This is a genomic window from Thermus hydrothermalis (genome assembly GCF_022760925.1).
In the GTDB taxonomy this organism is placed as follows: Bacteria; Deinococcota; Deinococci; order Deinococcales; family Thermaceae; genus Thermus; species Thermus hydrothermalis.
Map to the genome: position 1 here is coordinate 101,923 of NZ_JAKTNT010000003.1, position 54,315 is coordinate 156,237.

52 protein-coding genes and 1 tRNA gene (2 of these 53 cut by a window edge) are annotated in these 54,315 nt (G+C 67.5%); 35 read left to right on the top strand and 18 right to left on the bottom strand.

Annotated features, from left to right (window positions below; genetic code table 11):
• The 3 genes in view from trxB to L0C60_RS02940 are tightly spaced (at most 10 nt apart) and all read left to right on the top strand, a layout consistent with a single transcriptional unit that may run on beyond the window.
• Positions 1–265, top strand: partial view of a thioredoxin-disulfide reductase gene (gene trxB, locus L0C60_RS02930; RefSeq protein WP_243092489.1) — the end only. The gene continues 722 nt to the left of window position 1, outside the view; 265 of the gene's 987 nt are visible here — the last part of the coding sequence; the start codon falls outside the window, past its left edge; it ends in the stop codon at positions 263–265.
• A 10-nt stretch (positions 266–275) separates the two neighbouring features.
• Positions 276–1,499, top strand: coding sequence for a DUF4127 family protein (locus L0C60_RS02935; protein WP_243092490.1), 1,224 nt, complete (start codon positions 276–278; stop codon positions 1,497–1,499).
• An 8-nt stretch (positions 1,500–1,507) separates the two neighbouring features.
• On the top strand, positions 1,508–3,076 hold the full coding sequence (locus tag L0C60_RS02940; protein WP_243092491.1) for an HD domain-containing phosphohydrolase: 1,569 nt from the start codon (positions 1,508–1,510) through the stop codon (positions 3,074–3,076).
• Here L0C60_RS02940 and glmS read toward each other — a convergent pair whose 3' ends face one another.
• Positions 3,077–4,891, bottom strand: coding sequence for a glutamine--fructose-6-phosphate transaminase (isomerizing) (glmS, locus tag L0C60_RS02945; protein ID WP_243092492.1), 1,815 nt, complete (start codon positions 4,889–4,891; stop codon positions 3,077–3,079).
• A gap of 469 nt (positions 4,892–5,360) precedes the next feature.
• On the opposite strand from glmS, the gene L0C60_RS02950 reads away from it, so the two are divergent.
• From L0C60_RS02950 to rplI, 7 genes are all read left to right on the top strand, one after another.
• A complete protein-coding gene (locus L0C60_RS02950; protein ID WP_243092493.1) occupies positions 5,361–8,345 on the top strand; it encodes an S-layer homology domain-containing protein in 2,985 nt (994 codons plus the stop codon).
• 64 nt (positions 8,346–8,409) lie between these two features.
• Positions 8,410–10,407 (top strand): excinuclease ABC subunit UvrB, encoded by a 1,998-nt coding sequence (uvrB, locus tag L0C60_RS02955; protein WP_243092494.1) that lies wholly within the window; start codon positions 8,410–8,412, stop codon positions 10,405–10,407.
• 47 nt (positions 10,408–10,454) lie between these two features.
• Positions 10,455–10,530: transfer RNA gene (locus tag L0C60_RS02960), tRNA-Asn, on the top strand.
• Positions 10,531–10,627: 97 nt separating this feature from the next.
• A complete protein-coding gene (rpsF, locus tag L0C60_RS02965) occupies positions 10,628–10,933 on the top strand; it encodes a 30S ribosomal protein S6 (RefSeq protein ID WP_243092495.1) in 306 nt (101 codons plus the stop codon).
• 9 nt (positions 10,934–10,942) lie between these two features.
• Positions 10,943–11,743 carry a single-stranded DNA-binding protein gene (locus tag L0C60_RS02970; RefSeq protein WP_243092496.1) on the top strand — a complete coding sequence of 267 codons (801 nt, stop codon included), beginning with the start codon at positions 10,943–10,945 and terminating at the stop codon, positions 11,741–11,743.
• Positions 11,740–12,009: a 30S ribosomal protein S18 gene (gene rpsR, locus L0C60_RS02975; RefSeq protein WP_039459511.1), complete on the top strand. Its 270-nt coding sequence runs from the start codon at positions 11,740–11,742 to the stop codon at positions 12,007–12,009. Before L0C60_RS02970 ends, rpsR begins: the two co-directional genes overlap by 4 nt.
• Positions 12,010–12,018: 9 nt before the next feature.
• Positions 12,019–12,462, top strand: coding sequence for a 50S ribosomal protein L9 (gene rplI / locus L0C60_RS02980; protein ID WP_243092497.1), 444 nt, complete (start codon positions 12,019–12,021; stop codon positions 12,460–12,462).
• A 42-nt stretch (positions 12,463–12,504) separates the two neighbouring features.
• Here rplI and L0C60_RS02985 read toward each other — a convergent pair whose 3' ends face one another.
• A complete protein-coding gene (locus tag L0C60_RS02985; protein WP_243092498.1) occupies positions 12,505–13,761 on the bottom strand; it encodes an alpha-hydroxy-acid oxidizing protein in 1,257 nt (418 codons plus the stop codon).
• Positions 13,762–13,789: 28 nt separating this feature from the next.
• Between L0C60_RS02985 and L0C60_RS02990 the strand changes: the two genes are divergently transcribed.
• From L0C60_RS02990 to L0C60_RS03010, 5 genes are read left to right on the top strand one after another with little or no spacing between them, the layout of a single operon-like run.
• Positions 13,790–14,611 (top strand): SDR family oxidoreductase, encoded by an 822-nt coding sequence (locus L0C60_RS02990; RefSeq protein WP_243092499.1) that lies wholly within the window; start codon positions 13,790–13,792, stop codon positions 14,609–14,611.
• 54 nt (positions 14,612–14,665) lie between these two features.
• The gene (gene lipB / locus L0C60_RS02995) at positions 14,666–15,331 is read left to right on the top strand and encodes a lipoyl(octanoyl) transferase LipB (protein ID WP_243092500.1); all 666 of its coding nucleotides are present in this window, start codon (positions 14,666–14,668) and stop codon (positions 15,329–15,331) included.
• Positions 15,315–16,286 carry a lipoyl synthase gene (gene lipA / locus L0C60_RS03000; RefSeq protein WP_243092501.1) on the top strand — a complete coding sequence of 324 codons (972 nt, stop codon included), beginning with the start codon at positions 15,315–15,317 and terminating at the stop codon, positions 16,284–16,286. The genes lipB and lipA overlap by 17 nt, the downstream gene beginning before the upstream one ends.
• Positions 16,287–16,295: 9 nt before the next feature.
• Complete coding sequence (locus L0C60_RS03005) at positions 16,296–16,667, top strand: DUF3054 domain-containing protein (protein WP_243092502.1); 372 nt, start codon at positions 16,296–16,298, stop codon at positions 16,665–16,667.
• Positions 16,668–16,676: 9 nt separating this feature from the next.
• Positions 16,677–17,546 (top strand): NAD(P)-dependent oxidoreductase, encoded by an 870-nt coding sequence (locus tag L0C60_RS03010; protein WP_243092503.1) that lies wholly within the window; start codon positions 16,677–16,679, stop codon positions 17,544–17,546.
• A gap of 31 nt (positions 17,547–17,577) precedes the next feature.
• Here the strand turns inward: L0C60_RS03010 and lpdA (L0C60_RS03015) are convergent, their stop codons facing one another.
• Genes lpdA (L0C60_RS03015) through L0C60_RS03030 form a run of 4 tightly spaced genes read right to left on the bottom strand, consistent with a single transcriptional unit; the run spans position 17,578 to position 22,427 of the window.
• Entirely contained in the window at positions 17,578–18,963 is a 1,386-nt protein-coding gene (gene lpdA, locus L0C60_RS03015) for a dihydrolipoyl dehydrogenase (RefSeq protein WP_243092504.1), read from the bottom strand.
• A 9-nt stretch (positions 18,964–18,972) separates the two neighbouring features.
• On the bottom strand, positions 18,973–20,331 hold the full coding sequence (locus L0C60_RS03020) for a dihydrolipoamide acetyltransferase family protein (RefSeq protein WP_243092505.1): 1,359 nt from the start codon (positions 20,329–20,331) through the stop codon (positions 18,973–18,975).
• 9 nt (positions 20,332–20,340) lie between these two features.
• The gene (locus tag L0C60_RS03025) at positions 20,341–21,315 is read right to left on the bottom strand and encodes an alpha-ketoacid dehydrogenase subunit beta (RefSeq protein ID WP_243092506.1); all 975 of its coding nucleotides are present in this window, start codon (positions 21,313–21,315) and stop codon (positions 20,341–20,343) included.
• 8 nt (positions 21,316–21,323) lie between these two features.
• Complete coding sequence (locus L0C60_RS03030) at positions 21,324–22,427, bottom strand: thiamine pyrophosphate-dependent dehydrogenase E1 component subunit alpha (RefSeq protein ID WP_243092507.1); 1,104 nt, start codon at positions 22,425–22,427, stop codon at positions 21,324–21,326.
• A gap of 128 nt (positions 22,428–22,555) precedes the next feature.
• Between L0C60_RS03030 and L0C60_RS03035 the strand changes: the two genes are divergently transcribed.
• Both L0C60_RS03035 and L0C60_RS03040 read left to right on the top strand, forming a co-directional pair.
• Positions 22,556–22,966, top strand: coding sequence for a 23S rRNA (pseudouridine(1915)-N(3))-methyltransferase RlmH (locus L0C60_RS03035; protein ID WP_243092508.1), 411 nt, complete (start codon positions 22,556–22,558; stop codon positions 22,964–22,966).
• Positions 22,963–23,358: a metallopeptidase family protein gene (locus L0C60_RS03040; RefSeq protein ID WP_243092509.1), complete on the top strand. Its 396-nt coding sequence runs from the start codon at positions 22,963–22,965 to the stop codon at positions 23,356–23,358. The genes L0C60_RS03035 and L0C60_RS03040 overlap by 4 nt, the downstream gene beginning before the upstream one ends.
• Here L0C60_RS03040 and L0C60_RS03045 read toward each other — a convergent pair.
• From L0C60_RS03045 to L0C60_RS03055, 3 genes are read right to left on the bottom strand one after another with little or no spacing between them, the layout of a single operon-like run.
• Positions 23,306–23,731, bottom strand: coding sequence for a DUF2203 domain-containing protein (locus tag L0C60_RS03045; RefSeq protein ID WP_234507308.1), 426 nt, complete (start codon positions 23,729–23,731; stop codon positions 23,306–23,308). The genes L0C60_RS03040 and L0C60_RS03045 overlap by 53 nt on opposite strands.
• Before the next feature lie 47 nt (positions 23,732–23,778).
• Positions 23,779–24,663 (bottom strand): biotin--[acetyl-CoA-carboxylase] ligase, encoded by an 885-nt coding sequence (locus L0C60_RS03050; protein ID WP_234507305.1) that lies wholly within the window; start codon positions 24,661–24,663, stop codon positions 23,779–23,781.
• Positions 24,664–25,710: a glucose-1-phosphate thymidylyltransferase gene (locus L0C60_RS03055; protein WP_234507303.1), complete on the bottom strand. Its 1,047-nt coding sequence runs from the start codon at positions 25,708–25,710 to the stop codon at positions 24,664–24,666. It abuts the gene before it with no gap.
• 34 nt (positions 25,711–25,744) lie between these two features.
• On the opposite strand from L0C60_RS03055, the gene L0C60_RS03060 reads away from it, so the two are divergent.
• Together L0C60_RS03060 and L0C60_RS03065 are read left to right on the top strand one after the other, a co-directional pair.
• A complete protein-coding gene (locus L0C60_RS03060; protein WP_234507301.1) occupies positions 25,745–26,536 on the top strand; it encodes a class I SAM-dependent methyltransferase in 792 nt (263 codons plus the stop codon).
• A gap of 13 nt (positions 26,537–26,549) precedes the next feature.
• Entirely contained in the window at positions 26,550–26,930 is a 381-nt protein-coding gene (locus tag L0C60_RS03065) for a secondary thiamine-phosphate synthase enzyme YjbQ (protein WP_234507300.1), read from the top strand.
• Here L0C60_RS03065 and L0C60_RS03070 read toward each other — a convergent pair.
• The 3 genes from L0C60_RS03070 to L0C60_RS03080 are packed head-to-tail and all read right to left on the bottom strand — an operon-like array spanning position 26,927 to position 32,446.
• Positions 26,927–29,107, bottom strand: a complete 2,181-nt coding sequence (locus L0C60_RS03070; RefSeq protein ID WP_234507298.1) for a RelA/SpoT family protein — start codon at positions 29,105–29,107, stop codon at positions 26,927–26,929. The two genes, L0C60_RS03065 and L0C60_RS03070, sit on opposite strands and share 4 nt — an antisense overlap.
• 20 nt (positions 29,108–29,127) lie before the next feature.
• A complete protein-coding gene (locus L0C60_RS03075; protein ID WP_234507296.1) occupies positions 29,128–31,380 on the bottom strand; it encodes a coiled-coil domain-containing protein in 2,253 nt (750 codons plus the stop codon).
• 10 nt (positions 31,381–31,390) lie between these two features.
• Positions 31,391–32,446 carry a mechanosensitive ion channel family protein gene (locus L0C60_RS03080; RefSeq protein WP_234507295.1) on the bottom strand — a complete coding sequence of 352 codons (1,056 nt, stop codon included), beginning with the start codon at positions 32,444–32,446 and terminating at the stop codon, positions 31,391–31,393.
• Between the two features lie 35 nt (positions 32,447–32,481).
• Between L0C60_RS03080 and hemQ the strand changes: the two genes are divergently transcribed.
• Together hemQ and L0C60_RS03090 are read left to right on the top strand one after the other, a co-directional pair.
• The gene (hemQ, locus tag L0C60_RS03085; RefSeq protein WP_234507293.1) at positions 32,482–33,234 is read left to right on the top strand and encodes a hydrogen peroxide-dependent heme synthase; all 753 of its coding nucleotides are present in this window, start codon (positions 32,482–32,484) and stop codon (positions 33,232–33,234) included.
• A complete protein-coding gene (locus L0C60_RS03090; protein WP_234507291.1) occupies positions 33,235–33,720 on the top strand; it encodes a chlorite dismutase family protein in 486 nt (161 codons plus the stop codon).
• Here L0C60_RS03090 and L0C60_RS03095 read toward each other — a convergent pair.
• The 3 genes from L0C60_RS03095 to L0C60_RS03105 are packed head-to-tail and all read right to left on the bottom strand — an operon-like array spanning position 33,715 to position 35,612.
• Positions 33,715–34,329, bottom strand: coding sequence for a PepSY-associated TM helix domain-containing protein (locus tag L0C60_RS03095; protein ID WP_234507290.1), 615 nt, complete (start codon positions 34,327–34,329; stop codon positions 33,715–33,717). The two genes, L0C60_RS03090 and L0C60_RS03095, sit on opposite strands and share 6 nt — an antisense overlap.
• On the bottom strand, positions 34,307–34,846 hold the full coding sequence (locus L0C60_RS03100; protein ID WP_234507287.1) for a DUF2271 domain-containing protein: 540 nt from the start codon (positions 34,844–34,846) through the stop codon (positions 34,307–34,309). The genes L0C60_RS03095 and L0C60_RS03100 overlap by 23 nt, the downstream gene beginning before the upstream one ends.
• On the bottom strand, positions 34,827–35,612 hold the full coding sequence (locus tag L0C60_RS03105; protein WP_234507284.1) for an FAD:protein FMN transferase: 786 nt from the start codon (positions 35,610–35,612) through the stop codon (positions 34,827–34,829). The genes L0C60_RS03100 and L0C60_RS03105 overlap by 20 nt, the downstream gene beginning before the upstream one ends.
• A gap of 81 nt (positions 35,613–35,693) precedes the next feature.
• On the opposite strand from L0C60_RS03105, the gene L0C60_RS03110 reads away from it, so the two are divergent.
• From L0C60_RS03110 to L0C60_RS03140, 7 genes are read left to right on the top strand one after another with little or no spacing between them, the layout of a single operon-like run.
• Positions 35,694–36,353: a response regulator transcription factor gene (locus L0C60_RS03110; RefSeq protein ID WP_234507282.1), complete on the top strand. Its 660-nt coding sequence runs from the start codon at positions 35,694–35,696 to the stop codon at positions 36,351–36,353.
• Entirely contained in the window at positions 36,343–37,545 is a 1,203-nt protein-coding gene (locus tag L0C60_RS03115) for a sensor histidine kinase (protein ID WP_234507280.1), read from the top strand. Before L0C60_RS03110 ends, L0C60_RS03115 begins: the two co-directional genes overlap by 11 nt.
• Before the next feature lie 26 nt (positions 37,546–37,571).
• A complete protein-coding gene (locus tag L0C60_RS03120) occupies positions 37,572–38,837 on the top strand; it encodes a TolC family protein (RefSeq protein ID WP_234507278.1) in 1,266 nt (421 codons plus the stop codon).
• The gene (locus L0C60_RS03125; RefSeq protein ID WP_234507276.1) at positions 38,834–39,865 is read left to right on the top strand and encodes a TolC family protein; all 1,032 of its coding nucleotides are present in this window, start codon (positions 38,834–38,836) and stop codon (positions 39,863–39,865) included. Before L0C60_RS03120 ends, L0C60_RS03125 begins: the two co-directional genes overlap by 4 nt.
• Complete coding sequence (locus L0C60_RS03130; RefSeq protein WP_234507274.1) at positions 39,862–41,160, top strand: efflux RND transporter periplasmic adaptor subunit; 1,299 nt, start codon at positions 39,862–39,864, stop codon at positions 41,158–41,160. The genes L0C60_RS03125 and L0C60_RS03130 overlap by 4 nt, the downstream gene beginning before the upstream one ends.
• A gap of 2 nt (positions 41,161–41,162) precedes the next feature.
• Positions 41,163–41,846, top strand: a complete 684-nt coding sequence (locus L0C60_RS03135; RefSeq protein WP_234507272.1) for an ABC transporter ATP-binding protein — start codon at positions 41,163–41,165, stop codon at positions 41,844–41,846.
• Positions 41,843–43,129 (top strand): ABC transporter permease, encoded by a 1,287-nt coding sequence (locus L0C60_RS03140; protein WP_234507271.1) that lies wholly within the window; start codon positions 41,843–41,845, stop codon positions 43,127–43,129. The genes L0C60_RS03135 and L0C60_RS03140 overlap by 4 nt, the downstream gene beginning before the upstream one ends.
• A gap of 41 nt (positions 43,130–43,170) precedes the next feature.
• Here the strand turns inward: L0C60_RS03140 and ruvA are convergent, their stop codons facing one another.
• Together ruvA and L0C60_RS03150 are read right to left on the bottom strand one after the other, a co-directional pair.
• Entirely contained in the window at positions 43,171–43,746 is a 576-nt protein-coding gene (gene ruvA, locus L0C60_RS03145; RefSeq protein ID WP_234507269.1) for a Holliday junction branch migration protein RuvA, read from the bottom strand.
• Entirely contained in the window at positions 43,743–44,507 is a 765-nt protein-coding gene (locus tag L0C60_RS03150) for an enoyl-CoA hydratase-related protein (protein ID WP_234507267.1), read from the bottom strand. Before L0C60_RS03150 ends, ruvA begins: the two co-directional genes overlap by 4 nt.
• 84 nt (positions 44,508–44,591) lie before the next feature.
• Here L0C60_RS03150 and L0C60_RS03155 point away from each other — a divergent pair, with 84 nt between their 5' ends.
• The 7 genes from L0C60_RS03155 to carA all read left to right on the top strand — a co-directional run bounded on the left by L0C60_RS03155 (position 44,592) and on the right by carA (position 54,248).
• Positions 44,592–47,276, top strand: a complete 2,685-nt coding sequence (locus L0C60_RS03155; protein ID WP_234507265.1) for a 2-oxoglutarate dehydrogenase E1 component — start codon at positions 44,592–44,594, stop codon at positions 47,274–47,276.
• Between the two features lie 11 nt (positions 47,277–47,287).
• The gene (gene odhB / locus L0C60_RS03160; protein ID WP_243092510.1) at positions 47,288–48,493 is read left to right on the top strand and encodes a 2-oxoglutarate dehydrogenase complex dihydrolipoyllysine-residue succinyltransferase; all 1,206 of its coding nucleotides are present in this window, start codon (positions 47,288–47,290) and stop codon (positions 48,491–48,493) included.
• A 1-nt stretch (position 48,494) separates the two neighbouring features.
• On the top strand, positions 48,495–49,862 hold the full coding sequence (gene lpdA, locus L0C60_RS03165; RefSeq protein WP_234507261.1) for a dihydrolipoyl dehydrogenase: 1,368 nt from the start codon (positions 48,495–48,497) through the stop codon (positions 49,860–49,862).
• A gap of 88 nt (positions 49,863–49,950) precedes the next feature.
• Positions 49,951–51,150, top strand: a complete 1,200-nt coding sequence (locus tag L0C60_RS03170; RefSeq protein WP_234507258.1) for an argininosuccinate synthase — start codon at positions 49,951–49,953, stop codon at positions 51,148–51,150.
• Positions 51,140–52,528: an argininosuccinate lyase gene (gene argH / locus L0C60_RS03175; protein ID WP_234507256.1), complete on the top strand. Its 1,389-nt coding sequence runs from the start codon at positions 51,140–51,142 to the stop codon at positions 52,526–52,528. The genes L0C60_RS03170 and argH overlap by 11 nt, the downstream gene beginning before the upstream one ends.
• The gene (locus L0C60_RS03180; protein WP_234507255.1) at positions 52,521–53,054 is read left to right on the top strand and encodes an N-acetyltransferase; all 534 of its coding nucleotides are present in this window, start codon (positions 52,521–52,523) and stop codon (positions 53,052–53,054) included. Before argH ends, L0C60_RS03180 begins: the two co-directional genes overlap by 8 nt.
• A gap of 21 nt (positions 53,055–53,075) precedes the next feature.
• Complete coding sequence (carA, locus tag L0C60_RS03185) at positions 53,076–54,248, top strand: glutamine-hydrolyzing carbamoyl-phosphate synthase small subunit (RefSeq protein ID WP_234507252.1); 1,173 nt, start codon at positions 53,076–53,078, stop codon at positions 54,246–54,248.
• On the opposite strand, the gene L0C60_RS03190 is transcribed toward carA, so the two are convergent.
• A protein-coding gene (locus L0C60_RS03190; RefSeq protein WP_234507250.1) for a formate--tetrahydrofolate ligase crosses the window boundary here: on the bottom strand, positions 54,245–54,315 show its 3' portion. Its footprint extends 1,561 nt past the window's final position; 71 of the gene's 1,632 nt are visible here — the last part of the coding sequence; its start codon lies off the right edge, out of view; the stop codon is at positions 54,245–54,247. The two genes, carA and L0C60_RS03190, sit on opposite strands and share 4 nt — an antisense overlap.

The following is a 54,315-nucleotide window of genomic DNA, read 5'->3' on the forward strand; positions in this document are numbered from 1 at the left end:
CCCCACGGACGGGGTCTTCGTCTTCATCGGCCACGAGCCCAACACCGGCTTCCTCAAGGGCGTGGTGGAACTCAGGCCCGACGGCTACGTGGCCGTGCGGGACGAGGTCTACACCTCGGTTCCGGGCATCTTCGCCGCCGGGGACGTGGCCGACCCCATCTACCGCCAGCTCACCACCAGCGTGGGGGCGGGTACCCGGGCGGCCATGACGGCGGAGAAGTACCTGGCGGAGAAGGCCGAGCGGAAGGAGCGGGCGAAACCTTAAGGCCTCAGGCGTGGCCCGGTTCTGGCTTGCCCTAGCCCTTCTAGGGGGCGTTGCCCTGGGGGCTTCGCCCATCCTCTACCTTCCCTTGGACGACCGCCCGCCCAACTGGGCCCCCTGTACCTGGGGGCTTGTCCTTTGCCCGCCCAAGGCGGCCTATCGGGGGACGGAAGGGGCGGACCTGGCGGCCCTTAGGGAATGGCTCCTGGCCACCCCCGGCGCAGCCTTGGTGGCCAGCCTGGATGCCTTGGCCTATGGCGGGCTTTTGGCAAGCCGCCACCTGGACCTCCCTGCCGAGGACGCCTTGGCCCGCCTTGGGCCCCTCCTGGCCTGGAGGGTGCGCCATGGGGGGAAGCTCTTCCTCTTCGGCGTGGTGCCCCGCTTTGACGCCACCCAAAGGGAACGCAACCTCCGGGTACTCCAGGTCCTCGCCCCTTGGTCCCGCCTGAGGGGACTTTACCTGGAAGCGGTCTGGGACGATGCCCTGCGGGGCTCGCCCGCGCCCAGGGAGGCCCAGGCCCTCCCTTACCCGAGCCGCCCGGGGGCGGACGAGGCGGGGCAGGTCCTCCTCCTTCGGGCCCTTTCCCCGGGGCTTAGGGTGGCGGTGGCCTACGAGGAAGGGACCTTGGCGGAGCGCACCACCCCTTACGAGGCCCTGCCCTTGAGGGAAACGGTAAGGCGGCTTCTAAGAAGCGCCGGCGCGGAGGAGGTGGCCCTGGAGGCCAATCCCCATTTAGTCCTTTACGTCTACGGGGGCAAAAACCCAAGGAAGGCCACCCAAGACCTCCTCCGCCTGATGGCCCGGCACCCCGTGGCCCTGGCGGACCTTTCCCGGGTAAACCGGGGGGATGCGGGCCTCATGGGCTACCTCCAGGCCCTGGGGCTTTACGGCCGACTTGCCGCCTACGCCGCTTGGGGTACCCCGGCCAACAACCTGGGAAGCGCCCTGGCCCAAGGAGGGCTTTTCCGGAAGGACCCAAAGGGGCGCCTATGGCGTTTGGCCGAGGCCTACTTCGCCTACTGGTGGGGGGAGGTGGGGCGGCCTTGGGTGCGGGGCCGCTTTGCGGAGCCTTTAGGCGAGGAGGCCCTTGGGGTGGCTTCCCTCTGGCCCTATGTGGCGTGGGAAGGCCACCGGATAGACCTTAAAGCCCTCGCTTTCCCCTGGCGCCGCGCTTTTGAGGCGGAGGCCCGGCTGGACCTCATCCCGCTAGCTTTTCCCTTCCGCCTGGTAGAGTAAGGGGCGTCATGGCCCAAGGGGTGCTGGAGCTAAAACGCCTGCAGGCTCTGGCGCAAGCCTGGCGGCTTCTAGCCCCTCTAGAGCGGCGGGAAGCGGTGTTCCGCCAGGTGGTGGAGGCCGCTAAGGCCCAGACCCGGGCGGTTTCCGTCCTGCTCTTCCTGTACCGGCCGGAGGAGGACGTTCTGGAACTGGTGGCGGCGGAGGGGCTTTCCCGGGATCGGGTGGGTTTTCGTTTGCCGCGTGGCAAAGGGGTTTCCTGGGTAGTTTTGGAAAGCGGGGAGCCCCTCTATATACCCGATGTTTCCCAAGACCCCAGGGTGGTTTTCCTAACCGGTCACCCGCAGCCTGGGGTTTACCTAGGGGTTCCCCTTCGGGACCCGGAGGGTAGGGTGCTGGGGGTGCTTTCCATGGACACCGCTGGGGGGGTAGGGGAGATCCTTCCCGAGGAGCGGTTCTGGCTCCAGGCCCTGGCGGAGGCTGCGGGGGTGGTTCTGGGCCGCATAGCGGCTTTGGAGAAGGCCCGGGAGGAGACGGAACGCACCCAGGCTCTTCTGGAGCTTTCCCTCGCCCTAGAAAGCGCTCGGGATCCGCTCGTGATGGCCCAGGAGGCCTTGGAGACCCTGCTCAAGCTAACCCCCTACCACGGGGGAGCTCTTTACCTTTTCCAAGGGGGGCGGGTGCGGCCGGCAGTGGTGGCGGGCCGCTACCCCCCGGGCTTCCCCCGGCTCTATGTGGAGCACCCCATCCGCTTCGGCGAGGGGCTTCTGGGCCACCCCCGGCTTTGGGAAGGGCCCATCTATGTGGAGGACTACGCCACGTTTCCCGGGGCCTTGAGGCCCTATGCGGAAGCGGGGTTGCGCTCGGCCCTCCTGGTACCCCTGAAGCCCGAGGGGCGGCGATACGGGGTGCTGGCTCTGGGCTCTTTTGGCGAGCGGGTGCCCTACCGTGGGGAGGACGAGGCGGTTTTGCAGATGGTGGCCAAGCGGCTGGAGGAGGCTTTGGAGCGGCTTTTCCACCTGCGGGTCCTGAGGGCCACGCGGGAGGCGGCCCTAAAGGCGCTTTCCCGGGTTCTGGAGTACCGGGACCTGGAAACCCAGGGGCACACGGAGCGGGTGGCGGAGCTTTCCCTTCGCTTGGGCCGGGCTTTGGGGTTCCCGGACCTCGAGGGCCTCCGCCTGGGCGCCTACTTCCACGACCTGGGCAAGCTGGCCCTGCCCGACGAGATCCTGCGCAAGCCCGCCGCCCTTTCCACGGGGGAGTGGAAGGTGGTGAAAACCCATCCCGAGGTGGGCTTGGAGATCCTGCGGAACCTCCCCTTTCTCCCCCAGACCGCTCTAAATGTGGTCCTCTACCATCATGAGCGCTTTGACGGCTCCGGCTACCCCTTTGGCCTAAAGGGGGAGGCCATTCCCTTGGAGGCCCGTATCTTCGCCGTGGTGGACGTCTACGATGCCCTGGTGTCCGAGCGCCCTTACAAGCGGGCCTGGACGAAGGAGAAGGCCTTGGAAGAGCTCCGGGCCCAGGCGGGGAAGAGCCTGGACCCGGAGGTGGTGGCGAAATTTCTGGAGATTGTCTAGTTACTCCACCGTGACGCTCTTGGCCAAGTTCCGAGGTTGGTCCACGTCCCGGCCCAGGAGCACCGCCACCTCGTAAGCCAGGAGTTGCAGGGGCACCACGCTCACGATAGGGGCGAGGAGGGGGTGGACCTCGGGGACGTAGATCACGTCCTGGGCAAGCTTTCGGATCTCCTCGTCCCCTTCCGTGGCCACGGCGATCACCTTTCCACCCCGGGCCCGCACCTCCTGGATGTTGGAAAGGGTCTTCTCGTAAAGGGGTCCACGGGTGGCCAGGACCACCACGGGGAGGCGCTCGTCAATGAGGGCGATGGGCCCGTGCTTCATCTCCCCGGCGGGGTAGGCCTCGGCGTGGATGTAGCTGATCTCCTTGAGCTTCAAAGCGCCTTCGTAGGCGGTGGGGGCCTGGACGTGGCGGCCCAGGAAGAGGAAGTCCTGGGCCTGGTGGTACTTCTCGGCGATGTGGGCCACGATGGGCCTTTTCTCCAGGGCCTCCTCCACCAGGCGGGGGAGCTTGCGCATCTCCCGGATGAGGCCCTGGGCCGCTTCCTTGGGCAAGGTGCCCCGGGCCCGGGCAAAGCGCAGGGCCAAGAGGGCCATGGCGGCCAGCATGGCGGTGTAGGCCTTGGTGGAGGCCACGCCGATCTCGGGCCCGGCGTGGATGTAAAGCACCTCCTCTACCTCCCGGGTGATGCTGGAGCCCTTGGCGTTGATGATCCCTAGGGTGCGGGCTCCCTTGGCCTTGGCCTCGCGGACGCCCTCCAGGGTGTCAATGGTTTCCCCGGACTGGCTGATGGCCACGGCCAGGGTCTTCCCGTCCACCACGGGGTCGCGGTAGCGGTACTCGCTCGCCACCTCCCACTCCGCCGGGATGCGGGCGAGGATCTCCATGAGGTACTTCCCGTACCAGCCGGCGTAGGCGGCGGTGCCGCAGGCGATGAAGTGGACCCTTTCCACCTCCCTGGGGTCCAGGGCGAGGCCAAGCGCCACGTCCCCTTCCTCTTCCCTCAGGCGCCCCCCCAGGGTGTTTTCCAGGACCCAGGGCTGCTCGTAAATCTCCTTGAGCATGTAATGGGGGAAGCCTCCCTTCTCGGCGGCCTCGAGGGTCCAGTCAACCTCCACCACCTCCCGGGCCACCGGGTTTCCGGCGAGGTCCGTGATCTCCACCCCTTCCCGGCTTAGGCGCACCAGGTCCCCATCGTGGAGGAAGATGACCCTGCGGGTATAGGGGAGGAGGGCGGGCACGTCCGAGGCCAGGAAGTTCTCCCCTTCCCCTAGGCCCACCACCAGGGGGCTCACGGTGCGGGCGGCCACGATCTCCTCGTGGTCCTCGTGGACCACCACGAGGGCGTAGGCGCCCCGCACCTCCTTGAGGGCTTCCCGCAGGGCCTGGAAAAGGTCCCCTTGGTACTTTTCCTCCACCAGGTGGGCGAGGACTTCGCTATCTGTCTCCGAGCTGAAGCGGTGCCCCCGGGCGAGGAGGGCTTCCTTGAGCTCTAAATAGTTCTCCACGATGCCGTTATGGATGACGGCGATCTTGCCGTCTTCCGTGGTGTGGGGGTGGGCGTTGGGGTCGGTGGGGGCCCCGTGGGTGGCCCAGCGGGTGTGCCCCACCCCCAGGGTGCCCTCCAGGCGCTCCTCCTTGAGGAGGGCCTCGAGGGCAGAAAGCTTCCCCGAGCGCTTCGCTACCCTAAGCCCCTCTTCCGTCCTCACCGCCACCCCGGCGGAATCGTACCCCCGGTACTCCAGGCGCCTTAGACCGTCCACCAGCACGTCCGTGGCGTTGCGAAAGCCCACATAGCCCACAATGCCGCACATGTTTACTCCTTCTGCGAGGGCAGCGTGCCCTCGTTTCCTAGCTTCGCCCTGCCCCCCGGTTGTCCCCCCCTCGCGGGGCTGGCTTTCCCGGAAGGCTTTGCTCAGGCGGGCGGGGCGGGCACACCCCGGGCGGCATCCGCGGATTTCTCGATCTTTCCCGGCCTCGCCGGTAATCCCCTCATGGGGTCCGCCACCTCGTGAGGTCCTTTGGGACCCCCTGCGCTTCCCGCCTTCCCAAGACCCGTTTCACGCCAGCCTTCCACCTCCTCGCCGGGAGTATAGCAAAAGCTTAAGGTGCGGGGGCTTGACAGGGGTTGTGTGAGGCTTTTATGATACCTGCGGATGCAGGGAAAAAGAGGCCTTTGTGCCGGGTAAGCCCTGCATCTTGGGGAAAGGCGGTTCGGAGAGGAAACGCGGCAACTCGCCCGTCCCGTCTTCCCCAAAATCCCTGAAGGGGGTGTACGGGAATATGAAGAAGAGGCTAGTGGTACTTCTGGCAGGGCTCTTGACCGTGCTCTCCATGGGCTTCGGTCTGGCCCAGTTCTCCGATGTGCCCGCTGGGCACTGGGCCAAGGAGGCCGTGGAGAGCCTGGCGGCCAAGGGCATCATCGTGGGCTTCCCCGACGGTACCTACCGGGGGAACGAGACCCTGACCCGCTACCAGGCGGCTCTCCTCATCTACCGCCTCCTGCAGCAGATTGAGGAGGAGCTGAAGGCCAAGGGCGAATCCCCCACCATGGAGGCCATGTCCTCCGAGGACCTGGAGGCCCTGAAGAACGCCGTGCAGGAGCTCGCTGCTGAGCTCGCCGCCTTGGGTGTGCGGGTTTCCGCCCTGGAGGATAGCGCCGCCACCAAGGAGGACATCGCCCGCCTCGAGGCCCTGATTGAGGAGCTGAAGGCCCAGCCGGCCCCCGAGCCCGGCATGGACGCCGCCGCCCTCCAGGACCTCGCCGACCGGGTGGAGGCTGCCTCCATCGCCGCCGACACCGCCTTGGCCCAGGCCCAGCAGCTTGCCGAGCAGCTGGACGCCTTGGCCCAGGACGTGGAGGGCGTGAAGGGCGACCTCTCCGCCCTCGGCACCCAGGTGGAGGCCAACGCCCAGGCCATCCAGGCCCTGAACGAGCTCGCCGTCCTCCTCAACCAGGACGTGCTGGCCCTGCAGGACCGGGTGACCGCCCTGGAAAAGTTGGTCTCCGGCGGCGCTGAGCTTCCCGACCTGGAGCAGTTCGCCTCCAAGGAGGACGTGGCCGCCGTCCAGGAGTTCGCCGCCGCCCTCCGCTCTGACCTGGTGGGGCTTTCCGAGAAGGTGGGGGCCCTCACCGAGCGGGTTTCCGGCCTCGAGGGGCAACTCAAAGAACTCTCCAAGGTGCAGTACTCCATCTCCGGCAGCCTCACCGCCACCTACGGTTACACGCAGGCCACGGGGCAGGACTTTGACGTGGACCGCCTCTTCCCGGGCAACAAGCTGAGCTCGGGTGTGGGAGAGGGTGACAACACCAATGGCCGTCGGCGCCCTGCGGTCCGCAGGGGCGACTTCAACAACCAAGACTTCACCGACCTGGGTGGCACCCTCAACTTCTCCGTGAAGGGCCAGGGGGTAGAGGCCACGGTGGAAACGGGCTTCTCCCTCACGCCCTTCAATGTGAACGTGGATAAGGCCCAGGTGAAGACCAGCGTGGATGGCCAGCCCCTTACCGTTACCCTGCAGGATGGGGACCACACTTTCCGCTTCAACCCCTACCTCTTTAGCAACGAGCGGGATGACGGCACGGCGGTACCTCGCTACGGGCTCACGGCTGTCTTGGAGGCTAACAAGCTTCCCTTGAACCCCACCTTGACCTTGGTGGTGGGTGCGGGGGCTACCTCTGAGCCTCGCTTGGCGCAAGGGAACAATGTAGTGTATGGGGCCTATGGTCCCGTTTTGGACGGCAACTACTTCGGTGCCCGGGTTCAGCTGGATGCCTTTGGGCTGAAGCCCGCCTTCTCCGTGGCCGGGCAGTGGAACGGTGGCAACAACCGCACCGCTTTCGGTGTGGACGTGAGCGGGAAGCTTTTGGACCTGGTGAGCCTCGAGGGTGCCTTCGTCCGTTCCTACCAGGCCGTGATACCCTTTGACGTGAACACGGCTACCTACGACGACGCTGCTTACATCAAGGGTGGCCTAGAGGCGAGCCTGGGGGGCATCGGGCTTAACCTCTCCGCCAACTACCGGAAGATTGACCCCGGCTTTGAAAACGGTGTGGCGGGCATGTCCGCCGACCACGCCTACTACTACTTTGGCGTGAACCCCGGTTCTGATGGGAAGGGTGGGGCTCCCTTTGACGCCAACAACCGGGGCTTTGGGGTGGAAGGGTCGGTGAAGCTCCCCTTCCTGGGTGGGCTGGAGGTCCGGGGCTTTTTTGACCGCTCCGAAGCGGTGGACGGTACGGTGTCCCAACTTGCTTATCTGCAGCGGGCTTTGGCGGCCCAGGCCTGGAGCGTGGGGACTACCCTAAACCTCTTCTCGGGCCTCCGCTTGGAGGGTTGGTTCAGCGATGTGCAGGTGGGGCCGAATCTCAGCAGCCTCAACCGCTACCCTGGCGTGTTGGGAGACCAGGCGGGGCTCTTTGAGGGCACCTACAACTTCTACCTCTACGGTAGCCGCGACGAGCGCTGGTCCAGTGGCTTTGGCGTCCAGCTGGTCCACGATGGCAAGGCGAAGGATGCCCTGCTTTCGGGTCTGGACGTGACCGCCGGCTTCCGCCGCTACTACCACCCGGCGACCAACGCTTACGATATGCAGGACATCCTGGTGGCGGGGCAGTACAGCCTCAAGCTTGGTCCCATCAGCGCCACGCCCTTCGCCCGTTATCGCATCTTTGCTCAGCAGGGCACCAATAGCACCTACCAGAACTACTCGGATAACCAGTCACTTCCCCCCGGTACCCCTGCTACGGTTAGTGTCTACGATTACACCACCTACAAGATCGGGGCTACGGTAAGCACCGATCCCTTGGCAATTCCCTTGAAGCCCTCCTTGGCCGGAGCCGCGGCGTACAGGGTGGTGGACATTACGGAGCCCGCTGGCGTCAATGATGCCAAGGAGACCTTCTGGCGCCTCCAGCTGAGCCTGAACGAATTCCTCTTCCAGGGGAGCAGGTTCAGCGTGGGTTACGCCTGGTACCGGGGTGAGAATGTGGTAACTCCGGATGTGCCCTCCACGGTTCCGGCTCGGGGGTACACCAGCAACCTCACCGCCTTTGATGACCGGGTCTTCGCCTACCCGGGCCAGGTGCAGTACCCCTGGAACCTGACGGCTTTGGGCACTGCCACGGGTGTGGTCCGGGGCTGGTACGCGGAGTGGACCTTCTCCGGCCTGGAGGTGGCCGCGGGCATCTTTGACCTGCTGGACGCTAGCGACACCGTCCAGTCCACCGGGGCGGGCTTCAAGGTAAGCTACACCGTGAAGTTCTAAGGGCTCCTTGGGCCCTTCCCCCCGCCCCTGGGCGGGGGGTTTTCCTTTGCCCTAAACTAAGGGGATGACCTTCCGCTACCGGGGTCCTGAACCCAAGGGGGACCAGCCCAAGGCCATCGGGGAGCTGGTGGCGGCTTTAAGGGATGGAGAGCGCTACCTGACCCTCCTCGGGGCCACGGGCACGGGGAAGACGGTGACCATGGCCAAGGTCATAGAGGCCCTGGGCCGCCCCGCCTTGGTCCTCGCCCCCAACAAGATCCTGGCGGCGCAGCTCGCCGCGGAGTTCCGGGAGCTTTTCCCGGAGAACGCCGTGGAGTACTTCATCAGCTACTACGACTACTACCAGCCCGAGGCCTACGTGCCGGGCCGGGACCTCTACATAGAGAAGGACGCTAGCATCAACCCCGAGATTGAGCGCCTAAGGCACTCCACCACCCGAAGCCTCCTCACCCGGCGGGACGTGATCGTGGTGGCCTCGGTTTCCGCCATCTACGGCCTGGGGGACCCTCGGGAGTACCGGGCGCGGAACCTAGTGGTGGAGCGGGGCATGGCCTACCCCAGGGAGGCCCTTTTGGAGCGCCTCTTGGAGCTGGGCTACGAGCGGAACGAGATTGACCTGGCCCCGGGCCGCTTCCGGGCCAAGGGGGAGGTCTTGGAGATCTTCCCCGCGTACGACACCGAGCCCATCCGGCTGGAGCTTTTTGGGGACGAGGTGGAGCGCATCAGCCAGGTCCACCCCATCACGGGGGAGCGGCTTCGGGAGCTTCCCGGCTTCGTGCTCTTCCCCGCCACCCACTACCTCTCCCCGGAGGGTCTGGAGGAGATCCTGGCCGAGATCCGCAAGGAGCTGGAGGAAAGGGTCCGCTACTTTGAGGAGCGGGGGGAGGTCCTCTACGCCCAGCGCCTCAAGGAGCGCACCCTTTACGACCTGGAGATGCTCAGGGTCATGGGGACCTGCCCAGGGGTGGAGAACTACGCCCGCTACTTCACGGGCAAGGCCCCGGGGGAGCCCCCTTACACCCTTCTGGACTACTTCCCCGAGGACTTCCTGGTCTTCCTGGACGAGTCCCACGTGACCGTGCCCCAGCTCCAGGGGATGTACCGGGGGGATTACGCCCGCAAGAAGACCCTGGTGGACTACGGCTTCCGCCTGCCCAGCGCCCTGGACAACCGCCCCTTGCGCTTTGAGGAGTTCTTGGAGCGGGTTTCCCAGGTGGTCTTCGTCTCCGCCACCCCCGGGCCCTTTGAGCTCGCCCACTCGGGCCGCATCGTGGAGCAGATCATCCGCCCCACGGGGCTTCTGGACCCCTTGGTGGTGGTGAAGCCCACGGAGAACCAGATCCTGGACCTCATGGAGGGGATCCGGGAAAGGGCGCAAAGGGGGGAGCGCACCCTGGTCACGGTGCTCACCGTGCGCATGGCGGAGGAGCTCACGAGCTTTTTGGTGGAGCACGGCATCCGCGCCCGCTACCTCCACCACGAGCTGGACGCCTTTGAGCGCCAGGCCCTCATCCGGGACCTCCGGCTAGGCCACTACGACTGCCTGGTGGGCATCAACCTGTTGCGGGAGGGCCTGGACATCCCCGAGGTTTCCCTGGTGGCCATCCTGGACGCCGACAAGACGGGCTTTTTGCGGAGCGAACGGAGCCTCATCCAGACCATTGGCCGGGCGGCGCGGAACGCCCGGGGGGAGGTGTGGCTCTACGCCGACCAGGTGTCCGAGGCCATGGAAAGGGCCATCGCCGAGACCAACCGCAGGCGGGCCATCCAGGAGGCCTACAACCGGGAGCACGGCATCGTGCCCGAAACGGTGAGGAAGGAGGTGCGGGCGGTGATCCGCCCCGAGGGGTACGAGGAGGCCGCCTTGGAGCCCCTTTGGGCGGAGGAGGACCTGAAGGAGCGCATCGCCGAGCTGGAGCTCGCCATGTGGCAGGCGGCGGAGGCCTTGGACTTTGAGCGGGCGGCGAGGCTTCGGGACGAGCTTCGGGCCCTCGAGGCCCGCCTCCAAGGGATCAAGGCCCCCGAGCCCGTGCCGGGGAAGAGGAGGCGGAGGAAGCGCTAAATCTTGACGCCTTCCCCGCCTCTTGGTATAGTGCATCCTGCGGTCGGTCCGCGGTAGCTCAGCTGGTAGAGCGGCCGGCTGTTAACCGGTTGGTCGCAGGTTCGAGTCCTGCCCGCGGAGCCAAAAGGGGGCCTGAGGGCCCCCTGGGTCTTTTATTTGGGGGGAAGAGGGGGTATAATCTTTCCCCGTGCGGCCTGCCGGGCCCGGAGAGGAGGTGAAGATGCGCAGGTACGAGGTGAACATCATTCTTAACCCCAACCTGGAGCAAAGCCAGCTCGCCCTGGAGAAGGAGATCATCGCCAAGGCCCTCGAGGCCTTTGGGGCGCAGGTTTTGAAGGTGGAAGAGTGGGGGGTGCGGCGCCTAGCCTACCCCATCGCCAAGGACCCCCAAGGGTACTTCCTCTTCTTCCAGGTGGAGATGCCCGAGGACCGGGTGAACGACCTGGCCCGGGAGCTCCGGATCCGCGACAACGTGCGCCGGGTCATGGTGGTTAAGGCCCAGGAGCCCCTCCTCAGCAAGGCGTAAACTTTTGACATGGCAAGAGGCCTGAACCGCGTATACCTCATCGGCTCCCTCACTTCCCGGCCGGACATGCGCTATACCCCGGGTGGGCTCGCCATCCTGGAGCTCAACCTGGCCGGGCAGGACACCCTTTGGGACGAGTCCGGCCAGGAACGGGAACTCCCCTGGTACCACCGGGTGCGGCTTCTGGGCCGCCAGGCGGAGATGTGGGGGGATGTCTTGGAAAGGGGCCAGCTCCTCTTCGTGGAGGGGCGGCTGGAGTACCGCCAGTGGGAGCGGGACGGGGAGAAGCGGAGCGAAGTGCAGGTGCGGGCCGACTTCATTGACCCCTTGGACGCCCGCGGGCGGGAAACCCAAGAGGACGCCAAGAGCCAGCCAAGGCTCCGCCACGCCCTGAACCAGGTGGTCCTCATGGGCAACCTCACCCGGGACCCCGAGCTCCGCTACACCCCCCAGGGGACGGCGGTGGCCCGGCTGGGCCTGGCGGTGAACGAGCGCCGCCGGGGAGGTGGGGCCGAGGAGGAGAAGACCCACTTCATAGAGGTTCAGGCCTGGCGCGACCTGGCCGAGTGGGCCGGGGAGCTGAGGAAGGGCGATGGGCTTTTGGTGATCGGCCGTTTGGTGAACGACTCCTGGACGAGCTCCAGCGGGGAAAGGCGCTTCCAGACCCGCGTGGAAGCCCTCCGCTTGGAGCGACCCACCCGTGGGCCTGCCCAGACCGGCGGAAGCAGGCCCCAACCGGTCCAGACGGGTGGGGTGGACATTGACGAGGGACTCGAGGACTTCCCGCCGGAGGAGGATTTGCCGTTTTGAGCACGAAAAACGCTAAACCCACCAAGAAGGAGGCGCAGCGGCGCCCCTCCCGGAAGGCCAAGGTGAAGGCCACCCTGGGAGAGTTTGACCTGAAGGACTACCGGAACGTGGAGGTTTTAAAGCGGTTCCTGTCGGAGACGGGGAAGATCCTTCCCCGCCGCCGCACGGGGCTTAGCGCCAAGGAGCAGCGGATCCTGGCCAAGACCATCAAGCGGGCCAGGATTTTGGGGCTTCTTCCCTTCACGGAGAAGCTGGTGCGCAAGTAGGGGGTGGACATGAAGGTCATCCTGCTAGAACCCCTGGAGAACCTGGGCGATGTGGGCCAGGTGGTGAACGTCAAGCCCGGCTACGCCAGGAACTACTTGTTGCCTAGGGGCCTCGCCGTCTTGGCCACGGAGAGCAACCTGAAGGCCTTGGAGGCCAAGATCCGCGCCCAGGCCAAGCGCCTGGCGGAGCGCAAGGCGGAGGCGGAGCGGCTTAAGGAGATCCTGGAGAACCTCACCCTCACCATCCCGGTGCGGGCGGGGGAGAACAAGATCTATGGCTCCGTCACCGCCAAGGACATCGCCGAGGCCCTGGCCCGCCAGCACGGCATCACCATTGACCCCAAGCGCCTCGCCCTGGAGCGGCCCATCAAGGAACTCGGGGAGTATGTCCTCACCTACAAGCCCCACCCCGAGGTGCCCATCCAGCTCAAGGTGAGCGTGGTGGCCCAGTAGGGGCTAGGCCCGGCAGGCCGCGGGGCGGGGGAAACCCCGCCCTTACCCATAGAGCCACCCCGGGCCGAGCTCCTCCAGCCGGGCCACTCCCATGAGGGCCAGGGTGAGCTCCAGCTCGGCCAGGAAGTGGTCTAAAAGGGCGCCCACCCCCTTTTCCCCCCGGAGGGCTAAGGCGTAGACGTAGGGCCGCCCAAGCCCCACCGCCTGGGCCCCCAGGGCCAGGGCCTTCACCGCATCCGCCCCGGTGCGGACGCCGCTATCCATCAAGACGGGAACCTTTCCCCCTGCTGCCTCCACCGCCAGGGGAAGGGCCTTCAGGGCAGCGAGGCTTCCGTCCACTTGCCTTCCCCCGTGGTTGGAAACGTAGACCCCGTCCACCCCCAGGGCCACGGCCTGGGCCACGTCCTCGGGGTGGAGGAGGCCCTTGAGGAGGAGGGGCAAGGCGGTGGCCTCCCGCACCCGGCGCACCTCCTCCCAGGAGAGCTCGGGGAAGGAGTAGGTGGCCACGAAGCGGCGCACCGCCTTTTGCATCTGGGGAAGGCTTAGGCCGAAGCGCTTCCCGGCCCGCCTGAGGGCGAGGAGGTTTTGGAGAAGGGCCAGGGTGGGCCTTGGGCGCAGGCTAGGCCCCTCCAAGGGCTCTTCCAAGGCGGCGCGGAAAGCGGGGTCCGTGAGGTACATGGCGAGGCCCTGCCCCTTGAGGAAAGGGAGGTGGCCCAGTTCCAAATCCCTGGGCCGCCAGCCCAGTTGCACCGTGTCCACGGTGAGGACCACCCCGGCGCACCCCGCCTTTTCCGCCCGGCGGAGGAAGCTTGCCACCACCCGGGGGTCGGTGGAGTGGTAGAGCTGGAAGAAGACCAGGGCTTCGGGGTTTACCCCTTTGGCCGCCTCCACCACCTCCTCCAAGGGGTACGAGGCCTGGTTGGAAACCATAAAGGGGATGCCCCGCTGGGCGGCGGCCCGGACCGCGGCGAGCTCCGCCTCCGGGTGGGCGAGCTCTAGGACGCCGATGGGGGCGAGGAACAGGGGGGCGGCCCAGGGCTTTCCCCACAGGGTGAGCGTGAGGTCCAGGGGCGGGGCGCCCCGGAGCATCCTGGGCCAAAGGGCCACCTGGGCGAAGGCCCGGCGGTTTTGCTCCATGGTGGCCTCGAGGCCCGCCCCGCCCGCCACGTAGGCGAAGGCCTCGGGGGACATGCGCCTTTTCGCCGCCCTTTCCAAGGCCTCGGGGTGCAGGGGCAAAGGCGGTCTTTCCCCAAGGAAGCCCCGCAGGTAGATGGCCTGTTGCACCCTCCTTCCCCACATGGGTTTGCCCGGATTATACTCCGTCCAAATGGAAAGGCAAGTGCTCGTCACCGGGGCAGGAAGCGGCATCGGCCGGGCCACGGCCCGGCGCCTCGCCCAGAGGGGCTTCCGGGTCTACGGCGGGGTGCGCCGGGAGGAGGACGCCGAGGCCCTAAGGGCGGAGGGCATCACCCCCCTTTTTCTGGACGTGACCCGGGAGGAGGACCTGGAGAGGGCCCGGGAGGCCTTGAGGGAAGGGCTCTACGGCCTCGTGGCCAACGCCGGCATCGCCGTGGCCGGGCCCTTGGAGCTCGTGCCCCTTTCCGCCTTCCGCCAGGCCCTGGAGGTGAACGTCCTCGGGGCCTTGGCCACGGTGAAGGCTTTTTTGCCCTCCCTGCGGCAAAGCCGGGGGCGGGTGGTCCTCATGGGCTCGGTTTCCGGCCTGGTGGCCCTCCCCCTCATGGGGCCCTACGCCGCCAGCAAGTTCGCCCTCGAGGCCCTGGCGGACGCCCTCAGGGTGGAGCTTCGCCCCTTTGGCGTCCGGGTTTCCCTCATTGAGCCGGGCTCCGTGGCCACCCCCATCTGGGAGCGCTCCCTGAGGGCGGCCGAGGCCTACCTGGCGCCCCCTCCCCCGGGCACGGAAGGGGTCTATGGCCGCTACCTGGAGGTGGCCCGAAGGCTAGCGGAAAGGAACGCCCGGAGGGGCCTTCCCCCCGAGCGGGTGGCGGAGGCGGTGCTCGAGGCCCTGGAGAGCGAAAACCCCAAGGCCCGCTACCTGGTGGCCCACCCCGCCCGCATCCGGGAAACCCTCCTCCTCAGGCTCCTTCCCACCCCTTGGCGGGACCGGCTCATCGCCCGGTTTCTGGGCTAGGGTTTTGTGGCCCAAGGCTTGGGCCGGGGGCGGGAAAAGGGGTATCCTTAGGCCGTGGAGTTCCGGGTGGAGGACCTCGGCCTGGTGCCCTATGAAGAGGCCTGGGCCTACCAGAAGGCGGTGCACCGGGAGGTGGTGGAGGGCAAGCGCCCCCCCACCCTCCTTCTCCTGGAGCACCCTCGGGTCATCACCCTAGGCCGCAAGGCCACGGGGGAGAACCTCCTCTTCCCCGAGGCGTGGTACCGGGAAAACGGCTTCGCCCTCTACTGGGTGGAGCGGGGCGGGGACGTGACCTACCACGGGCCCGGGCAACTGGTGGGCTATCCCATCTTCCCCGTGGGGCGGGAGGTGCGCCGCTTCCTGAGGCAGATTGAGGAGGCCATCGTCCGGGTGGCCAGGGCCTACGGCATAGAGGCCTACCCCACCCCCGGGTACGCCGGGGTCTGGGTGGGGGAGGAGAAGCTTTGCGCCATCGGGGTGGCGGTGAAGGAGGGGGTGAGCTTCCACGGCTTCGCCCTCAACGTCTCCACCGACCTCAACGACTTTAGCGTCATCATCCCGTGCGGCCTGAAGGGAAAAGGGGTCACCTCCTTGGAAAGGCTTTTGGGCCGGAGGGTCCCCATGGAGGAGGCCAAGGCTAAGGTGGTGGAGGCCTTTGCCGAGGTGTTCGGCCTGGTGCCCAGATGGGAGGGGAAGACGCAACATGAAGCCCAAGTTTGAGGTGGTGGAGCTTTTGGCCCCCTCGGGGGAGGTGGTGGAGCTCAAGGTGGTGAAGCGGGGCCTGGCCCAGGCTCGGCCCGAGCCCGTGGACCGGAACAAGCCCGCCTGGCTTCGCGCCACCCTGCCCACGGGGGCCAAGTACCAAGCCCTGAAGCGCACGGTGGAGGAGCTAAGGCTTCACACCGTGTGCCAGGAGGCCCTGTGCCCCAACGTGGGGGAGTGCTGGACCCACGGCACCCTCACGGTGATGATCCTGGGGGATATCTGCACCCGGGCCTGCAAGTTCTGTGCCGTGCACACGGGGAACCCCAGGGGCCTGGTGGACCCCGAGGAGCCCCGGAGGGTGGCGGAGGCCATCGCCCGGCTCGGCATCCGCTACGTGGTCCTCACCAGCGTGGACCGGGACGACCTCCCCGATGGCGGGGCCTCCCACTTCGCCGCCACCATCCGGGCCATCAAGGAGATGGCGCCTGGGGTGCTGGTGGAGGCCCTCACCCCCGATTTCCAAGGGGACCTTAAGGCGGTGGAGACGGTCTTGGAGGCGGGCCCCGAGGTCTACGCCCAGAACCTGGAAACGGTGCGCCGCCTCACCCCCAGGGTGCGGGACCCCCGGGCGGGCTACGAGCAGACCCTGAGGGTGCTGGCCCACGCCAAGCGGTATAGGCCTGAGGTCCTCACCAAGTCCAGCCTGATGCTGGGCCTGGGGGAGACGGAGGAGGAGATCCTGGAGGCCATGCGCGACCTCCGGGCGGCGGGGGTGGACATCCTCACCCTGGGCCAGTACCTGCGGCCCACCCCGGCCCACCTGCCCGTGGAGCGCTACGTGCCCCCTGAGGACTTCAAGAAGTACGAGGCCTGGGGGTACGAGCTCGGCTTCAAGGAGGTCTTCTCCGGGCCTTTGGTGCGGAGCTCGTACCGGGCGGACCGGGTGTTCCTCGAGGCCACCTCCCGGTAAAATCCCGCCATGACCGCCACGGGAAAGCCTTCCCCCTACCTCTTCCTCCTGGACCTCCTGGCCCTCCTCCTCTTCGCCGCCTCGGGCCTCCTTTCCCACGGCCAGCCCGTGACCCTGGAAGGCCTTGCCCGCAACGTCCTCCCCGTGCTTTTCGTCTGGCTCCTCCTCGCCCCCTTCCTCGGCACCTACCGGAGGCCCAGTTGGCAAAACCTCCTCCTCACCTGGCTCCTCGCCTTCCCCAGCGGGCTATGGCTTCGGCAGATGGTCCTTGGGGGGAGTTTCGGGGTGGGGTTTTTCGTCTTCCTGGGCGTGGCCATGGCCTTTAGCCTCCTTTTCCTCCTCCTCCTCCGGGGCCTCGCCAAGCTCCTAAAGCTCTGGTAAAAAAGGGGCATGGAGAAGGTGGCCTTCCTTGGGCTTGGGGCCATGGGCTACCCCATGGCGGGGCATCTGGCCAAGCGCTTTCCCACCTTGGTCTGGAACCGAACCTTTGAAAAAGCCCTAAAGCATCAGGCGGAGTTCGGCTCGGAGGCGGTGCCCTTGGAGAAGGTGGCGGAGGCCGGGATCCTCTTCACCTGCCTGCCCACCACCAAGGAGGTGGTGGAGGTGGCGGAGGCCCTCCTTCCCCACCTCCGCCCCGGCACCTACTGGGTGGACGCCACGAGCGGCGAGCCCGAGGCGAGCCGGCGGCTTGCGGAAAGGCTTGGGGAAAAGGGCGTCATCTACCTAGACGCCCCCGTTTCCGGGGGCACCGTGGGGGCGGAAAAGGGCACCCTCACTGTGATGATGGGCGGTCCTGAGGAGGCGGTGGAGCGGGTGAAGCCCTACCTGGCCTACGCCGGCAAGGTGGTCCACGTGGGGCCCGTGGGGGCGGGGCATGCGGTGAAAGCCATCAACAACGCCCTCCTGGCGGTGAACCTTTGGGCGGCGGGGGAGGGGCTTGTGGCCTTGGTGCGGCAAGGGGTTTCCGCGGAGAAGGCCCTCGAGGTCATCAACGCCTCCAGCGGCCGCTCCAACGCCACGGAAACCCTAATCCCCCAAAGGGTCCTCACCCGGGCCTTCCCCAAGACCTTTGCCTTGGGGCTTTTGGTGAAGGACCTGGGCATCGCCATGGGGGTGCTGGAGGGGGGTAAGGACCCAAGCCCCCTTCTCCGCCTCACCCGGGAGCTCTACGAGATGGCCAAGCGGGAGCTTTCCCCGGAGGCGGACCACGTGGAGGCCCTCAAGCTCTTGGAGCGCTGGGCCGGGGTGGAAATCCGCTAAGGGAGCCCGGGGCCGAAGCCCCGGGCAAGGCCTAGCGGCTCAGAATGTGGATGGCCTGCTTGTGGAAGGCCTCCGCCGCCTCCATGAGCCCTTCCGAAAGGGTGGGGTGGGCGTGGACGGTGAGGGCCAGGTCGGAGACCGTGGCCGCCATCTCCAGGGCCAAGGTGGCCTCGGCGATGAGCTCCCCCGCCTGGGGGCCCACGATGAAGACCCCAAGGAGGAGGTCCGTCTCCTCGTCCCCCACCACCTTGATAAGCCCCTCCGTGGTCCCCAAGGTGAGGGCCCGGCCGCTGGCGGAAAGGGGGAACCTGCCCACCCTTACCTTGTACCCCGCCCGCTTGGCCTCCTCCTCCGTGAGGCCCACCCCCGCCCACTCGGGGGAGGTGTAGACCACGCTGGGGATCTGGTAGTCAAAGGCGGCGTCCTTGCCGGCGGCGTTCTCCGCCGCCACGATGCCTTCCTTCATGGCCTTGTGGGCGAGGAGGGGAGGCCGGGCCACGTCCCCGATGGCGTAGACCCCGGGGACACTGGTTTCCATCCGGGCGTTCACCCGGACGAAGCCCTTGGCGTCTAGGGCCACGCCCGCCCTTTCCAGGCCCAGGCCCTCCGTGCGGGGCTTGCGCCCCACGGCCACCAGGATCTTGTCCACCACCACCTCCTCCTGCTGGCCCCCTTGGGCGGGCTCCAGGAGGACGTGGAGGCCGTCCTTCTTCTTCTCGTAGCCGAGGGCCTTGGTGCCGGTGCGCACCTTCAGGCCTTCCTTCTCCAGGGCCCGGCGGAGGAGGGCGGCCGTCTCCGGGTCGCCGGCGGGGAGGATTTCCGGCATGTACTCAATGAGGGTCACCTGGGAGCCCAGGCGGTGGTAGACCTGGCCGAGCTCGAGCCCCACCGCCCCGCCCCCGATGACGAGGAGGCGCCCAGGGATGCCCTCCTCCACCCGTAGGGCCCGGGTGGAGTCCCAGACATCCTCCCCAAAGGGGAAGCCGGGGAGGCTTGCGGGCTCACTCCCCGTGGCCAGGATGAGGCTTTTGGCGCCGTAGCGCTCCCCGTTTACCTCCACCTCCTTGGGCCCAACCAAGCGGGCGAAGCCCCGCACGAGCTCCACCTTGTTTCCCTTGAGGAGGCCCGCCACCCCGCCGGTGAGCTTCTTCACCACGCTCTCCCGCCAGGACCCGAGCTTCTTAAGGTCTAGCTCCGGGGCGGCCTTTAGGCCGAAGCCTTCCCCCACCTTCAGGTGGTGCAGGGTTTCGGCGGCGTGGAGGAGGGCCTTGGTGGGGATGCAGCCCACGTTCAGGCACACCCCCCCCACCTCGGCGGCCTCCACCGCCAAGACCTTTAGGCCGAGCTGCGCTCCCCGGATGGCGGCGTGGTAGCCCCCAGGCCCTGTGCCGATGACGATGAGGTCGTAGGTCTTCATGGCGCTATCCTACATTTCCAGAAGGAGCAGGTCGGGGTTTTCCAAAAGCCGGATGACTTCCCGGGTGAAGAGGGCCGCCTCGGCCCCGTCCACCAGGCGGTGGTCAAAGGAGAGGGAGAGGAACATGATGTCCCTCGCTTGGATGGAGCCATCCGGCATGACCCAGGGCCGCTTGCGGATGGAGTGGACCCCCAGGATGGCGGCGTCGGGCAGGTTGATGATGGGGAAGCTCAGGGTGGCCCCCACGCTGCCGATGTTGGTGAGGGTGAAGCTGGAGCCCGTGACCTCCTCGGGGCTTAGGCGTCCTTCCCGGGCCTTGGCGGAGAGCTCGCCGATCTCCCGGGCGAGCTCCAGGATGCTCTTCCGGTCGGCGTCCCGAAGCACGGGGACGATGAGCCCCCTTTCCGTGGCCACCGCCAGGCCGATGTGGTAGTAGCGCTTGTAGACGATTTCCTGCCGCTCCTCGTCCAGGCTGGCGTTGAGCATGGGGTACTTCTTCAGGGCCCGCACCACCGCCTTGACGATGAAGGGCAGGTAGGTGAGCTTGATTCCTTGCGCCTCCGCCTCGGGCTTGAGCCTTTCCCGTAGGGCCACGAGCTCCGTGAGGTCCGCCTCGTCCACGTTTAGGGTGCGCACGGTGTAGAGGTGGCTCTGCCAAAGCCCCTGGGCGATGGCCCGGCGCACCCCCCTAAGGGGCACCCTTTCCTCCAGGTGCTCGTAGCCCTTGGGCGGGGCGTAGCGGGGAGGTGGGGGGAAGGGGGAGGGCGTGGGGGAAGGGGCTTCCGCCTGGGGGGGCATGGGCGAGGCGGCTTTGCGCCTTTCGGCGTAGGCCCGCACGTCCTCCACCCGTACCCGGCCCAAGGGCCCCGAGCCCGGCACCTCTGCGATGGGGATGCCCAGCTCCCGGGCGAGCTTCCGGGCGGCGGGCACCGCCAGGACCCGGCCCCTTTGGCCTGGGGTGGGGGTGGGCTCGCTGGGGGTGGAAAGGAAGGGGTTTTTCACCGCCACCTGGGTGGTGTCCGGTTTGAAGAGGGAGAGGTCTTCCCTTTCCTCCTTGGGGGGGAGGCCCGGCTCCACGATGGAGCGCTCCTCCACCGCCTGCACCGGGGGCGGCTCCTTCGCCATTTCCCCAGGCTCGGCGATGAGGGCGATGGGGGCGTGGACCTTCACCACCTCTCCCTCCTTGGCGAGCTTTTTCAGGAGGACCCCCTCGTAGGGGGAGGGGAGCTCCACGGTGACCTTGTCCGTCATCACCTCCACGAAGGGCTGGTCCTTCTTAAGGTAGTCCCCTTCCTCCACCAGCCACTTCAGGATCTCGCCTTCCACCACGCTCTCGGCGAGTTCGGGCATGAGGATTTCTTTGGGCATAGGCCTCCTTCAGTAGTCTAGCGCCCGCTTGGCGGCGTTAAGGATGCGGGTGACGGTGGGCAAGTAGAGCTTGTCCTGGGCGTAGGGGTAAGGGGTGTCAAACCCCGTGACCCGGATGGGGGGGGCGAGGAGCATGTCCAGGATGTCCTCGGCGATGGTGGCGGCCACCTCGCTCACGAAGCTGGCGTGCCGGGGAGCATCGGAAACGAGGACCACCCGTCCCGTCTTGGCCACGGAGTTCATCACCGCCTCGTAGTCCCAGGGCATGAGGCTCCTTAGATCCAAGACCTCGGCGGAAACGCCCACCTTGGCGAGCTCTTCGGCGGCCTGGAGCACCTCGGGCATCACCGTGCCGTAGCCGATGAGGGTGAGGTCCTTGCCCTCCCGCCTTAAGGCCGCTTTGCCCAAGGGGAGGACGTAGTCCTCCTCGGGCACCTCCTCCTTCACCGAGCGGTAGAGGCGCTTGGGTTCCAGGAAGACCACGGGGTCCTCGTCGCGGATGGCGGCCTTGAGGAGGCCCTTGGCGTCGTAAGGGGTGGAGACGGCCACCACCTTGAGCCCGGCGGTGTGGACGAAGTGGGCCTCGGGGCTTTGGGAGTGGTGGTGCCCGCCCTTCACCCCGCCCCCGGAGGGCATGCGGATGACCAAGGGGGCGGTGAACTGCCCCCCGGAGCGGTAGCGGAGCTTGGCCACCTGGCTCACCAGCTGGTCAAAGCCGGGGAAGATGTAGTCGGCGAACTGGATCTCCGCCACGGGCCTCAGGCCGTGGGCGGCCATGCCCAAGGCCGCCCCCACGATGGCCGCCTCGGAGAGGGGGGTGTCCATGACCCGGTCGGGGCCGTATTTCTGCAAAAGCCCCTCCGTGACCAAGAAGACCCCGCCCCTTTTCCCCACGTCCTCCCCCAGGACCACCACCCGGGGGTCCTTGGCCATCTCCTCGTCCAAGGCCCGGTTTAGGGCCTGCACCATGGTCATGAGGGCCATGCCGCCTCCTAAAGTTCTTCCCTAAGGAGGGCTTCCTGGCGCTTTAGGTGCCAGGGCTTTTCGGCGTAGACGTCGTCAAACATCCACTCGGGGGGCACGGGGCCGGCCTCTTCCGCCTCCCTTAGGCCCTGCTCCAGCTCGGCGCGGATCTCCGCCTTCAGGCTTTCCTCCCACGCTGGGTTCCAAAGCCCTTGGGCCTCGAGGAAGCGCTGGAAGCGGAGGATGGGGTCCCGCTTCCGCCAGGCCTCCACCTCCTCCTTGGGCCGGTAGCGGCTGTCGTCGTCGGCGGAGGAGTGGGGGCCGTAGCGGTAGACCCGAAGCTCCACGAGGCTGGGGCCTTCCCCCAGGCGGGCCCGTTCCACCGCCTCCTTCACCACGTAGTAGCTGGCGAGGACGTCCATCCCGTCCACCAGGTAGCCGGGGATGCCGAAGGCGTGGGCCTTGTCCGCCAGGGTGGGGCTATGGGTCTGGCGGGCGTAGTCCACGCTGATGGCGTAGAAGTTGTTCTCGGCGATGAAGACGGCGGGGGCCCCTTGCACGGCGGCGAAGTTGATGCCGGCGTACCAGTCCCCCTCGCTGGTGGCCCCGTCCCCGAAGGTGCAGACGGCCACCTGCCCCGTGCCCAGGAGCTTCATGCTGATGGCGGCCCCGGCGGCGGGGGGGACGTGGGAGGCGATGGGGCTCGCCACGGTGAAGTAGTTAAGGGCCTTGGAGCCCGGGTGCTCGGGCATCTGGCGGCCCTTGTTGGGGTCGGCCTGGGTGGCGAGCATCTGGCCGAAGAGCTCCTTTAGGGGGATGCCCAGGGCCAGGGCCAGGCCGTGGTCGCGGTAGTAGGGGAAGACCCAGTCAAAGCCAGGGCGGATGGCGTGGGCGATGGCCACCTGGGCTGCCTCGTGGCCGGCGGCGGGGGCGATGAAGCTGGTCTTGCCCGTGCGGATGAGGATGGTGTACCGTTCGTCCAGCATCCGGGCCGCCAGCATGTCCCGGTAGAGCTTCCGGAGCTTCTCCTCGCCGAGGTCTAGGGGGAACTCCCCTAGCCATTCCCCCTTCTCCCCCAAAAGCCTTATGGGCTCTTGGGTGAAGGGCTGAAACCTGCGGGTTTCCTTCACCATAACACCCTCCTTCTGGGCGCTTGTGGCGCCGGGAAGCCCGCCCTGGGTAAGGGCCTGGGCCTCCTTTTCGGGGGTGGGCTTGGCCCCACTTTCCCTTCGCCCCAAGTATACCCCGGTAGGATGGGGGTGTGCGCCTGCGGGTGGTGGCGGTGGGAAAGCCTAGGCTCGCCTACGCCCGGCTTGGGGTGGAGGAGTACGCCAAGCGGATTGGGCGGTATGCGCCCCTCGAGGTCCTCTTCGTCAAGGAGGGGGACCTCCTTTCCAAGGCGGAGGGGCACCGCAAGGTGGTCCTGGACGAGAAGGGGAAGCTCCTCACCACGGAGGGCTTCCTGCGGCTCTTAGAGGGTTGGGAAGGGGAAAGGGTGGCCTTCCTTCTGGGCGGGGCCGAGGGGCATAGCGAGGCGGTGCGGAAGGCGGGGGACTTCGTCCTTTCCCTATCCCCCCTCACCCTCCAGCACGAGCTCGCCCTCTTGGTCCTCATGGAGCAGCTTTATAGGGTCCTCACCCTGAGGGCGGGCCACCCCTACCACCGGCCATGACCTACGAGGCCTTCGTGCGGCTTGTGGAGAGGCTTTGGGAGGAGATCCCGCCCGAGTTCAAGCGGGAGCTCCAGGGGGTGCACGTTTTCCCCGAGGCCAGGCCCGAGCCCGGGCTTCCCGGGGTGTGGCGGCTTGGGGAGTACCTGGACCCAGGCCCCCCTAGCGCCCTGGGGGGCTTTGAGGGCCTGGGGCGGCACATCGCCCTCTACTACGGCTCGTTCAGGGCGGTGGCGGGGCCCGGGTTTGACTGGGAGAGGGAGGTGTGGGAAACCCTTCTGCACGAGCTCCGCCACCACCTGGAGTCCCTGGCGGGGCGGGACGACCTCGTCCGGGAGGACCTCAGGCGCCTGGACGCCTTTCGCCGGGGCGGGCCTCCGGGGGAAGAAGGCTAGGGGCCCCTTCCAGGGGCCGCCGCTCGGCGAAGCCCCCGGAAAGGGGGTGGTAGTGGGCCACCTCGGGCTCCCCTTCTTGCCAGCAGAGGAAGACCACCTCCCCCCCTACCCGGGCGGGGAAGTCCACCAGGCCCCGGTCCAGGTCCTTGAGGAGGACCCCCAAGGAGGCCAGGTAGCGGGCGTCCGCCTCCAAGGAGCCCAGGAGGAAGCGGGCCTCCTCCTCCAGGGCCCTGCGGGCGAGCCCCCGGGCCTCGGGAAGCCGGTCTTGCACCTCCTTGAGCTCCGCCCGGGCCTTGCGCATCTGGGCCAGGACCCGGCGGATCTCCGGCAGGAGGGCGTCCGCCTCTTCCTTGGTGAAGATGCGGGCGAACATACCTGCCCTAATCCTAGCACAAAGGGTGAGGAAAATCTAAGCGCACCTTACTCAATCCCCAGGAGGGCCACCTCCCCCGCCCCCACCCGTACTCCCCCCACGAGGAGGCTCCCGTCGGGGAGGACGGCCTCGGCCACGCCTTCCACGGGGCCCTTGGGGGTTTCCACCCGCACCCGGCGGCCCAGGGTGTAGGAGGCCCGGGCGTAGCGGGGGAGGAAGGCTTCTGGGTCTTCCAAAAGGGGGAGGAGGGCCTCGAGGCGGGCCAAGAACCTCTCCAGCACCTCCCGCCGGGAAAGGGGGGTGAACGCCTGCAAAAAGGCCGCCCCCTCCGGGGCCCAGGCCACGTTCACCCCCACGCCCAGGAGGGCATGGGCCACCTCCTCCCCTTCCGCCTTGGCCTCGAGGAGCACCCCGGCGAGCTTGCGGCCGTCCGGGCTCAGGAGGTCGTTGGGCCACTTGAGCCCCCCCACCCCCACCGCCTCAACGAGGGCGAGGCCCGCAAGAAGGGGGAGGAGGCCTAGGGCAGAGAGGGGGAGGCGGGGCCTTAGGAGGAGGGAGAAGGTGAGGCTCGCCCCAGGGCGGCTTTCCCACCTCCTTCCCCGCCTTCCCCGGCCCCGCTCCTGGACTTCCGCCAGGACCAAGGCTCCCTCGGGGGCCCCCGCCTCGGCCCAGGCTCGGAGGACGTCCTGGGTGCTCCCCACCCGGCCCAGGTAGCGGTAGGGCTTCCCCAGCCTCCCCGGGGGGCGGAAGAGGTGAGGGAGGGGGGTGCCGGGAAGGATGCGGTAGCCTTGGCGGGAAACCTCCACGGGGAAGCCCTCTTCCTGGAGGCGCTTGGCCTCCTTGGAGATGGCGGCCCGGCTCACCCCGAGGCGCCGGGCCAGGGCCTCGCCGCTTTGGAACTCCTCCGTGAGGAGGGAAAGGAGCGCCGGCATCTAGGCCAGTTCCACCTGGGAGAGGTCCCCGAGGATCAGGCGGTGGGCCCGGGGAAGCCCGTTGCGGCTTTGCACCTTGGCCCCTACCCCTAGGATGCTCTCCTGGAGGCGCAGGGCCACGTCTTCCAGGGCGGCGTGGTCCTCGAGGATGGAATACTCCACCTCCGAGCGCACCACCCTAGCCCCCGGTCCCAAGGAGGTGAAGGGCCCCACGTAGGCCCCCTCCACCACTGCCCCTTCCCCGATGAAGGCGGGGCCGATGACGGTGCTCCGGACCACCTTGGCCCCCTTCTCCACCACCACCCGGCCCGTGAGCTCGCTCGCCTCCACCTCGCCCTCCACCCTCGGGGAAAGCTCCTCTAGGAGGAGGCGGTTGGCGTCCAGGAGGTCCTTGGGGCGGCCCGTGTCCTTCCACCAGCCCAAAACCTCCACCCCCACCACCTCCCTGCCCCGGTCAATGAGGCCTTGGATGGCGTCCGTGATCTCGTACTCCCCCCGGGCGGAGGGCTTGAGGTCCTGGATAACCTCCAAGACCTCGGGGGTGAAGACGTAGACCCCGGCCACGGCCAGGTCCGAAGGGGGCTCTTGGGGCTTTTCCAAAAGCCTCACGACGCGGTTTCCCCTTAGCACCGCCACCCCGAACTGCCTCGGGTCCTCCACCCGCACCAGGGCGATGACGGCGCTCACCCCTTCCCGGAAGGCCGCCACGAAGGGGCGGATGCCCTTTTGGAAGAGGTTATCCCCCAGGTAAAGGACGAAGGGGCTGTCCCCCAGGAAGTCCCGGGCCACGGCCACGGCGTGGGCCAGGCCCTGGGGCTCCTCTTGGAGGACGTAGCGCACCCCGTAGCCCGTGAGGGCCTCGCGGATGTCCTTTTCCGTTTCCGGGGAGACCACCACCCCGATCTCCTCTATGCCCGCTTCCCGTAGGTTCTCCACGGCGTAGTGGATGATGGGCCGGCCCGCCACCCGGATCACGGGTTTCGGGCGGGTGTGGGTGAGGGGGCGGAGCCTCGTGCCCCGCCCGGCGGCCAGGATGAGCCCCTTCATGGGCCGAAGTATACCCCGTACAATAAAGGGGGACATGTCCAGCGCCCTTACCCGGGTGGCCTACGCCTACGACCGCCTTAGGGCCTACCCGCCCGAGGTGGCGGGCCGCATCGCCACCGCCATCGCCCATGCGGTCTCCGGCCGGGGGGAGGAGCCCGTGCTTCTGGAGCTCGGCGTGGGCACGGGGCGCATCGCCCTGCCCCTCATCGCCCGGGGCTTTCCCTATATCGCCCTGGACGTGAACCCCGCCATGCTGGAGGTCTTCCGCCAGAAGGCGGCGGGGGTGATGCGCAAGGTGCGCCTCTTGGAGGCGGACGCCCGGGCCATCCCCCTACCCGAGGAGAGCGTTCACGGGGTCATCGTGGTCCACCTTTGGCACCTCCTCCCCGACTGGCCGAAGGCCTTGGCGGAGGCCCTAAGGGTGCTGAAGCCGGGGGGAGCGCTTTTGGAGGGCTGGGACCAGGTGGAGGCGGAAGCGGACTATGCCCTCCAGGAGCGCTGGCGGGCCTTGGTGGCAGAGGAGGGCGTGCGGGTGGAAAGGGGCCTCCACCAGAGGCGCCTCGCTGAGGTGGAGGAGGCCCTGAAGCGCCTGGGCCTTAAGCCCAAGGCCCGGCAGGTGGTGGCCTGGCGGGAGGAGCGCACGGTGCGGGAGGCCTTGGAGGCCCTGGAGGAGCGGCTTTACTCCTTTACCCAGGCCGTGCCCGAGGCGGTGCACGCCAGGGTGTTGCCCAAGCTCAAGGCCTGGGCTGAGGCGGAGTTTGGCGGCTTGGACCATGCTTTCCCCGTGGAAAAACGCTTTTTCCTGCGGGTGACCCGCTTGGGCTAGGTATCCTGGCCTTATGCGGAAGCTAAGCGTGCGCACGCCCGAAGAGGGGCTGGTGAACATCACGGGGCTCGTGGAGGCGGCCTTGGAGGGGCACACGGGCCTCGTCTACCTCTTTGTGCCCCACACCACCTGCGGCCTCTTGGTCCAGGAAGGGGCCGACCCCGATGTGGCCCACGACCTCCTCGCCCGCTTGGACGAGCTTGCCCCCCGCTTCCACCCCAAGGACCGGCATGGGGAGGGCAACACCCACGCCCACCTGAAAAGCCTCCTCACCGGGGTGCACCTCCTCCTGGTGGCCGAAGGGGGCAGGCTTCGCCTGGGGCGCTGGCAGCAGGTCTTCCTGGCGGAGTTTGACGGGCCGAGGGTGAGGGAGGTCTGGGTGAAGCTCCTCTAGACCCACCGCACCTCCTGGACGCTCTTTACGCTCCGGATGGCCTGGGCCAGGGCTTCCCGCTCCCCGTCCTGCACGGTGAGGCGGAGCCTTATGCGGGCGATGGGCCCTAGGATGCGGGTTTCCGAGCCCAAGGCGCTTTTCCCCGCTTCCGCCACCACCTGCATCACGTCCCTCAGGAGGCCCGCCCGGTCCTGGGCCAGGACCTCGAGGGTGGCCACCTTCCCCCCCACCCCTTCCCAATAGGCCCCGATGACCCGGTCCGCCTCCGGCCCCTGGAGGATCCGCCTTAGGTTGGGGCAGTCCGCCCGGTGGACCGTAACCCCCCGCCCCCGGGTGATGAAGCCCAAAATGGCGTCCCCCTTCATGGGCTCGCAACAGGAGGCCAGGCGGATGGGGGCCTGGAGGTCCTGTTCCAAGCGGATGCCCCACTCGTTCTTGGGGGTGGGCTTTGGCTTTTCCGGCTTGAGGAGGGCCTGGGGGTAGAGCTTCTCCGCCACCTGCTTGGGGGTGAGGCGGTTTAGGGCCAGGGCCAGGTAGAGCTCCTCCGGGGAAGGGGGGAGGCCCAGGCGTTTGGCCGCTTCCTCCAGCTGGCTATCGGTGGGCTTGGGGAGGCCTTTGCGCTTCAGGTAGCGCTCCAGGAGGCCCTGGCCCCTTTCCAGGGTTTCCTGGCGCTCCTGGGTGCGGAAGTACTGCCGGATCTTGCTTTTGGCGCTCCGGGTCTTGGCGAACTCCAGCCAGCCCTTGGAGGGGTGGGCGTTTTTGGCGGTGAGGATCTCCACGATCTCCCCGTTCTGGAGCTCGTAGGAGAGGGGAACGATGCGCCCGTTGACCTTGGCCCCCACCATGTGGTGCCCCACCTCGGTGTGGATGTGGTAGGCGAAGTCCACCGGGGTGGCGCCCTTGGGCAGGTTGATGATCCGCCCCTTGGGGGTGAAGACGAAGACCCGGCCCCCCAGGAGGTCGCGGGTTACCGCCTCCACGAACTCCCGGGAGCTGCTGAACTCCTGTTGCCACTCCTGGATGCTCTTAAGCCAGGAAACCCGGCGCTTGATCTCCTCGGGGTCGGTGAGGCCCTCCTTATAGAGCCAGTGGGCGGCGATCCCGTACTCGGCGATGCGGTGCATCTCCCGGGTGCGGATCTGCACCTCCAGAGGAAGGCCCTCTAGGGCGATGACCGTGGTGTGGAGGCTTTGGTAGCCGTTGGGCTTGGGCACGGCGATGTAGTCCTTGACCCGGCCCGGGATGGGCTGCCAGAGGGCGTGGACCAGACCCAGGACGTGGTAGCAGACCTGCTTCTCCCTTAGGGCCCGGCCCTCCTCCGTGGGGCTCGGCCTGGGGTCCAGGATGACCCGCACCGCCAGGAGGTCGTAGATCTGCTCCAGGGCCTTCTTCTCCCGCTCCATCTTCTTCCAGATGGAGTAGAGGTGCTTGGGCCGGCCCGTGACCTCAAAGCCCTGAAGCTGGGCCTGGAGGAGCTCGTCCTGCCTTAGGGCCTCCTCGAGGGCGGCCATGGCCTTTTTGACCAGGCGTTCCCGGGCCTCTTGGGTTTCCTGGATGCGGGAAAGGAGGGACTGGTAGGCCTCGGGGTGGAGGTAGCGGAAGGAGAGGTCCTCCAGCTCCCACTTCAGTTGCCCCATTCCCAGGCGGTGGGCCAGGGGGGCGTAGATCTCCAGGGTTTCCTGGGCGATGCGCTTTTGCTTTTCGGGGGGCATGAACTCCAGGGTGCGCAGGTTGTGCAGGCGGTCCGCCAGCTTCACGATGATGATGCGCACGTCCTCCGCCATGGCGATGAACATCTGGCGGAGGTCCTCGGCCCGCTTCTCCTCCCCCTCGAGGTTGGCCAGCTTGTAGAGCTTGCTGACCTTGGTTTCCCCCTCCACGATGCGGCGCACCGCAGGACCAAAGCGCCTCTCCAGTTCCTCCGGGGCCACGCCGCAGTCCTCCAGGGTGTCGTGGAGGAGCCCCGCCGCCACGGTGTCGGCGTCCATGCGCAAGGAGGCTAAGATCTCCGCCACCGCCACGGGGTGGGTGATGTAGGGCTCCCCGCTTTTGCGCACCTGCCCCCGGTGGGCCGCTTCGGCAAAAAGGTATGCCTCCCTCACCTTCGCCCGGTCCTCCGGGGGAAGGTATTCTAGGTGGGGTTCCAGTTTTTCCCAAAGGGCCGGGGCGCTGACCACTATTTTTAGTCTAGCACCCCCTAGGCGGAAAGCTCCAGGAGGAAGGCAGAAAGGCTCGGCCTCTCCAGGATGGCCACCAGGGTCTTTCCAGCTTTAGGAGCGAGGACCAGGGCTTTCTCCCCGAAGAGCACGGCCACGGGCCCCCGCTTTTGCCCCAGGCTTTGGTCCATGCGGTCCAAGGCTTCCTTAAGGCCCAAAAGGGGTTCCTTGGGCAGGGGCAGGGGGTCATCCAGGAACCCTAAGGCCTCCACCCCGGGTAGCCGGAGCCGGGCCAGGGGGTCTTCTCCCGGGGCCAGGGCCCCGAGGAGGGCCTCGAGGTCCTCCCGCCCGATCTCCTTGAGCACCGCCTGGGCCGCCTCCTTCTCCCGCTCCAGTTCCCTTAGGAGGCCCTCCGCCTCGTTCAAGGTCTTTTCCACCTGCAGTAGCCCTTTGGGCCCCAGAAGGGGAAGCCTTTCCTTGGCGCCTTGCAGGAAGGAAAGGAGGGGCTTTAGGCGGCGCCGGGTTTCGCTTTCAAACCCCTGGAGTTGGGCCTCCTTTTGGAAGAAGGCGGTGAGGCGGGTCAGAAGCTCCTCCCGCTTGACCTCTAGCTTTCGCCTTAGAGCCTGCAGGGCCCGGGCGATGGGGGTGGGGTCGGGGAGGGCTTTGCGCTTTTCCTCCTCTATGGCCTTTAGCACCGCCTCGCCGCCGAAGCCGGCGAAGCGCTCCGCCAGCACCTGGAGGCGAGAAAGCTCGGCTAAGGCCCTTTCCCGGGCCTCCGCCCGGGCTTGGGCCAGGCGGCCTTGCAGGCCGGGAAGGTCAGGGAGCTTGCCCTCGGCGAGAAGCCGCTCTGCCTCCGCCACCGCCTCCCCGAGCCCCAGGGCCTCGGCCTCGGGTTTGAGGACGAGGAGGGCCCTTTTGGCCTCTTCTAGCTTGGCCTTAAGGGCTTCGCTTTCCCCTTGGGATTGGAGGAGGGCGGCGTACCGGGTGCGGATTTCCGGCAACGCTTCCGCAAGGCCTTCCTTGGGCAAGGCCTTGAGCTCCTCCGCCAGGGGGATGAAGGCCTCCCCCTTTTCGGCAAGTTCCCTCAGAAGGGCTTTCCGCTCCTCTTCCAGGCGGGCCTCCTCCTCCGCCTTCCTCTGGGCCTCCTCCTGGAGGCGCCTTAGGCCCTCCTCCAGGGGGGTGAGGTCGGGGTAGCCCCCTTCCTGGAGGGTTTCCTCCGCCAGGCGCAAGGCGCTTTCCAAGGGGGCTTTGGCCGCTTCGGGAAGGGGAAGCGCCCGGAGGGCTTCCTCCAGTTGGATGAGCCGGGCGCGTTTCTCCGCCCGGAGGTTTTTCTCCGCCTCCGCCAGGGCCTCTTCCAGGGCCTTTAGCCTCTCCCCGGCGGGGGTTCCCGCTTCCAAGAGGGCCTGGACCTCGGCGAGCAGGGGGCTCACCGTGGTCCTTTCCAGGAGGTGGGCGTGGCGGGCGAGGAGGTCTTCTAGCCTGCGCTTTTCCTCTTCCACCTCCAGGGCCTGGATGCGCTGGCTTGCCTCCTCGGACAGGGGCCCTAGGTCAATGACCAGATCCCCTTCCAGCTCGCTCGCCTCCTCCACGGTGAGGAAGACGTCCGTGGGGTGCTTGGGCGTTTCGGGGGAGCTTTCTTGGGTCTCAAAGACCATCTCGGGCAAGGTGGGGGCCCGCACGGCGCTGGACTCCAAAAACTTCCGGAGCTCTAAGGCCAGCGCCCTCGCCCGCTCCACCTCCGCTTGGGCCAAAAGCCCTTCCCGGTGGGCTTGGCGGATGGTATCCAGGAGGCTTTCCAGCCTCCGCACCTTGGGGCCTCCCAGGTGGCGTACCCTTTCTAGGCTTTCTTCCAGGTGGGCCAGGTCCTTGGCCTGGCGCAGGAGGGCTTCTTCCGCCTTTTCCTCCAAAGCCTCCAAAAGGGCCTTGGCCTCGGCCAGGAGGGCGGGGTCTTTCCCTTGGCGCAAGCGGTTGGCCAAGGCCCGGAGCCTGGCCACCTCCGGCCAGTCCACGTAGAGGCCGAAGCGCTTTAGGCCCAGGTCCAGGCCTTCCAGGTCCAAGGGGGCTTCCCGTATCCTTTCTAGGGTATCCTCCACCACCCGCCGGGCTTCCTCGGGCCTCAAGCGGGCCTGGAGCTCGCGGAAGACGAGGCCTTTTAGGAGGAACTCCCCGTCCTTGGGGGTGAGCTCTGCCGGGCGCTTGCCCAGGCGCTTGAGGCCTTCGTCCAGCACCACCTCGGCCCTAGGGCCCAGGTGGGGTTGGAGCGCCTGTAGGATCTCCTTGTAGACCTCCGGCATCCCCTTTAGCCTACACCCTTTCCAGGCGCAAGGGTTCGCCGAAGTAGAGCTTCTGGTGGGGGAAGGGGATCTCTATGCCCTCCTGGTCCAGGCGCTTCTTGATGCGGCGGCGGAACTCCCGGGCCACGGCCCACTGCTGGGCGGGCTTGGTGTTGAAGAGGACACGGATGACCACACTGGAGTCTCCCAGGGCCTGCACCCCCAAGACCTCGGGGGGCTCGGTGAAGCGCTCCCGCCACTCGGGGTCTTGGTGGAAGCGCTCCACCTCGTCCCGGAAGACCTCCAGGACCCGGTCAATGTCCTCCTTGTAGGCCACCCCTACGTCCACCACCGCCCGGCTCCACTCCTGGGTGAGGACGGTGACCTGGCGCACCTCGGAGTTGGGGAAGAAGTGGACGCGGCCCTCGAGGTCCCTCAAGACGGTGATCCTTAGGGTGAAGCGCTCCACCTGTCCACCCACGTTGCCGATCTGGACGATATCCCCCACCCCGTACTGGTCCTCCAGGAGGATGAAGAAGCCGTTGATGAAGTCGCGGATCAGGTTTTGCGCGGCGAAGCTCACCGCAAGCCCCGCCACCCCCGCCCCCGCCAGAAGGGCGGTGACGTTAAGGCCTAGGTTGGAGAGGAAGAAAAGCCCCCCCAGGACCAGGATGACCACCTTGAGGGCGGACTCGGCCACGGCCCTCAAGGTCTTGCGGCGCACCGCTTCCCGGGTGAGCTCGTCCCCTTCAGGTTCGGGAAGGTGGCCCAAGAGGACCGGGGTCAGGCGGTAGGCCAGGTAGGTGAGGGCGAGGACGCTTAGGCCCGCTACCCCCTTGGCCCCAGCCCAGCGCACCAAGCCTTCCCCCCAGGTGCGGAAGGGTTCGTGGGGAAGGCCCAGGGCGTGGACCAGGTAGGAAAACCCAGCCAGAGCCAAAATCCCCCACCAGAGGAGGCCCAAAAGCCGAAAGAAGGCGTCGTCCCGCTTCCCGGGTACCGCCTCGGCCAAGGCGGCGAAGAGCCTTCCGCCCAAGCGGCCTAATACCGCCACCACGAGCAGGACTAAGACGATCTGCAACAGGCTCATGTAAGGGACTATACCCCAGGGGTATAGTGAGAAGCATGGAAGGCCACGTACCCGAGCCCACCTTCACCCTCGAGGGCTGGCACGTCCTGCACGACTTCCGCCACCTGGACTTTGGGGCCTGGTTGGGCGCCCCCAAGGAGGAGCGGCTTGCCGCCTGGGAGGAGCTAAAGGCCATCCTCGCCGCCTGGCGGGAAGTGGAGGCCGAGGGGCGGGGTACCTACGGCGTCTACCAGGTGGTGACCTCCAAGGCGGACCTCCTTTTCCTCAACCTAAGGGAGAGCCTGGACGCCCTTTTGGCCGTGGAGGAGCGCCTGAACAAGAGCCGCTTCGCCCGCTACCTCCGGCCCGCCTACGGCTTTTACTCCGTGGTGGAGCTGGGGAGCCAGACGGGCCCCCTGGACCCCGAGGCCCCCTACGTCAAGCCCCGCCTCACCCCCCGGGTGCCCAAGGGGGGCTATGTCTGTTTCTACCCCATGAACAAGCGCCGCCAGGGGCAGGACAACTGGTACATGCTCCCCGCCCAAGAAAGGGCCTCCCTCATGAAGGCCCACGGGGAAACGGGGAGGAAGTACCAGGGGAAGGTGATGCAGGTCATAAGCGGGGCTCAGGGCCTGGACGACTGGGAGTGGGGGGTGGACCTCTTTAGCGAGGACCCCATCCAGTTCAAGAAGATCGTTTACGAGATGCGCTTTGACGAGGTTTCCGCCCGCTTTGGCGAGTTCGGGCCCTTCTACGTAGGGAAGTACCTCTCGGAGGAGGCCTTGGCCCGCTTCCTGGAGGTGGGCTAGATGGTCCATAGCTTCGCCCTCTTCCGCCTCCTCCCCGAGTTCCGCCGCCTCGAGGCCGAGCACCAGGAGCACCTCAAGGAGGACTTCGCCCTTTTCCTCGCCCGCTGGCAGGAGCGGGAGGGGTTTTTGGCGGTGTATAGCCTGGTGGGGCTGGCGGCGGAGGCGGACCTCCTCCTCTGGCAGGGGGCGGAAAGCCCCAAGGCCTTCCAGGCCTTCCGCCGCGAGGCGAACCGCACCCGCTTCCTGGGCTTCTTGGAGCCCGTGGGGCTCTACCTGGACCGGGGGGAAGGGGTGCCTTCCGGGGAGGCCCTGGCCCTATTCCCCTATGGCCTCGAGGCCCCCATCCCCGAGGGGCTAAGGGCCTTCCGGGGGGAGAACCTCCTGGCCCTGGAAGGACCCCTGGAGGCCCTTTTCCCCCTCACCCTGAGGGAAGGGGGGTACCTGGGCGTGCGCCGTACCCCTAGGGAGGCCTTGGACGAGCTATAGGGCCGCCCAAAGGGCCAGGCCCCCAAAGAGGAGGAGGCCCAAAAGGAGGGTGAGGAGGGCCGCCTTCCGCGTCTTGCCGAAGAGGAGGCTTAGGAGAAGGCCGCTCAGGCTCACCAGGGCCAGGAAGAGGGCGGATAGGTCCAGGACCCACCGCCAGGCCCCCGGGGTGTCCCGCCCCTTGTGTAGGTCGTTTAGGGCCGCCACCAGACCGGCCTCCGTGACGCTTAAGGTGTAGGCGCCGGTCCTGGGGTCTACCTGGGCGTCGGCCCCGTAGCCGGGGGCCCGGAAGGAAAGCCAAGCCAACCCCCCGCTTTCCCCGCGCTCCGCCACCCGGCCCCGGAGCCCCAAGGCCCTCAGGTCCTCCGCCAGGGCGAGCCAGTCCATGCCTTCCCCTTGGAGGTAGGGGGCGTGGGGGAGGGTGCCGGAAACCTTCCGCACCCTCCCTTCCCCGAACCACTCGGGGTGGTTCAGGGTGAGGCCCGTCACGGCGAAGAAGAGGATGGAGAGAAAGGCCAGGAGGGAAAGGTAGAGGTGGAGGGTCCGGGCCCAGGCGTAAAGCCGGGCCCGTAAGGGGCTCGCCCCGCTTCTAGGCCTTCCGGCCGTAATCAAGGCGCACCTCCTTGAGTTCCCCCTTTAGGGTATAGCTCTTTTGGAAGGGGGTTTCGGCCACCTCCACCTTCTCGCGGAAAAGCTCGTAGGGCCCGTGCTCCCGGGCGTACTCTACGCAGACGTAATAGCTCCCCTGGGCCACGGTGCGGCCCCCTTCGTCCTTGCCGTCCCAGGCCAGGGTGTAGCGCCCCGGGGGGCGGGTGGGGCCGGAGAGGGTGCGCATGCGCGCCAGGTCCCCCAGGGCGAAGTAGCGCCGTAGCTCGTTCCACCACCTTTCCCCCTTCCCGGGCATCAGGAAAAGCCCCAGGGTGCGCACCAGGTTGCCCCGCTCGTCCTCCACGTACACCGCCACGTAAGGGGCGCGGTAGCGGAAGCCGCCGCCCTCGTAGGCGAAGCTCACCCGGAGCTCCATCCCTTGGGGCCAGGGCTTCCCCTGGGCCCGGGCCATCCCTAGGGCCAAAACCCCACCCAAAACCCGCCTGAAAAAGCTCCTCCGGCTATAGTAGCGCTTGAGCATCCTTCCCTCCCTCTGGGCCAGTTACGGGGCCTTCCCCGGTGAAGAGCACCCCCTGGGCCCGGAAGCGGGCGAGCACCGGGAAACCTTCCCGCCCCAGGACGAAAAGGGCCTTGGCGAGGCCGTCCGCCAGGCAGGCGGAAGGGGCCAGGACCGTGGCCTGGAGCCCGGGGGCGGGCCTCCCCGTGCGGGGGTCCAGGAGGTGGGCCCCCTTGTGGCGCACGCCGCTCGTGGCCACCCCGCCTTGGGTGAGGCGGAGGTGGAAGGCGGGCGGGGCGTTGTCGGGGCCCAAGGGGTCTTCCACCAGGACCTGGGCGAGGCCCGGTCCCTTTCGGGCTAGATCCCCGCCCAGGTTCACCAGGGCCGCCCGGGCCCCCGCCTTCAGGGCGGCCTCCGCCGCCTTGTCGGCGATGTAGCCCTTGGCGAGGCCGTCCAGGTCCAGGGGGGCGAGGACCTCCACCTCCTCGCCTAGGAAGCGCAAGGCCTCCCCCCCGTGGCGGGGGGCGGGGTGGAAGGCGCCCCCCGTGGCCTCTTGGAGGCTTAGGGCCAGGAGGAGGACCTCCCGCATTTCCGGGCTTGGCCTACCCCCGCCCTGGCGCACCAGGCGGACGAGCTCGCTTTCTTGGTGGCGGCTGAAAACGCCTTCCAGGCGGCGCACCTCCGCTAGGGAGGCCCTTAGGACCTGGTTCTGGAGGGGCCAAGGGGCTTCCACCTGCACCTCCAGGAAGCTTCCCAAGACCCCTTCCCACCTGGCCCCGTACCGGCCCATGGCCTAAAGGGTAGGGGCGGGCGGTTAGGCGGGTGTTAGCGGGATAACCCCCGGCTAACCCGCCTGGCCCATACTGAGGGCGTGCAGGTGCTCCTCTTGGAGGACGAGCCCCACTTGGGCCGGGCGGTGGCGGGGGCCTTGGCCGCCCAGGGGTATGGGGTGCGCTGGGCCAAGGGGCTTGGGGAGGCCCGGGAGGCCTTCTTGGAGCTGGAGCCCGACCTCATGGTCCTGGACGTGCGCCTGCCCGAGGACCCGGACGGGGGCTTCCGCTTCGCCGGGGAGGTGCGGGAGGCGGGCTACAAGGGGCCCATCCTCTTCCTCACGGCCCGGGATGCCCTGGAGGACCGCATCCAGGGCCTGGACCTGGGTGGGGACGACTACCTGGTAAAGCCCTTCCACCTGGAGGAGCTTCTCGCCCGGGTGCGGGCCCTTCTCCGCCGGGCCTCCGAGGTGAAGGGGAGCCGGGTGCGCCTGGGGGCTTTGGAGGTGGACCTGGCGGGGCGGGCGGTCTTTTGGGAGGGCAAGCGGGTGGACCTTTCCCTGAAGGAGTTCGCCCTATTGGAGCTTTTCCTCCTGCACCCGGGGCGGGTCTTCGCCCCGGAAGAGGTGGCCGAGAGGGTGTTTGGGGATGGGGAAAAGGTGGGGGCGGTGAAGGTCTACGTGCACTACCTGCGGCAGAAGCTCCATCCCGGGGTGGTGCGCACCGTGCCCGGGGGGTACCGGCTTGGGGATGAGCCTTAGGACCCGGCTTGCCCTCTTCTTCGCCCTGGCCATCGGCCTTGCCCTCCTCTTCCAGGGGGCCTTGAGCTACGTGGCCTTTAAGCGCCTGGTGGAGGCGGATCTGGACCGGTCCCTCCTCTTCTATGTCCAGGCCCTGGCGGAGGGCCGGCGCCCGCCGAGGGGGGAGTTCGCCTTCCGCCTGGTGCATGGGGAGGCCCGGCAGGCGAGCGCCAACTTCCCCGACCTCCCCGAGCTTCCCCCGGGGGCCTACTGGCGGGAGGGGTGGCGGGTTCTGGTCCTCGAGGTCCCAGGGGGGACCCTCACGGTGGCCCGCTACGATCCCGGGGCGGCCTTCGCCTTAAGCCGCTTCCGCCTGGCCCTTTTCGGGGTGGGGGGGCTCCTCACCCTCCTTTTCGCCCTGCTGGCGGGAAGCCTGGCGGGGGCCGCCCTCAGGCCCCTGGCCCGCCTCACGGGGGTGGCGCGGCGGGTGGCGGACTCCCAGGACCTCTCCCTGCGGGTGGTCCCCGAGGGCGGGGGGGAGCTCAAGGCTTTGGCCGAGGCCTTCAACCACATGCTGGAGCGCCTCGAGGCCTTCCTGGACCGGGAAAGGCGCTTCACCCGGGACGCCGCCCACGAGCTCAGGACCCCCGTGGCCGCCGCCCTCGCCCAGGTGGAGGCGGCGGAGAAGGGCTACCTCTCCCAGGAGGAGGCCCTCCTCGCCGCCAAGGAGGAGCTTCTCCGCATGAAGCGCCTGGTGGAGGCCCTCCTCGTCCTCGCCCGGGAGGGAAGGGTGGAGCGGGTGGTCCTGGACCTGGCCGCCTTGGCGCGGGAAGAAGCGGCAGCCTTCGGCGTGCCCTACGAGGGGCCGGATAGCCTTCCCTTTAGGGGCGACCCCCTCCTCCTCGCCCAGGCCCTGAGGAACCTCCTGCAAAACGCCCTCCTCCACGGGGAGGGGAAGGGGGTGCGGGTGGTCTTGGAGGCGGGGGAGAAGGAGGCCCTCCTGGGGGTGGTGGACCAGGGCCCGGGGATGCCGGAGGAGGCCCGGAAGGAGGCGGGCCGCCCCTTTTTGCGGGCCTCGAGGGCCCCTGGGGAGGGCCTGGGCCTTTCCGTGGCCAAGAAGGTGGCAGAGGCCCACGGGGGGAGGCTGGAACTCCTGCCCAACGCCCCTTCGGGCCTCGTGGCCCGCTTGGTCCTCCCTATAACCGGGGCCTAACCCAGGGGAGCTAGCTTTGGGGTGGTATGCCAAGGATATGGAGTCTTCTCCTCCTTTTTCTCCCCGCCCTGGCTCAGGGGGTGGACCTTAGGGCTTGGGTGCGGGAAAGCCCCGGCTACCAGGCCCTTCTTTTGCAGAAGGGCCAGGCCGAGGCCGCTTGGGAGGCGGCGCAAAAGGGGCTTGTCCCCACCCTTTCCCCCCAGGGGAGCTATAGCCGGAGCCTGTTGGGGCAGGAGAGCCTCGCCCTGGGCCTCGGGGGGAGCCTGGCCCTTCCGTGGGGGCAGGCCCAGGGCAGCCTAAGGGAAGCGGAGATTACCTACCGGCAAGCGCTTCTGGACTTCTTGTCCCAGGGAAACGCCCTCTTCCAAACGGCCCTTTCCCAGTATCTGGACGCTTACCTGGCTGCTTTGGACCAGGCGCTGGCGCAAAAGCGCCTGGCTTGGCGGGAAGCCCAACTTAGGGCGGTGAGGGACCAACGGGAAAAGGGCCAGGCTACCTTTCAGGACCTCTTGGAGGCGGAGGGCAATCTGGCGGAGGCCCAGGCGGAAGCCCTGCGGGCGGAGCTCGCCCTTGGCCTGGCCCAGGCCCGGCTAAAGGCCACTTTGGGCCGGGAGGTGGTTGCAGGGGCCTTACCCCTTTTCCCTCAAGGAATTCCCTCCCTGGAAGAGGTTTTGGCCCGACGGGACAAGCGGCCCGACGTGCGCAAAGCCCAACTTGCGGTGGAGGAAGCGGAGGTGGCCTTGGCCCAAGCCCAATGGGAGCGGTTCTTCCCCGAGGTGTCCTTGGGCCTTACCGCCCAGGAGGGCAACGCCGCCTTGTCCCTTGGGCTCAACCTAAAGGCGGGAACCCTCACCTATGGGGGCCAGTATGCCTTCCAGGGACAAGGAACAGGAGGAGTATCCTTCCAGGTCCAGGCGAGCTTCCCCCTCCTGAACCCAGGCCAGGATGCCCAGCTTTCCTTGAGGGAGAAAACCCTTACCCAAGCCCGTCTTACCTTGGAAAGCGCAAAGAGGGCGGCCGAGTTGGATCTTCGCTCCAAGCACCAAGCCCTCCTTCAAGCCCAAGCCCAGGTGGATGTGGCCACCAAAGCCTTGAGCGCAGCGGAGAACTCTTGGGAGGTGGCCAAGGGGCGGCTCCAGGCGGGAACGGGAACCGCTCTAGAGGTCATGCAAGCGGAGGTGGGCCTCCTCCAGGCCCGCCGCACCCTGGAGGGGGCCAAGGCCGCTTTCCTCCAGGCCTATTACGCCCTTTTGGATGCCATGGGGGAAGACCTTGTGGGAGGTGGGGAATGAAGCGGATCCTGGTGGTGCTCTACGCGGGAAGCTTAGCTTTGGCACAAGGTTTGAGTTTTCAGGAGGCCTGGCAACAGGCTCTTAGGCAAAACCCTTCCTATCAGAACGCCCTTCTGGCCCGGGAAAGCGCCCGGGTGGAGCTTCAGGCCCTGGAGGCGGACCCGAGCACGCTCATCCTCCCCCTCACCCAAGCGAGGCAGGCCTTGGCCTTGGCGGAGGTTCAGGTGGAGGCGAGCCGTTTAAACCTGCTTCAGACCCTCCTTTCCGCCTACACTGCGCTCTTGGAGGCCCAGGCCAACGAGGAGGTCCTCAAGGCCAACCGGGCCCTGGCGGAGCGCAACCTACAGATTGCCCGGGCCCGGCGCCAAACGGGCAACGCCACGGACCTGGACGTGGCCAAGGCGGAGGCGGCCTTAAAATCGGCGGAGATCGCCCTCCAAAATGCGCAAGCCCAGCGTCCCGCTCTCCTCAAGGCTCTGGAGGCGGCGCTTGGGGCTTCTTTGGCGGAGGAGCCGCGGCTTGCTCCCTTGCCTGAGCCCAAGGCTTTGGGGGTAGACCTGGCCGCTTTGAGGGAGGGCCTCGAGGCGAGGCTTGTCAGCCTGGTCCAGGCCCGGCAGGCCTGGGAGCTTGCCGAGCTTCAGGTGCGCCTGGCCGACAACGACTACACCCCCCGCCTCACCTTGGAGAAGGCCAAGGCCAGCCGGGATAACGCCCGGAAGGCCCTGGATAACGCCATGGCCCAAGCCTTCTCCGCCTTGGAAGCGGCCTACGCCCAAGCCCAAGCTGCCTGGGGCCAGGTGCTCACCGCCCGGGAAAGCCTCGCCAACCAGGAGAGGACCTTGGAGGTGGCCCGCAAGGCTTTCCAGGCGGGGACCGCAAGCCGGGTGGAGTTGGAGCAGGAGGAGGCAAACCTGGCCCAGGCCCGGTATAACCTACTCGTGGCCCAAAACGCTTACTGGAGGGCCCTGGCTGCCCTAAGCCTGGCGGCGGGGCAGGACCTCGTGGTCCTTGGGGAGGTGGGGCGATGAGGCGATGGCTTCTCCTTGGGGTCGTGGTGGCTTTAGCGTTTTTGGGATACTTTCTCCTGCGGCCCAAGAGGGTGGTCCAGGCGGTGGAGGCCCCTGAGGTGTACACCGTAACCCGGGGGGAGATCCGGGTCACGGTTTCCGGTTCTGGGAGCCTAGCCCCCTGGCAGAGCCTCGAGGTGCGCCCCGAGGTGCAAGGCCTACTTCGGTTTGTGGTGGACGAAGGGACTCCGGTGGAAAAGGGCCAGGTGCTGGCCGAACTGGACCCCACCCCCTTCCGCCAAGCTGTGGCGAAGGCCCAGTCCGACGTGGCGAAGGCCGAGGCGGCCCTGGCCAACGCCAAGGCACAAGGGGAAAGCGCCCTGGCTTCCCTCAGGGCCTCCCTGAAGAGCGCCGAAGTAGCCTACGCCAACGCCCAGGCGAGCCTGGCCACAGCCCAGCGGAACCTGGAAGCCACCCGGCTCCTCTACCAGGCCGGGGGTGCGAGCCGCCAGGCCCTTCTAGAGGCGGAAACCGCTTACAACAATGCCAAAAGGGCCTTGGATGACGCCGAGGCAAGCTTAAGCGCGCAACGGGAGGCCTTGGCCTTGCGGGAGGCCCAGCTCCAGGCAGACCTCCGTACCCAGGAAGCCGCCTTAGCCCAAGCGCGGATTGCCCTGGCGGAAGCCCAATATAATTTGGAAAAAACGCGGGTTTTGGCCCCCTTGAGCGGTGTGGTCCTTTCCGTGGCGGCAAGCCCGGGAGCCCAGGTGGGGCCCACCTCGGCCCTCCTTACCCTCGGGGACCTCTCCCGCTACAGCCTGGTCCTGGAGGTGGACGAGACGGAGATCGCCCAGGTAAAGGTGGGCCTTCCCGTGGAGGTGAGCCTCGAGGGCCTCCCGGGCGAAACCTTCCTCGGCCGGGTGGAGGCCATAAGCCCTCAGGGTGAGGTGGTGAACAACATTCCGGTTTTCAAGGTCACCGTAAGCCTTCCCCCGGACCCCCGCTTCCGCCCCGGGATGAGCGCCGATGGGGAGATCGTGGTGCAGGACCTCAAGGACGTCCTGGTCCTCCCCAAGCGGGCGGTGGAGCGGGTGAGGGGGCAGGCCTACGTCACCCTTCTCCGCGCCGATGGCTCCACGGAGAGGGTTCGCGTTACCCTGGGCCTCGAGGACAGCACCCGGGTGGCGGTTTTGGAAGGCCTCAAGGAGGGGGACCAGGTGGTCCTGCCCAAGCGAAACCAGGGGGGCTCAGGTTCCCAGCGGCTGCAAGCCCCTGGGGGTCCCCTGCCCCTTATGGGCCCTGGGCCTGGGAGGTGAGCATGCTCCTAGAACTGCGGGGGGTGAAGAAGGTTTACCGCACCGGGGAAGTGGCCTTCCTCGCCCTCAAGGGGGTGGACCTCCGGGTGGAGGAGGGGGAGATCCTCGCCATCATGGGGCCCTCGGGGAGCGGCAAGAGCACCCTCCTCCACATCCTGGGCCTCCTGGACCGGCCCACGGAAGGGGAGTACCGCCTTTTGGGTAGGCCCACCCAAGACCTCTCGGAGGGAGAGCGGGCTTACCTGAGGAACCGCTTCGTGGGTTTTGTCTTCCAGGCGTTTTTCCTCCTTCCCCGGCTCAGCGTTGTGGAGAACGTGGAGGTGCCCATGGCTTACGCTGGCCTGCCTCCTAAAGAGCGGCGGCGAAGGGCCTTAGCGCTTCTGGAGCGGGTGGGCCTTTTGGAGAAGGCCCATAGCCTGCCCAACCAGCTTTCCGGTGGGCAAAGGCAGCGGGTGGCCATCGCCCGGGCCCTGGCCCTAAAGCCCCCCCTCCTCCTCGCCGACGAGCCCACGGGGGCTCTGGACACCAAGACGGGGGAGGAGATCCTTGCCCTTTTCCAAGAGCTCAACCGGGAAGGAACCACGGTCATCCTGGTCACCCACGAGTCCACGGTGGCGCAGAAAGCCCAGAGGATTGTCCGGGTGCGGGACGGGGAGATCGTGGCTGACGAAAGGAGGGTGGGATGACCAGACCGATGCCCCAGCCCCAAGAGGCCTTGCCAGGCCGGGTGGGGCTTTCCCCTTGGGAGGTGGCCCGCGTGGCCCTGCGGGCCATCGCCGCCAACCCCTTGCGCTCCGCCCTCACCGCCCTCGGGGTGGTCATCGGGGTGGCGGCGGTGGTGGCCCTCACCATGGTGGGCCAAGGGACCACCCGGCGCATTTCCAACCTCCTAGAGGGCCTCGGTACCAACCTTCTCACCGTGGGCCCTGCCCAGGGGGGGCGGGGGCCGGGCGGGGGGTTGGTGCGCTTTGGAGGCCCTGCTACCCTGCCCCTTTCCGACGCCTACGCCATCCAGGAAGCCTTTTCCGGGGAAGTCGTGGGGGTGGCGCCTGTGGCCCAGGGGAACTTCCAGCTCAAGTTTGGGGCCAATAACCTTAGGGCCACGGTGGTGGGTACCTGGCCGGACTTCGCCCAAGTGCGAAACGCCCTTCCCGAAAAGGGGAGCTTCTTTACCTGGGAGGACGTGGAAGCGCGGCGCCGGGTGGCGGTGATCGGCTACGGCATCGCCCAGGACCTCTTCGGAGGGGAGGACCCCTTGGGGCAACGCCTGCGCATCGGGGGGATTCCCTTCACCGTGGTGGGGGTGTTGCCGGATAAGGGGGACCAGGGGTTCGTGAGCACCAACTACCAGGTGTACGTGCCCCTCTCCACCTACCTGCAACGCCTCGCCCGTCCCGAGGCGGGGGGCCCCAAGGTGAACGCTATTTACCTCCAAGGGGCGGACCGCAACCGCCTGAAGGACCTCCAGGCCCGGCTCACCCAGTTCCTGGCGGAACGGCATGGCCTCTTGGACCCCGAAAGCTACGATTTTTCCGTGACCAACCAACAGGATGCCCTGGAGAGCGTGAACCAGACCACCCTGGCCATGACCCTTTTCCTGGGAGGGGTGGCGGGGATTAGCCTCCTGGTAGGGGGCATTGGCATTATGAACATCATGCTGGTCTCGGTCACGGAGCGCACCCGGGAGATAGGGGTGCGGAAAGCCTTGGGAGCCAGGCCAAGGGACATCCTGGCCCAGTTCCTCGCCGAGTCCGTGGTTCTGAGCGTGGGCGGAGGGCTTTTGGGCGTGGCCCTCGGGCTTTTCATGGCCCGCTTTGTGGGCCAGGCCATTGGCGTGACGCCGGTGTTCGCCCCCTTGAGCGTGGTCCTGGCCTTTGCCTTCGCTGTGGCGGTGGGGGTCTTCTTCGGGCTTTACCCCGCTTGGCGGGCGGCTAGGCTGGACCCGGTGGAGGCGTTGCGGTACGAGTAGGGGGTGGACGGAGTTCCCACCCTTCTCCTCGGGCGGGGAGGCTAGCGCAGGCGCTTTAGGGCCTCCTTGATCAGGTCCTGGGCCTTGGCCTTGGGGTTTTGGGCGAGGAGGTCCAGGACCGCGCTCCGCGCCTGCCCTTCCTTGAAGCCCAAGGCCACCAGGGCCAGGATGGCCTCCTCCGCCGCCTGGCTTTCCACCTTCTCCCCGGTGAGGAGGTGGGGGGGGAGCTTGCCCTTGAGCTCCAGGGCCAGGCGCTCCGCCAGTTTCCGCCCCACGCCGCTGGCCGAGGTGAGAAGCCGGAGGTCCCCTTCCGCCAGGGCCCGGGCCAGGAGCTTGGGGGTGAGGGCGGAGAGGAGGGAGAGGGCCACCTTGGGCCCCACCCCGCTCACGGAGAGGAGGAGCTCAAAGAGGGTTAGGCTTTCCTCGTCGGGGAAGCCGTAGAGGGAAAGCCCCTCCTCCTTGAGTTGCAGGTGGGTGTGGACCGCCACCTCCTGGCCTTCCCTTAGGCTTGCCAGGAAGGGGCCTGGGGCCTGGAGGAAGAACCCCACCCCGCCCACCAGGAGGAGGAAGCCCCCTTCCTCCTTCTTCTGGACGAGGCCTTTGAGGTAGCGGATCATCGGCCCTGGAAGCGGGGCGGGCGCTTTTCCCGGAAGGCCCTGACCCCCTCCTCGTGGTCCAGGGTGCGGCCCGCCTCCCCCTGAAGAATGGCCTCGAGGCCCAAAGCCTCCTCCAGGGAAAGCCGGTAGGTTTCCAAAAGGAGCTTCCGCGTAAGGACGTAGGCCCGGGTGGGGCCTTGGGCGAGCGCTTGGGCCAGGGCTAAGGCCTCCTCCAGGAGCCTTTCCGCCGGCACCACCTTGTGCACCAGGCCCAGGGCCAGGGCCTCCTCGGCGGAGAGGCGGGGGGAGAGGAGGAGGAGTTCTTGCGCCTTGGCGAGCCCCACCAGGCGGGGCAGGAGGAAGCTCATCCCCGAGTCCGGCACCAGGCCGATGCGCACGAAGGCGGTGGCGAAGGTGGCCCCGGCGGCGGCCAGGCGCAGGTCCCCCCAGAGGGCGAGGCTCATCCCCGCCCCCGCCGCTGGCCCGTTCACCGCCACCACCAGGGGCTTTTCCAGGCCGCTCATGGCCGCCACCACCCGGTTGTAGCGGCGGAGGTGGGCCTCGTAGTCGGGCTTTTCCTCGCCGAACTCCGTGAGGTCCTGCCCGGCGGAGAAGGCCCGCCCCGCTCCCGTGAGGAGGACGGCCCGCACCCCGGGATCCCGGTTCGCCTCGGCCAAGGCCTGGTAGAGCTCCTCTAGGAGGGCGCCCGTGAGGGCGTTGAGCTTTTCCGGCCGGTTGAGGGTGAGGAGGAGGACGCCTTCGCGCTTTTCCGCTAGGACCATGGCCCTATTGTAAAGGGCTTGGGCACCTACACCGCCTTTTGGTGTAGCGTAGATAAGGGGTATACCGCCCCCTTGGGAGGCAGGATGGAGCTCACGCTGGAAAGCCAAGGCTACCTGGAGGCCCTCTACCGGGCTTACCTGGAGGACCCCTTTTCCCTGCCGGAGGAGTGGCGGCGCTACTTCTCCGCCCTCACCCTGGAGGACGGCCGACGAGAACGCCCCGCCCCGAGCGTCCCTGTGGCGGAAGCGGTGGACCTAGGCTTCCTCCTCAAGGTGGAGCGCCTGGTCCAAGCCTACCGGGAGCTCGGGCACCTGGCGGCCCGGATAGACCCCTTGGGCCAGGAAAGGCCGAGGCCGAAGGCGCTCACCCTGGAGGCCCACGGCCTCTCCCCCAAGGACCTCGCCCGGCCCCTTCCCCCCTTCTTCGGCGCCCCCACCCTGGGGGCTCTCCTGGAGCGCCTTCAGGCCACCTACCTGGGCCCCATCGGCTTTGAGGTGGCCCACGTGGAGCCCGAGGAAAGGGAGTGGCTCCTCGCCCGCATAGAGGCCCCTTGGGAAAGGCCCCCCCAAGAGGTCCGTCGCCGCATGCTGGAGGCCCTCATGCAGGCGAGCCTCTTTGAGGCCTTTCTGCAACGGAAGTACCTGGGGGCCAAGACCTTCAGCGCTGAGGGCCTGGAAAGCCTCATCCCCCTCCTCAAGGAGGCGGTGGTGGAGGCGGCCCGCTTGGGGGTCAAGGAGGTGGTCCTGGGCATGGCCCACCGGGGCCGGCTCAACGTCCTGGCCCATGTGGTGGGGAAGCCCTTTGAGCGCATCTTCCGCGAGTTTGAGGAGATCTTCCCCGAGGGCTACGCCGGGGACGTGAAGTACCACCTGGGCTTCTCCAGCGACCAGGAAACCCCTTACGGCAAGGTCCACGTCTCCTTGAACTTCAACCCAAGCCACCTGGAATTCGTCAACCCCGTGACCCTGGGCCGGCTTCGCGCCAAGCAGGACCGCTTCGGGGACCGGGAGAGGCGGCGGGGCCTGGCCATCCTGGTCCACGGGGACTCCGCCTTCATCGGCGAGGGCATCGTGCAGGAAACCCTCAACCTCTCCCAGCTTCCCGGCTACCGGGTGGGGGGGACCCTGCACGTGGTGGCCAACAACCAACTGGGCTTCACCACCCTCCCCTCGGAGTACACCTCCTGCCGTTACCCCACGGACATCGCCAAGATGGTGGGGGCCCCCATCTTCCACGTGAACGCCGAGGCGGTGGACGAGCTCTGGTTCGCCCTGCGCCTGGCCCTGGAGTACCGGAGCCGCTTCGGCAAGGACGTGGTCCTGGACCTGGTGGGCTACCGCCGCCGGGGGCACAACGAGACGGACGAGCCCACCTTCACCCAGCCCACCATGTACGCCCTCGTGGCCAGGAAGCCAGAGCCTTGGAAGGTCTATGCCGAAAGGCTTAAGGCCGAGGGGGTGGTGCGGGAGGAGGAGCTTAAGGCCCTCGAGGCGGCTTACCTGGAGCGGCTGGAAAGCGAGTTCGCCCGGGTCAAGGCCGAGCCCGGCCCCGTGGTGCCCCACGGGCTTTCGGGCCTTTGGCAGGGGTACGTGGGGGGGCCTGACCACCTGGTGCCCGAGGTGGAAACCGGGGTGCCCAAGGAGGCCCTGCGCAACCTTTTGGTGCGGCTTGCCACCGTGCCCGAGGGCTTCCAGGTCCACCCTAAGCTCAAGCGCTTCCTCGAGGCCCGCCTGGAGATGGCCGAGGAGAAGCGCCCCCTGGACTGGGCCGCCGCCGAGGCCCTGGCCTTCGCCACGCTGGCGGCGGAAGGGCACCGGGTCCGCCTCACGGGCCAGGACGCCCTAAGGGGCACCTTCACCCAGCGCCACGCCGCCCTTTACGACTACCGCACCGGGGAGAAATACGTCCCCTTGGAGCACCTGGCGGAGGGGCAGGCCCCCGTGGAGATCCACAACTCTCCCCTTTCCGAGGCCGGGGTCCTGGGCTTTGAGTACGGGTACAGCCTGGACTACCCCGAAGGCCTCATCCTCTGGGAGGCCCAGTTCGGGGACTTCGCCAACGTGGCCCAGGTCTACATTGACCAGTTCCTGGCGAGCGCCGAGGCCAAGTGGGGCCGGCTTTCCGGCCTCGTGCTCCTCCTGCCTCACGGCCTCGAGGGCCAAGGCCCCGAGCACTCCTCGGCCCGGTTGGAACGCTTTTTGCAACTCGGGGCCAAGGACAACCTCCAGGTGGCCTACCCCACCACCCCCGCCCAGTTCTTCCACCTCCTCCGCCGCCAGGTGAAAAGGCCCATCCGCAAGCCCTTGGTGGTCATGACCCCCAAAAGCCTCCTCCGCCACCCCGAGGTGGTCTCTAGCCTGGAGGAGCTCGCCCAGGGCCGCTTCCAGAAGGTGATCCCCGAAAGGGTGAAGGGAGCGAGGAAGGTCCTCCTCACCTCCGGCAAGGTCTACTACGAGCTTCTCGCCAAGAGGCGGGAGCTTGGGGCGGAGGACGTGGCCATCCTGCGCCTAGAACTCCTCTACCCCTTCCCCGAGGCGGAGCTTCGGGAAGCCCTCGCCCCCTATCCCAAGAAGGTCCCCGTGGTCTACGTGCAGGAGGAACCCATCAACCAAGGCGCCTGGTGGTACCTCTCCGCCCGCTTCTGCGGGGAGATCCTTGGCCATCCCTTGAGCGTGGTGGCCCGGCCTGAGTCTCCAAGCCCCGCCGTGGGCTCCTCCAAGGTCCACCGGCTGGAGCAGGAAGCCCTTTTGGAAGAAGCCTTCAAGTGAGGAGGTAAAAGGTGGAAGAGCTCAAGGTGCCCTCCGTGGGCGAAAGCATCGTGGAAGTGGAGATCGGCGCTTGGCTTAAGCGGGAGGGGGAAAGCTTCGCCCAGGACGAGCCTTTGGTGGAACTCATCACCGACAAGGCCACCCTGGAACTCCCCGCCCCCTTTGCCGGCACCCTAAGGCAGATCCTCAAGAAGACCGGGGAAACGGCGCGGGTGGGCGAGGCCATCGCCCTCCTGGAAAGGGGCGTGGGGGCGGAGGCCCCCAAGGCGGAAGCGCCTAGGGCCGAGGCGGTGCGGGAAACCCCCCTGGCCATGCCCGCCGCCGAGCGCCTCATGAGGGAGAAGGGGGTTCCCGCCGAGGCGGTGGAGGGCACGGGCTTAGGCGGGCGCATCCTGAAGGAGGACGTGGAGCGGTACCTGGAGTCGGCCCAGGAAAAGCCCGCTCCCGAGCCCGCCCGCCCCGTTCCCGAAGCCCGCCCTGCCCCCACCCCCCTTCAAGCCCCCACCGACAAGCCCTGGCGGGTGAGCGAGGCGGTGCCCATGACCCCCTTGCGCCGCCGCATCGCCGAGCGCCTTCTTCTGGCGCGGCAGACCACGGCCATGCTCACCACCTTCAACGAGGCGGACATGTCCGCCGTCATCGCCCTGCGGAAGGAGCTTGGGGAGGCCTTCCAGAAGAAGCACGGGGTGAGGCTCGGCTTCATGAGCTTCTTCGTCAAGGCCGTGGTCCAGGCCCTCAAGGAAATCCCCGAGCTCAACGCCGAGATCCGCGACAACACCATCGTCTACCACCGCTACTACGACATCGGCATCGCCGTGGGCGGGGGCGAAGGGCTGGTGGTGCCGGTCCTCCGGGACGCCGACCGCCTCTCCTTCGCCGAGATTGAGCGGCAGATCGCCGACTTCGCCGAGAGGGCCCGCACCAAGAAGCTCAAGCCCGAGGAGCTCATGGGGGGCACCTTCACCATCACCAACGGGGGCATCTACGGCTCGCTCAACTCCACCCCCCTCCTGAACCCACCCCAGGTGGGCATCCTGGGCATGCACGCCATCCAGGAAAGGCCCGTGGCCCGGGAGGGCCAGGTGGTGGTCCGGCCCATGATGTACCTGGCCCTTTCCTACGACCACCGCATCGTGGACGGGCGGGAGGCGGTGACCTTCCTCCGCCGGGTGAAGGAGCTCATTGAGAACCCCGTGCGGCTCCTCCTGGAGGTTTAAGGTGTACGACCTCCTGGTCATCGGCGCAGGTCCCGGCGGGTACGTGGCCGCCATCCGGGCGGCCCAGCTGGGCATGAAGGTGGGGGTGGTGGAGCGGGAAAAGGCCCTGGGGGGGACCTGCCTCCGGGTGGGGTGCATCCCCTCCAAGGCGCTTTTGGAAACCACCGAGCGCATCTACGAGGTGAAAAAGGGCCTCCTGGGGGCCAAGGTGGAGGGCTTTAGCCTAGACCTCCCTGCCCTCCTCGCCCACAAGGACAAGGTGGTCCAGGCCAACACCCAGGGGATTGAGTTCCTCTTCAAGAAAAACGGCATCGCCCGCCACCAGGGCACGGCCCGCTTCCTTTCCGACCGGAAGGTCTTGGTGGAGGAGACGGGGGAGGAGCTCACCGCCCGCTACATCCTCATCGCCACCGGCTCCGCCCCCCTCATTCCCCCTTGGGCCCAGGTGGACTACGAGCGGGTGGTGACCTCCACCGAGGCCCTTTCCTTCCCCGAGGTGCCCAAGCGGCTCATCGTGGTGGGGGGCGGGGTCATTGGGCTAGAGCTCGGGGTGGTCTGGCACCGCCTGGGGGCGGAGGTCACCATCCTGGAGTACATGGACCGCATCCTCCCCACCATGGACGCCGAGCTTTCCCGGGCGGCGGAGAGGATTTTCAAGAAGGAGGGCCTTGCCATCCGGACCGGGGTGCGGGTCACCGCCGTGATCCCGGAGGCCAAGGGGGCCCGGGTGGAGCTGGAGGGGGGGGAGGTCCTCGAGGCCGACCGGGTCCTCGTGGCCGTGGGCCGCAGGCCCTACACCGAGGGGCTCGGCCTGGAAAACGCTGGCCTCTCCACGGACGAGCGGGGGCGCATCCCCGTGGACGAGCACCTGAGGACCCGCATCCCCCATATCTACGCCATTGGGGACGTGGTCCGGGGGCCTATGCTGGCCCACAAGGCGAGCGAGGAGGGCATCGCCGCCGTGGAGCACATGGTTACGGGCTTCGGCCACGTGGACTACCAGGCCATCCCCAGCGTGGTCTACACCCACCCCGAGGTGGCGGGCGTGGGCTACACGGAGGAGGAGCTAAAGGAGAAGGGCATCCCCTACAAGGTGGGGAAGTTCCCCTACTCCGCCTCGGGCCGCGCCCGGGCCATGGGGGAGACGGAGGGCTTTGTCAAGGTACTGGCCCACGCCAAGACCGACCGCATCCTGGGGGTCCACGGCATCGGAGCCCGGGTGGGGGATGTCTTGGCCGAGGCCGCCTTGGCCATCTTCTTCAAGGCGAGCGCCGAGGACCTGGGCCGCGCCCCCCACGCCCACCCCTCCCTTTCGGAGATCCTCAAGGAAGCCGCCCTGGCGGCGTGGGAGAAGCCGGTTCACCTTTAGGAAAAGCCTTTGGGGGCCGAGGTGTGAGGAACACCTCGGCTTTTGTATACTTATGCATGCCCCCTCTGGGGGTAGACTGGGAGCTGGCATGAAGATCGTCTTGGCATACTCCGGCGGGCTGGACACCAGCATCATCCTCAAGTGGCTGAAGGAAACCTACAACGCCGAGGTCATCGCCTTTACGGCGGACATCGGCCAGGGGGAGGAGGTGGAGGAGGCGAGGGAGAAGGCCCTAAGGACCGGGGCCTCCAAGGCCATCGCCTTGGACCTCCGGGAGGAGTTCGTGCGGGACTTTGTCTTTCCTATGTTCCGTGCCCTTCCCCTTTACGAGGGGTACTACCTCCTGGGTACCTCCATCGCCCGGCCTTTAATCGCCAAGTACCTGGTGAAGATCGCCGAGGAGGAGGGCGCGGAGGCCGTGGCTCACGGGGCCACGGGCAAGGGCAACGACCAGGTGCGCTTTGAGCTCACCGCCTACGCCCTGAAGCCGGACATTCGGGTCATCGCCCCTTGGCGGGAGTGGGGCTTTAAGGGGCGGCAGGAGATGATCGCCTACGCCGAGGCCCACGGCATCCCTGTGCCCGTGACCCAGGAGAAGCCCTACTCCATGGACGCCAACCTCCTGCATATTTCCTACGAGGGGGGGGTCCTGGAGGACCCCTGGGCTGAGCCCCCGAAGGGCATGTTCCGCATGACCCAGGACCCCGAGGAGGCCCCCGACACCCCCGAGTACGTGGAGGTGGAATTTTTTGAGGGGGACCCCGTGGCGGTGAACGGGGAGCGCCTTTCCCCGGCGGCCCTCCTGCAGAGGCTCAACGAGATTGGGGGGCGGCACGGGGTGGGCCGGGTGGACCTGGTGGAGAACCGCTTCGTGGGCATGAAGTCCCGGGGGGTTTACGAGACCCCCGGGGGCACCATCCTCTACCACGCCCGGCGGGCGGTGGAAAGCCTCACCCTGGACCGGGAGGTCCTGCACCAGCGGGACATGCTCTCCCCCAAGTACGCCGAGCTCGTCTACTACGGCTTCTGGTACGCCCCCGAAAGGGAGGCCCTCCAGGCCTACTTTGACCACGTGGCGAAGAGCGTCACCGGGGTGGCCCGGCTCAAGCTCTACAAGGGGAACGTCTACGTGGTGGGGCGGAAGGCGGAGAAAAGCCTCTACCAGAAGGACCTGGTGTCCTTTGACGAGCTTGGGGGCTACGACCAAAAGGACGCCGAGGGCTTCATCAAGATCCACGCCCTGCGCCTGAGGGTGCGGGCCATGGCGGAGGGGCGGCGTGGCGCATAGGACCTGGGGAGGCCGCTTCCAGGAGGGCCCGGATGCCCTCGCCGCCCGTTTCAACGCTTCCCTTTCCTTTGACCGGGCCCTTTGGCGGGAGGACCTCTGGCAAAACCGGGTCCACGCCCGCATGCTCCAGGCGGTGGGCCTCCTTTCGGAGGAGGAGCTAGAGGCCATCCTGAAGGGGCTAGACCAGATAGAGGAGGAGATTGAGGCGGGCACGTTTCCCTGGCGGGAGGACCTCGAGGACGTGCACATGAACCTCGAGGCCCGCCTCATGGAGCTCATCGGCCCCCCGGGGGGCAAGCTCCACACGGCCCGTAGCCGCAACGACCAGGTGGCCACGGACTTTAGGCTTTTCCTGCGGGCGGCCCTAGACGAGCTTCTTGCCCTCCTCTTGGAGGTGCGCCGGGTCCTCGTGCGGGAGGCGGAAAAGCACTTAGAACCCCTTTTCGTCCTTCCCGGCTACACCCACCTGCAACGGGCCCAGCCCATCCTCCTTTCCCACTGGTTCTTGGCCTACTACGAGATGCTCACCCGGGATGCCGGAAGGCTTCTGGACGCCCGCACCCGCCTCAACGAAAGCCCCTTAGGGGCCGCTGCCCTGGCGGGCACGGGCTTCCCCATAGACCGCCACTTCACCGCCAAGGAGCTCGGCTTTGAGCGCCCCATGCGCAACTCCCTGGACGCCGTGGGGAGCCGGGACTTCGCCCTGGAGGTCCTTTCCGCCTTAAATATCGGCATGCTCCACCTTTCCCGCTTGGCGGAGGAGCTCATCCTCTATAGCACGGAGGAGTTCGGCTTCGTGGAGGTTCCCGATGCCTTCGCCACCGGCTCCTCCATCATGCCCCAGAAGAAGAACCCGGACATCCTGGAGCTCATCCGGGCCAAGGCGGGGAGGGTGCTCGGGGCCTTGGTGGGGCTTTCCGCCGTGGTGAAGGGCCTGCCCCTGGCCTACAACAAGGACCTGCAGGAGGACAAGGAGCCCTTGTTGGACGCCCTCGCCACCTACCGGGATAGCCTCAAGCTCCTCGCTGCCCTATTGCCGGGCCTCAAGTGGCGCCGGGAAAGGATGTGGCGGGCGGCGGAGGAAGGGTTTTCCCTGGCCACGGAGCTCGCCGACTACCTGGCGGCAAAGGGCCTCCCCTTCCGGGAGGCCCACCACGTGGTGGGGCGGCTGGTGCGGCGGCTTCTGGAGGAGGGGAGGGGGCTTAAGGATCTGAGCCTGGAAGAACTACAGGAAGCCCACCCCCTCTTCGCCGAGGATGCCCTAGGCCTTCTGCGCCTAGAAACCGCCATCCACCGCCGCCAATCCTTTGGGGGCACGGCCCCGGAGGCGGTGCGGGCGAGGGTGTTGGAGGCCAAGGAGGAGGTGGGCCTTGCTTGAACTGGAGCTTCCCACGGCGGCGCTCCCCGAGGTGCGCCCCCAGGCGGGGGTGGAGCTGAGGAAGGCGCGTCTAAGCGACGTGGACGCCATCTACTGGCTCATCCGCTACTGGGCGGAGAAGGGCTTGATGCTCGTCCGGAGCCACAGCCACCTTTACGAGAACATCCGCGACTTCCAGGTCCTGGAGGACGAGGACGGCCACATCGTGGGCACCGTGGCCCTCCACGTCCTCTGGCGGGACCTGGCGGAGATCCGGGGCCTCGCCGTCCACCCGGCGCGGCAGGGACAGGGCCTTGGGCGCTGGCTGGTCCTCGGGGCGGAGCGGGAGGCCCGCGACCTCGGGCTTCCCCGGGTCTTCGCCTGGACGCTTCAGGTGAACTTCTTCCGCAACCTGGGCTACCAGGTGACGAGCCGGGAGGCCCTTCCCCCCAAGGTGTGGAGCGAGTGCAACGCCTGCCCCTTTTACGAGAACTGCCGGGAGATCGCCGTCATCAAGCACCTTTCCCCAGGGGCCTTTGGGGGCTAGAATGGCTGGGATGGAGGGGGAATGGGAGTAAAGGAGCGCGCCGTTTTGGTCCTGGAAGACGGCACCGTCTACCGCGGTTACGCCTTCGGCGCCCGGGGGAAGACGGTGGGGGAGGTGGTCTTCAACACCGCCCAGACGGGCTACCAGGAGATCATGACCGACCCCAGCTACCACGGGCAGATCGTGGTCATGACCTACCCCCACCAGGGCAACTACGGGGTGAACGTCTACGACATGCAGTCCAACCGTCCCTGGGTGCGGGGCTTCGTGGCCAAGGAGTTTAGCCGCGTGGCCTCTAACCCCCGGGCCCAGCAGACCATCGGGGAGTTCATGGAGTTCTACGGGGTGGTGGGGATTGAGGGCATAGACACCCGGGCCCTGGTGCGCAAGATCCGGGAAGGGGGGGTCTTGAAGGGGGTTATCGCCCACGCAAGCCTCTACGGGAGCCCCGACCACGACTTCACGGAGGAGGAGCTGGAGGCGTTGCGCCAGGAGGCCAAGGCCTGGACGGACATTGACGGGCGGGACATGACCCCCGAGGTCTCCACCCCCCTGCCCTACGCCTGGCCCACCCTGAAGTCCGGGCGGCGCATCGTGGTCATGGACTTCGGCATCAAGCATGCCATCGTGGAGAACCTGGCCGCCTTGGGCTTTGAGATCCTCGTGGTCCCGGGCAAGACCCCGGCGAGCCAGATCATGGCCCTGGAGCCCCACGGCCTCCTCATCAGCAACGGTCCCGGCGATCCCTCCATGCCCCGCTACGCCCACGAAACCATCTGGAAGCTCATGGGGCTTCTCCCCACCTTCGGCATCTGCCTGGGGCACCAGCTTCTCGCCCTGGCGGCGGGGGGGCGCACCTACAAGATGAAGTTCGGCCACCGCGGGGCCAACCACCCGGTGAAGAACCTCCTCACGGGGAAGGTGGAGATCACCAGCCAGAACCACGGCTACGCCGTGGACATAGACTCCCTAAAGGAGTTCCGCCCCACCCACATCAACCTGAACGACGGGACCCTCGAGGGCATGGCCCACGCCCGCTACCCCGTCTTCTCCGTGCAGTACCACCCCGAGGCGGCCCCGGGCCCCCACGACGCCCTCTACCTCTTCCGCCGCTTCCTGGAGGAGGTGGAGGCCTTCCACGGGGCCACGGGCCTCCCCGTGGAGAAGCGCCGGCCGGACGGGCACGGCATCTAGTAGTCCATGCCCCGGATATTCCCCTCCTCGTCCACGTCAATCCGGAGGGCCTGGGGCACCTTGGGCA

What these genes read in the sequence shown, in the direction of transcription:
- L0C60_RS02940 (WP_243092491.1), top strand. Translation starts at nt 1,508, where the DNA reads ATGGCCCAAGGGGTGCTGGAGCTAAAACGCCTGCAGGCTCTGGCGCAA.
- glmS (WP_243092492.1), bottom strand. Translation starts at nt 4,891, where the DNA reads ATGTGCGGCATTGTGGGCTATGTGGGCTTTCGCAACGCCACGGACGTG.
- L0C60_RS02950 (WP_243092493.1), top strand. Translation starts at nt 5,361, where the DNA reads ATGAAGAAGAGGCTAGTGGTACTTCTGGCAGGGCTCTTGACCGTGCTC.
- uvrB (WP_243092494.1), top strand. Translation starts at nt 8,410, where the DNA reads ATGACCTTCCGCTACCGGGGTCCTGAACCCAAGGGGGACCAGCCCAAG.
- rpsF (WP_243092495.1), top strand. Translation starts at nt 10,628, where the DNA reads ATGCGCAGGTACGAGGTGAACATCATTCTTAACCCCAACCTGGAGCAA.
- L0C60_RS02970 (WP_243092496.1), top strand. Translation starts at nt 10,943, where the DNA reads ATGGCAAGAGGCCTGAACCGCGTATACCTCATCGGCTCCCTCACTTCC.
- rplI (WP_243092497.1), top strand. Translation starts at nt 12,019, where the DNA reads ATGAAGGTCATCCTGCTAGAACCCCTGGAGAACCTGGGCGATGTGGGC.
- L0C60_RS02985 (WP_243092498.1), bottom strand. Translation starts at nt 13,761, where the DNA reads ATGTGGGGAAGGAGGGTGCAACAGGCCATCTACCTGCGGGGCTTCCTT.
- L0C60_RS02990 (WP_243092499.1), top strand. Translation starts at nt 13,790, where the DNA reads ATGGAAAGGCAAGTGCTCGTCACCGGGGCAGGAAGCGGCATCGGCCGG.
- lipA (WP_243092501.1), top strand. Translation starts at nt 15,315, where the DNA reads ATGAAGCCCAAGTTTGAGGTGGTGGAGCTTTTGGCCCCCTCGGGGGAG.
- L0C60_RS03005 (WP_243092502.1), top strand. Translation starts at nt 16,296, where the DNA reads ATGACCGCCACGGGAAAGCCTTCCCCCTACCTCTTCCTCCTGGACCTC.
- L0C60_RS03010 (WP_243092503.1), top strand. Translation starts at nt 16,677, where the DNA reads ATGGAGAAGGTGGCCTTCCTTGGGCTTGGGGCCATGGGCTACCCCATG.
- lpdA (WP_243092504.1), bottom strand. Translation starts at nt 18,963, where the DNA reads ATGAAGACCTACGACCTCATCGTCATCGGCACAGGGCCTGGGGGCTAC.
- L0C60_RS03020 (WP_243092505.1), bottom strand. Translation starts at nt 20,331, where the DNA reads ATGCCCAAAGAAATCCTCATGCCCGAACTCGCCGAGAGCGTGGTGGAA.
- L0C60_RS03025 (WP_243092506.1), bottom strand. Translation starts at nt 21,315, where the DNA reads ATGGCCCTCATGACCATGGTGCAGGCCCTAAACCGGGCCTTGGACGAG.
- L0C60_RS03030 (WP_243092507.1), bottom strand. Translation starts at nt 22,427, where the DNA reads ATGGTGAAGGAAACCCGCAGGTTTCAGCCCTTCACCCAAGAGCCCATA.
- L0C60_RS03040 (WP_243092509.1), top strand. Translation starts at nt 22,963, where the DNA reads ATGACCTACGAGGCCTTCGTGCGGCTTGTGGAGAGGCTTTGGGAGGAG.
- L0C60_RS03045 (WP_234507308.1), bottom strand. Translation starts at nt 23,731, where the DNA reads ATGTTCGCCCGCATCTTCACCAAGGAAGAGGCGGACGCCCTCCTGCCG.
- L0C60_RS03050 (WP_234507305.1), bottom strand. Translation starts at nt 24,663, where the DNA reads ATGCCGGCGCTCCTTTCCCTCCTCACGGAGGAGTTCCAAAGCGGCGAG.
- L0C60_RS03055 (WP_234507303.1), bottom strand. Translation starts at nt 25,710, where the DNA reads ATGAAGGGGCTCATCCTGGCCGCCGGGCGGGGCACGAGGCTCCGCCCC.
- L0C60_RS03060 (WP_234507301.1), top strand. Translation starts at nt 25,745, where the DNA reads ATGTCCAGCGCCCTTACCCGGGTGGCCTACGCCTACGACCGCCTTAGG.
- L0C60_RS03065 (WP_234507300.1), top strand. Translation starts at nt 26,550, where the DNA reads ATGCGGAAGCTAAGCGTGCGCACGCCCGAAGAGGGGCTGGTGAACATC.
- L0C60_RS03075 (WP_234507296.1), bottom strand. Translation starts at nt 31,380, where the DNA reads ATGCCGGAGGTCTACAAGGAGATCCTACAGGCGCTCCAACCCCACCTG.
- L0C60_RS03080 (WP_234507295.1), bottom strand. Translation starts at nt 32,446, where the DNA reads ATGAGCCTGTTGCAGATCGTCTTAGTCCTGCTCGTGGTGGCGGTATTA.
- hemQ (WP_234507293.1), top strand. Translation starts at nt 32,482, where the DNA reads ATGGAAGGCCACGTACCCGAGCCCACCTTCACCCTCGAGGGCTGGCAC.
- L0C60_RS03090 (WP_234507291.1), top strand. Translation starts at nt 33,235, where the DNA reads ATGGTCCATAGCTTCGCCCTCTTCCGCCTCCTCCCCGAGTTCCGCCGC.
- L0C60_RS03100 (WP_234507287.1), bottom strand. Translation starts at nt 34,846, where the DNA reads ATGCTCAAGCGCTACTATAGCCGGAGGAGCTTTTTCAGGCGGGTTTTG.
- L0C60_RS03105 (WP_234507284.1), bottom strand. Translation starts at nt 35,612, where the DNA reads ATGGGCCGGTACGGGGCCAGGTGGGAAGGGGTCTTGGGAAGCTTCCTG.
- L0C60_RS03115 (WP_234507280.1), top strand. Translation starts at nt 36,343, where the DNA reads ATGAGCCTTAGGACCCGGCTTGCCCTCTTCTTCGCCCTGGCCATCGGC.
- L0C60_RS03120 (WP_234507278.1), top strand. Translation starts at nt 37,572, where the DNA reads ATGCCAAGGATATGGAGTCTTCTCCTCCTTTTTCTCCCCGCCCTGGCT.
- L0C60_RS03125 (WP_234507276.1), top strand. Translation starts at nt 38,834, where the DNA reads ATGAAGCGGATCCTGGTGGTGCTCTACGCGGGAAGCTTAGCTTTGGCA.
- L0C60_RS03130 (WP_234507274.1), top strand. Translation starts at nt 39,862, where the DNA reads ATGAGGCGATGGCTTCTCCTTGGGGTCGTGGTGGCTTTAGCGTTTTTG.
- L0C60_RS03135 (WP_234507272.1), top strand. Translation starts at nt 41,163, where the DNA reads ATGCTCCTAGAACTGCGGGGGGTGAAGAAGGTTTACCGCACCGGGGAA.
- L0C60_RS03140 (WP_234507271.1), top strand. Translation starts at nt 41,843, where the DNA reads ATGACCAGACCGATGCCCCAGCCCCAAGAGGCCTTGCCAGGCCGGGTG.
- ruvA (WP_234507269.1), bottom strand. Translation starts at nt 43,746, where the DNA reads ATGATCCGCTACCTCAAAGGCCTCGTCCAGAAGAAGGAGGAAGGGGGC.
- L0C60_RS03150 (WP_234507267.1), bottom strand. Translation starts at nt 44,507, where the DNA reads ATGGTCCTAGCGGAAAAGCGCGAAGGCGTCCTCCTCCTCACCCTCAAC.
- L0C60_RS03155 (WP_234507265.1), top strand. Translation starts at nt 44,592, where the DNA reads ATGGAGCTCACGCTGGAAAGCCAAGGCTACCTGGAGGCCCTCTACCGG.
- L0C60_RS03170 (WP_234507258.1), top strand. Translation starts at nt 49,951, where the DNA reads ATGAAGATCGTCTTGGCATACTCCGGCGGGCTGGACACCAGCATCATC.
- carA (WP_234507252.1), top strand. Translation starts at nt 53,076, where the DNA reads ATGGGAGTAAAGGAGCGCGCCGTTTTGGTCCTGGAAGACGGCACCGTC.